The 43198-nt window shown below is 69.7% G+C and carries 38 protein-coding genes and 2 pseudogenes (1 of these 40 running past the window's edge); 25 read left to right on the top strand and 15 right to left on the bottom strand.

Going from position 1 to position 43198, the window contains the following annotated elements; translation table 11 throughout:
- Positions 1-143: 143 nt before the first annotated feature.
- The 4 genes from ACIBLC_RS13075 to ACIBLC_RS13060 all read left to right on the top strand — a co-directional run bounded on the left by ACIBLC_RS13075 (position 144) and on the right by ACIBLC_RS13060 (position 3417).
- Entirely contained in the window at positions 144-419 is a 276-nt protein-coding gene (locus tag ACIBLC_RS13075) for an SRPBCC family protein (protein WP_399210957.1), read from the top strand.
- A gap of 670 nt (positions 420-1089) precedes the next feature.
- The gene (locus ACIBLC_RS13070; protein WP_399210943.1) at positions 1090-2316 is read left to right on the top strand and encodes an esterase/lipase family protein; all 1227 of its coding nucleotides are present in this window, start codon (positions 1090-1092) and stop codon (positions 2314-2316) included.
- A gap of 346 nt (positions 2317-2662) precedes the next feature.
- Positions 2663-2974, top strand: coding sequence for a nitrilase-related carbon-nitrogen hydrolase (locus tag ACIBLC_RS13065; RefSeq protein ID WP_399210941.1), 312 nt, complete (start codon positions 2663-2665; stop codon positions 2972-2974).
- Entirely contained in the window at positions 2968-3417 is a 450-nt protein-coding gene (locus tag ACIBLC_RS13060; protein WP_399210940.1) for a response regulator transcription factor, read from the top strand. Before ACIBLC_RS13065 ends, ACIBLC_RS13060 begins: the two co-directional genes overlap by 7 nt.
- 194 nt (positions 3418-3611) lie before the next feature.
- On the opposite strand, the gene ACIBLC_RS13055 is transcribed toward ACIBLC_RS13060, so the two are convergent.
- Genes ACIBLC_RS13055 through ACIBLC_RS13045 form a run of 3 tightly spaced genes read right to left on the bottom strand, consistent with a single transcriptional unit; the run spans position 3612 to position 5149 of the window.
- Complete coding sequence (locus ACIBLC_RS13055) at positions 3612-3734, bottom strand: hypothetical protein (RefSeq protein ID WP_399210939.1); 123 nt, start codon at positions 3732-3734, stop codon at positions 3612-3614.
- 57 nt (positions 3735-3791) lie between these two features.
- On the bottom strand, positions 3792-3914 hold the full coding sequence (locus ACIBLC_RS13050) for a hypothetical protein (RefSeq protein ID WP_399210938.1): 123 nt from the start codon (positions 3912-3914) through the stop codon (positions 3792-3794).
- Between the two features lie 53 nt (positions 3915-3967).
- The gene (locus ACIBLC_RS13045; protein ID WP_399210937.1) at positions 3968-5149 is read right to left on the bottom strand and encodes a serine hydrolase domain-containing protein; all 1182 of its coding nucleotides are present in this window, start codon (positions 5147-5149) and stop codon (positions 3968-3970) included.
- A gap of 110 nt (positions 5150-5259) precedes the next feature.
- Between ACIBLC_RS13045 and ACIBLC_RS13040 the strand changes: the two genes are divergently transcribed.
- Positions 5260-5736, top strand: a complete 477-nt coding sequence (locus ACIBLC_RS13040) for a hypothetical protein (RefSeq protein WP_399210936.1) — start codon at positions 5260-5262, stop codon at positions 5734-5736.
- 22 nt (positions 5737-5758) lie between these two features.
- Here the strand turns inward: ACIBLC_RS13040 and ACIBLC_RS13035 are convergent.
- Positions 5759-5965 (bottom strand): annotated as a pseudogene (locus ACIBLC_RS13035) (integrase core domain-containing protein); the annotation flags it as partial.
- A gap of 60 nt (positions 5966-6025) precedes the next feature.
- On the opposite strand from ACIBLC_RS13035, the gene ACIBLC_RS13030 reads away from it, so the two are divergent.
- The 3 genes from ACIBLC_RS13030 (at position 6026) to ACIBLC_RS13020 (ending at position 8239) form a co-directional block, all read left to right on the top strand.
- Positions 6026-6250 (top strand): hypothetical protein, encoded by a 225-nt coding sequence (locus ACIBLC_RS13030; RefSeq protein ID WP_399210935.1) that lies wholly within the window; start codon positions 6026-6028, stop codon positions 6248-6250.
- A 35-nt stretch (positions 6251-6285) separates the two neighbouring features.
- Positions 6286-7148 (top strand): IS5 family transposase gene (locus tag ACIBLC_RS13025; RefSeq protein WP_399210956.1). Its coding sequence is split into 2 segments (ribosomal slippage): positions 6286-7063 and positions 7063-7148, totalling 864 coding nucleotides; the frame shifts between segments, so codons are not numbered across the junction.
- 179 nt (positions 7149-7327) lie between these two features.
- A complete protein-coding gene (locus ACIBLC_RS13020) occupies positions 7328-8239 on the top strand; it encodes a MerR family transcriptional regulator (protein ID WP_399210934.1) in 912 nt (303 codons plus the stop codon).
- 421 nt (positions 8240-8660) lie between these two features.
- On the opposite strand, the gene ACIBLC_RS13015 is transcribed toward ACIBLC_RS13020, so the two are convergent.
- The 4 genes from ACIBLC_RS13015 to ACIBLC_RS13000 all read right to left on the bottom strand — a co-directional run bounded on the left by ACIBLC_RS13015 (position 8661) and on the right by ACIBLC_RS13000 (position 11663).
- Positions 8661-8864, bottom strand: coding sequence for a transposase (locus ACIBLC_RS13015; protein WP_399210933.1), 204 nt, complete (start codon positions 8862-8864; stop codon positions 8661-8663).
- On the bottom strand, positions 8797-9192 hold the full coding sequence (locus ACIBLC_RS13010) for a transposase (RefSeq protein WP_399210932.1): 396 nt from the start codon (positions 9190-9192) through the stop codon (positions 8797-8799). Before ACIBLC_RS13010 ends, ACIBLC_RS13015 begins: the two co-directional genes overlap by 68 nt.
- A gap of 289 nt (positions 9193-9481) precedes the next feature.
- A complete protein-coding gene (locus ACIBLC_RS13005; protein ID WP_399210931.1) occupies positions 9482-10996 on the bottom strand; it encodes a sensor histidine kinase in 1515 nt (504 codons plus the stop codon).
- Positions 10983-11663 (bottom strand): response regulator transcription factor, encoded by a 681-nt coding sequence (locus ACIBLC_RS13000; RefSeq protein ID WP_399210930.1) that lies wholly within the window; start codon positions 11661-11663, stop codon positions 10983-10985. Before ACIBLC_RS13000 ends, ACIBLC_RS13005 begins: the two co-directional genes overlap by 14 nt.
- Before the next feature lie 131 nt (positions 11664-11794).
- On the opposite strand from ACIBLC_RS13000, the gene ACIBLC_RS12995 reads away from it, so the two are divergent.
- From ACIBLC_RS12995 to ACIBLC_RS12980, 4 genes and pseudogenes are all read left to right on the top strand, one after another.
- On the top strand, positions 11795-13324 hold the full coding sequence (locus ACIBLC_RS12995) for a hypothetical protein (RefSeq protein WP_399210928.1): 1530 nt from the start codon (positions 11795-11797) through the stop codon (positions 13322-13324).
- Between the two features lie 493 nt (positions 13325-13817).
- Positions 13818-14257, top strand: a pseudogene (panD, locus tag ACIBLC_RS12990) (aspartate 1-decarboxylase).
- Positions 14258-14305: 48 nt separating this feature from the next.
- Entirely contained in the window at positions 14306-14650 is a 345-nt protein-coding gene (locus tag ACIBLC_RS12985; protein WP_399210927.1) for a GNAT family N-acetyltransferase, read from the top strand.
- A complete protein-coding gene (locus ACIBLC_RS12980) occupies positions 14650-15318 on the top strand; it encodes an aspartate/glutamate racemase family protein (RefSeq protein ID WP_399210926.1) in 669 nt (222 codons plus the stop codon). The genes ACIBLC_RS12985 and ACIBLC_RS12980 overlap by 1 nt, the downstream gene beginning before the upstream one ends.
- Before the next feature lie 390 nt (positions 15319-15708).
- Here ACIBLC_RS12980 and gndA read toward each other — a convergent pair whose 3' ends face one another.
- A complete protein-coding gene (gndA, locus tag ACIBLC_RS12975; RefSeq protein WP_399210925.1) occupies positions 15709-17148 on the bottom strand; it encodes an NADP-dependent phosphogluconate dehydrogenase in 1440 nt (479 codons plus the stop codon).
- 327 nt (positions 17149-17475) lie between these two features.
- Here gndA and ACIBLC_RS12970 point away from each other — a divergent pair, with 327 nt between their 5' ends.
- Positions 17476-18750: a transglycosylase family protein gene (locus ACIBLC_RS12970; RefSeq protein ID WP_399210924.1), complete on the top strand. Its 1275-nt coding sequence runs from the start codon at positions 17476-17478 to the stop codon at positions 18748-18750.
- Here ACIBLC_RS12970 and ACIBLC_RS12965 read toward each other — a convergent pair.
- Complete coding sequence (locus ACIBLC_RS12965; protein ID WP_399210923.1) at positions 18740-19939, bottom strand: DMT family transporter; 1200 nt, start codon at positions 19937-19939, stop codon at positions 18740-18742. The genes ACIBLC_RS12970 and ACIBLC_RS12965 overlap by 11 nt on opposite strands.
- Positions 19940-20167: 228 nt before the next feature.
- Here ACIBLC_RS12965 and ACIBLC_RS12960 point away from each other — a divergent pair, with 228 nt between their 5' ends.
- The 7 genes from ACIBLC_RS12960 (at position 20168) to ACIBLC_RS12930 (ending at position 31698) form a co-directional block, all read left to right on the top strand.
- Positions 20168-20884 carry a (2Fe-2S)-binding protein gene (locus ACIBLC_RS12960; protein WP_399210922.1) on the top strand — a complete coding sequence of 239 codons (717 nt, stop codon included), beginning with the start codon at positions 20168-20170 and terminating at the stop codon, positions 20882-20884.
- Positions 20885-21005: 121 nt separating this feature from the next.
- Entirely contained in the window at positions 21006-22157 is a 1152-nt protein-coding gene (gene glgA, locus ACIBLC_RS12955; protein ID WP_399210921.1) for a glycogen synthase, read from the top strand.
- Positions 22158-22239: 82 nt separating this feature from the next.
- On the top strand, positions 22240-23460 hold the full coding sequence (glgC, locus tag ACIBLC_RS12950) for a glucose-1-phosphate adenylyltransferase (RefSeq protein ID WP_399210920.1): 1221 nt from the start codon (positions 22240-22242) through the stop codon (positions 23458-23460).
- 157 nt (positions 23461-23617) lie between these two features.
- Positions 23618-26221 (top strand): PA14 domain-containing protein, encoded by a 2604-nt coding sequence (locus ACIBLC_RS12945; protein ID WP_399210919.1) that lies wholly within the window; start codon positions 23618-23620, stop codon positions 26219-26221.
- 25 nt (positions 26222-26246) lie between these two features.
- A complete protein-coding gene (locus ACIBLC_RS12940; protein ID WP_399210918.1) occupies positions 26247-28565 on the top strand; it encodes a GH92 family glycosyl hydrolase in 2319 nt (772 codons plus the stop codon).
- A gap of 156 nt (positions 28566-28721) precedes the next feature.
- Positions 28722-30065 carry a wax ester/triacylglycerol synthase family O-acyltransferase gene (locus ACIBLC_RS12935; RefSeq protein ID WP_399210917.1) on the top strand — a complete coding sequence of 448 codons (1344 nt, stop codon included), beginning with the start codon at positions 28722-28724 and terminating at the stop codon, positions 30063-30065.
- A gap of 136 nt (positions 30066-30201) precedes the next feature.
- Positions 30202-31698 (top strand): SDR family NAD(P)-dependent oxidoreductase, encoded by a 1497-nt coding sequence (locus tag ACIBLC_RS12930; RefSeq protein WP_399210916.1) that lies wholly within the window; start codon positions 30202-30204, stop codon positions 31696-31698.
- A gap of 13 nt (positions 31699-31711) precedes the next feature.
- Here the strand turns inward: ACIBLC_RS12930 and ACIBLC_RS12925 are convergent, their stop codons facing one another.
- From ACIBLC_RS12925 to ACIBLC_RS12915, 3 genes are all read right to left on the bottom strand, one after another.
- On the bottom strand, positions 31712-33313 hold the full coding sequence (locus ACIBLC_RS12925) for a serine hydrolase (RefSeq protein ID WP_399210915.1): 1602 nt from the start codon (positions 33311-33313) through the stop codon (positions 31712-31714).
- Positions 33314-33386: 73 nt separating this feature from the next.
- Positions 33387-34193, bottom strand: a complete 807-nt coding sequence (locus ACIBLC_RS12920; protein WP_399210914.1) for an SDR family oxidoreductase — start codon at positions 34191-34193, stop codon at positions 33387-33389.
- A gap of 54 nt (positions 34194-34247) precedes the next feature.
- The gene (locus ACIBLC_RS12915) at positions 34248-34838 is read right to left on the bottom strand and encodes an HD domain-containing protein (RefSeq protein WP_399210913.1); all 591 of its coding nucleotides are present in this window, start codon (positions 34836-34838) and stop codon (positions 34248-34250) included.
- Positions 34839-35322: 484 nt separating this feature from the next.
- Between ACIBLC_RS12915 and ACIBLC_RS12910 the strand changes: the two genes are divergently transcribed.
- Together ACIBLC_RS12910 and ACIBLC_RS12905 are read left to right on the top strand one after the other, a co-directional pair.
- Positions 35323-35496 carry a hypothetical protein gene (locus ACIBLC_RS12910; RefSeq protein ID WP_399210912.1) on the top strand — a complete coding sequence of 58 codons (174 nt, stop codon included), beginning with the start codon at positions 35323-35325 and terminating at the stop codon, positions 35494-35496.
- A gap of 79 nt (positions 35497-35575) precedes the next feature.
- The gene (locus ACIBLC_RS12905) at positions 35576-36058 is read left to right on the top strand and encodes a GNAT family N-acetyltransferase (RefSeq protein WP_399210911.1); all 483 of its coding nucleotides are present in this window, start codon (positions 35576-35578) and stop codon (positions 36056-36058) included.
- Here the strand turns inward: ACIBLC_RS12905 and ACIBLC_RS12900 are convergent.
- Entirely contained in the window at positions 36039-37433 is a 1395-nt protein-coding gene (locus tag ACIBLC_RS12900) for an amidase (RefSeq protein ID WP_399210910.1), read from the bottom strand. The genes ACIBLC_RS12905 and ACIBLC_RS12900 overlap by 20 nt on opposite strands.
- Before the next feature lie 233 nt (positions 37434-37666).
- On the opposite strand from ACIBLC_RS12900, the gene ACIBLC_RS12895 reads away from it, so the two are divergent.
- Positions 37667-40006, top strand: coding sequence for an alpha-L-fucosidase (locus ACIBLC_RS12895; protein ID WP_399210909.1), 2340 nt, complete (start codon positions 37667-37669; stop codon positions 40004-40006).
- 49 nt (positions 40007-40055) lie between these two features.
- Here the strand turns inward: ACIBLC_RS12895 and ACIBLC_RS12890 are convergent, their stop codons facing one another.
- Complete coding sequence (locus ACIBLC_RS12890; protein WP_399210908.1) at positions 40056-41099, bottom strand: LacI family DNA-binding transcriptional regulator; 1044 nt, start codon at positions 41097-41099, stop codon at positions 40056-40058.
- A gap of 277 nt (positions 41100-41376) precedes the next feature.
- Between ACIBLC_RS12890 and ACIBLC_RS12885 the strand changes: the two genes are divergently transcribed.
- The gene (locus tag ACIBLC_RS12885; RefSeq protein WP_399210907.1) at positions 41377-42666 is read left to right on the top strand and encodes an ABC transporter substrate-binding protein; all 1290 of its coding nucleotides are present in this window, start codon (positions 41377-41379) and stop codon (positions 42664-42666) included.
- A gap of 5 nt (positions 42667-42671) precedes the next feature.
- Positions 42672-43198, top strand: partial view of a carbohydrate ABC transporter permease gene (locus tag ACIBLC_RS12880; RefSeq protein WP_399210906.1) — the 5' portion only. 445 nt of this gene lie beyond the right edge of the window; only the first 527 of its 972 coding nucleotides appear in the window; the start codon lies at positions 42672-42674; its stop codon lies beyond the right edge, outside the window.

Genomic DNA, 43198 nt, shown 5'->3' with positions numbered 1-43198 from the left:
GCGTCGGGGGTGGGGGGGGGGGGGGGTGGGGGGCCCCCCCCCCCCCGCCCCCCCCCCCGACCCCCCCCCCCCCCCCCCCCCCCCCCCCGCCGGGGCGGGGGGGGGGGGGGGGGCCCCCCCCCCCCCCCCACGACGGGGCAGCCATCCGCGAGGAGCTGATCGCGTGCGATCCCGAAGCACGCAGACTCACGTACACATTCTTGACCAGCCCGTTTCCCGTCACCAACTACTGTGCCACTGTGGAGGTGTCCGAAACGGGCGCCGCCTCCTGCCAGGTCACCTGGACCGCGACATTCGAGCCGAACGACCCCGCCGACGGCCCACGACTGAGGGCCCTGTTCGCAGAAGATGTATTCCGAACCGGAATCGAAGCGCTGAACCCTGCGGACATCGGGCTTGAAAGCATCACCGCACCCTGACGTGAAATTCTCTCGAAGAGAATTCGAACGTGGAGGCCGAAGACCCCTCGCATGCGATCGAATATGAATGGCTGTGATGCGGTCCCGCCCGCAGGAGTGTCGCTGGCGGCTGTTGCTCAGGTGGGCTGTGCTCTGCGGCTGTTCAGCGTCGTCGGCGCGAGCCCCGCCACATCCCACGCCCAGCAGTACTCCGCGAGCGTGTCCTGGTAGAGGGCCTGCTCCGCCTGCCGGACGCTCGCACGGGTTGCGGGCTCCTGCGCCCTGGAGTGTCAGCTGCGCAAGCCCCCGCGACCCGGGATGTTCCGCAGAAGGTTCTTTTGGCCCTGGGGTGGACGGTCTTGGGGGGCGTTGACCGGCGGTGGTGGGGGCTGTGGTCGGGGTCTTGCGCACTGTGGTGAGGGGGGGGTGAGACCGCAAAGTGATGTGCCTGGTGGGGGTGCCGTGGTGGGGTCTGGCGAGAGCGAAACGGGGGGCGTCAGCCGTCGGGCGCCAGCGGAATAAACGATTCCATTGCGGCACCAGTCGTACGAGTGGTCATTTCGCCAAGGCGCTGTCCGGTCGTGCGGAGATGCGGTGATGTGGGGGTGACCTCATGTCTTCCCGCCGCCGATCGAAGTGCCACCCGCACTGGTGGGGGCGCTTCGACGTGCGCGATCACGAAGGAGTGGCTTTGACCGCAGAGCAGGACACCGAGCAGACGCTGGGCACCCTGACGCTCGGGGGCGCGATCGCGACCGCGCCTCCCTTGCCCTACCCGGTTCCGGACCCGGACGAGAAGTGGGAGCTGCGCAACGGGTTCGCGTGGGTCTACTACGGCGAGGGCTCGACCGGTATCGAACGACCGGTCATCATGGCCGACGGGTTCAACCTGGGCAGGAGCGACCTGGCCTGGCTCTACACCGGCCTGAACCGCGACTACCCGCTGCTGACCAAGCTGAAGCAGCAGCGCAGGACCGTAGTCCTGCTGGGCTTCGAGGAGCGCACCGCCTCGATCCTCACCAACGCCGAGGCCGCCCGGGAAGCCATCCTGCGCACCCTCGGCGAGCGGCAGGACGACAGCCCGCTGACGGTCGGCGGGTTCAGCATGGGCGGCTTGATCACCCGCTACGCCCTGGCCCACCTCGAGCGGCAGCGCATCCGGCACGAGACGGCCGTGTACTTCTCCTACGACACCCCGCACCGCGGTGGTGTGATCCCCATCGGGATCCAGGCGTTCGCCCACTTCATCCCGACCCTGCCGGGCCAGGAGGTGAACGACTTCGCCAAGCAGATGAACAGCCCGGCCTCCCGGCAGATGCTGTGGCGGCACTACAACAGCGAGGACGGCTCCATCCGCCAGGATCCGCTGCGCACCGAGTTCCTGGAGGCCCTGGAGCGGGTCGGGGGCTGGCCCCAGATCCCCCTGAAGATCGCTGTCGCCAACGGCACCGGCAACGGCACCGGCCTGGACATCCCGGCCGCCCAGATCGCTCTGAAGAGCGCCGGCCCCAGGGTCTTCCCCGGGACCACCTTCTACGCCCAGGCCCGCGGCAACGTCATGGTCGCCCAACTGGAGCGGACCTTCCCGCGCGCCTCGAAGACCATCAATACCAGCGGCTTCCCGGAACTCGACGGCGCCCCCGGCGGCACCCTGGACTCCTACAAGATCATCGCCGACGCCCTGGAGGAGAAGGGCGGCACAGCCGACCTGCGCCACCCCACCGTCTGCTTCGTCCCCTCGGTCAGCGCCGTCGCGATCCGTGACATCGACCGCCAGGACGACCTCTACGTCAACATCGACAAGTGCGAGCCGGCAGAGAGCGAGCTGGACGACTACCTCTGCTCCTCCACCACCACCGCCCACACTCAGATCACGGCCGAACTCTGCGAATGGATCCTGAGGAAGCTCCCCGAATGATCCCACCGCGGGCCGGCGGGGCGCGGCCGGTCGGTACCGGCCAACGCGTCATCCGGTGCGCGCAGCCGCTGCAATGAACTCCCTCCCTCCCTCGCTCCGGCCCGGAGCGAGGGAGGGAGGGACACATGCCCGCGGGCCGTGCGGGAGGCTTCTGCGGTGCGGCGGGACTGGCAGCGGCCGCCGGGAATTCCCCGTGTGCGGCCGGCACAGAGGTGCTGCCCGGTAGCGATACAGCGGGTCAGGTCGGCACTGCCATCGAAGTGATGACGGTGTCCGACGCGGTAGCGCTTCGTTCCTCTCATGTGGCGGTCGTGGGGATCGCCGATCATGGGAAGAGCGCTCCTCGATGACGCAGCCCGTTCGTATCGTGTTCCGCTCCGCACTGCGTGACGCGCCCGCCACCGGAGAGGGGCTGCGGGTGGCGCTGGGCCAGGGCCAGGGGCCGGTCGGCAGCCTGGCAGCGGTGCGGCAGAACATGGACCGGCTGGTGGAGGTCACCGCTCTGGCCGCGGCCTACGACTGCCAGGTGGTGGTGTTTCCGGAGAAGTACACCACCGGCTACGCCATCGACCCCGGCCAGTGCCGGGAACTGGCAGAGCACCACGAGGGACCCTCGATCGACCGGGCTCGCCTGGCCGCGGCAGGATCAGGGTGCTGATCGCGGACGACCAGCACGTCGTCCGCAACGGGCTCATCCAGCTGATCGGCATTCTGGACGACGTCGAGGTGGTCGGCTCGGCCCGAGACGGCGCCGAGGCGGTGACACTCGCGGGGCAACTCCTCGCGGATGTGGTGCTCATGGACCTGAACATGCCGGTGACGGACGGTGTGGCGGCCACCGCGGCGCTGCGGGAACAGTTGCCTGATTGCAAGGTGCTCGTGCTGGCCACCTATGCCGACGACGCTTCCGTCTTTCCCGCCCTGCGGGCCGGGGCCCGCGGCTACCTCACCAAGGACGCCGAAGACGACACGGTCGAACAGGTCATCCACAGCGTGCACGACGGCCGGACCTGGCTCGACCCCGAAGTGCTCGTTCTCATCGCGCACGGCCTGTCCAAGGCGGAGATCTGTGCCCGGCTCGTCTCAGCCCGGCCACGGTGAAGACCCATATGAACCACATCTTCAAGGTCGCGGTGGCGAAGTACGCGTGGTCGGCCGGGATGCACACGGCTGGATGACACATGTGCGGTCAGGCGGGCCCAGCTTCTGTCTGATCACCATTGCGCACGGGGAGAAGAGCCCGCCAGCGTGAGCTGACGGGCCCTCATCCAGACCGAGTTGGCGGTGAGTGCCCGTTACGGGAAGCCGGGCCCGCCGCCGCAGCAGGCGACGGTTTCCGTGTGGCCGGCGTTGGCGAGTGGTGCTGCGGCGAGTACGGCCGTCAGTGCCACGAGCAGGCCGATTACGGTTTTGCGCATCACATCTCCTTGTAAGAAGGGGGAACCTGATCCAACCCCTGTACTGGTGAGTGCCCTCTACGGGTGGCCGGGCATGCCGCCGCAGCAGGCGGCGGTTTCGGTGTGGTCGGTGTTGGCGAGCGGCGTTACCGCAAGCACGGCCGCCAGTGCCATGAACAAACCCAACACGGCTTTACGCATTGTTTTCTCCTGACATTTGTTGGGGTCCGGTGCCGCTTGATGCGGTCACTGGTTCAGTGGTCCTCGGCGCGGACGAGGTCGGCGATGCCCTGGGTGAGCTCCTCCGCCTGGTCCTCCAGGTTCCATTTGCCGTCCTGGTAGGCGTGGTTGCTCACCCAGAAGACCAGGACGCCGTCGCGCAGCGACCTCGTGAGGTAGGCCAGCGACCAGTCGTTGCCGCCGTTGTGCCAGACGGTCCGTCCGTCGGGGGTCTCGCGGATAACCCAGCCGTATCCGTACGAGTCGTCCAGTTCGGGTATCCGTATGTGTGGCGCGAACAGCTTCCGTCTGGCCCGCTCCGGCAGCACCTCGTCGTCCGAGAGGGCTTGGTGCCAGCGGAACATGTCCTCGGCGGTGGAGAGCATGCCGCCGTTGCCCCGCAGGTGCCAGTACGGTCCGTCGGCGGCCCAGGGGTGGTCGAAGGGCCTGCCCTGGCTGCGTCCCTTGCTGTCGTACTCCACCGCGACCAGGTTCCGCGGCCACCGGGGCAGGACGTATCCGGTCCGCTCCATTCCGGCCGGAGCGAACAGGTGCCGGGCCAGGAACCGCTCGTATCCCTCCCCGGACGCCTCCTCGACGATCACAGCGAGCAGGCTGTACCCGGTGTTCGAGTAGTGGAACTCCTCTCCCGGGGCCGACCGCGGCTTCGATGCCAGCGCCTGCCGCACCAGTTCCGCGCGCGAGACGGGCTCGTAGTCGTCGCCGAGCGCTTCCACGAGACCCGAGGTGTGCGTGAGCAACTGGTCGATCGTGATGTCACGCTTGCCCTTGGGCACCGGCCCCAGGAACCGGCTGATCGGGTCGCTCACCCGCAGCCGTCCCATCACCTCCAGCTTCAGGATCGCGGCGGCGGTGAACTGCTTCGTGATCGACATGACGTCGTACACCGTGCGGCAGCTCGCCGGAGTGCCCAAGGAGCGGTCCGCCGCCCCGAAGCCTCCGCAGTAAGCGAGTTCGTCGCCACGTGCGGCGATCACGGTGCCACCCGCCCCGGCGGGCAGGACACGGTGGAGGAAGCCGGCGACCGACTCCCCACCACGCACCTTCGGGACGGCCGCGGCGGACCCGGCACCCGGCCGCCGGGCATCACCCTCCTCGGCGCACGCACCCAGCATCACCAGGGCCGCCAGGGTGGTGACGGCGGCGCGGCTGCGACGGCAGCGGAGCAGACCCATATGACCTATGACCTCCAACATCGGGAATCCGCAACGAGGTTGACCTTCGCCGCCGCCATTCCTCAAGCTGTCAGGGTGTTCGAGCTTGTGCGAGCCCATGTACGTCCAGCTCATCAGGGGGGACCATCGTCATGACCACCGCACCGCCCACACCGCCGGACACCGACGCGGCCGCCTTCGTCGCGGCACTGCGGCGGCTCAAGACTTGGTCGGGCCTGAGCTACCGCCGACTGGAACGCCACGCGGCGGACGCGGGCCACTGTCTGCCGTACTCCACGGCGGCGACCATGCTCGGCAGGGAACGACTTCCCCGCGAGGAACTCGTCGCGGCGTTCGTAGCGGCCTGCGGACTCCGAGGCGAGGAGGCGGAGGCATGGCTGGACGCCCGCACCGACATCGCGTGCGGTCCCTCACCCGCGGACGCCACGCCCACCAACATCGCACCCGCGGTCGCCGCACCGGCGCGCACCATGCCACGGCGGACGCGGTTGACACTCGTCGGCGCGGCGGCGCTCCTCACCGCGCTCCTCAGCGGGGCGACGGCGTCAGGCGTCTTCACCCACGACACAGAAGAGGTGCTGCAGACGCCGACGTCGGCTCGTTTGTGACGCATCACGGGCGAGGCGACACCTAGGTGTATTGCCCTGCGGGGTTGTTCACTCGGCTGATCGGGGGCTGGCCTCCGAGTGCAGTGTGGCAGCGGTGCTAGTTGTAGGTGTGGAGGAAGTCGGTCAGGGCTTGGGTGCGTTCGGCATTGCTGGAGTACGGGCGCACGTACGCCCGCTCGTCGAGCAGGGTGCGATTTAGGCGCTCGACCTTGCCGTTGGTCTGAGGACGACAGCGGCCGGCCAGTCCGCAACCCCGTTCGCCTCGCCCGCCTCCGACGGAGTTGCCGAGGTGATCGCCGCGTACCTCGCCGACGGCGTGGCAGACCGCAGCATGCGTGACGACCTCGACGCCATGGATGTGACCGTCGCGATCTGTGCCCTCCTTGGCACTGCCGGGCCAGACGACTCAGGAGAGCGCGCCAGAAAACTTCTGGACATGTTCACCGACGGCCTCGCAGCCCAGGCCGAGTGCAAGGACGGCAAAGCCTGCCCCGAACGCTCGCCACGATTCTGATTCCTGTGCGCGTCCTGCACGGTGATGATCAAGATGTGGGGCGAGGGGATCTTTCTGATGAGCAGTGGTCGGTGTTGGAGTCGGTGCTGCCTGCGGTGGGCACAAGTCGCAGGTGGTCTGGCTGTCGGCGGCTGGTAGACGGGTTGCGGTGGCGGGTTCGGACCGGAGTTCCTTGGCGAGACCTGCCGTTCGAGTACGGATCGTGGCAGACGGTGTATGGACTGTTCCGGAGATGGCGGCGATGGGGTGTGTGGGCCCGGCTGCTGACGTTGTTGCAGGCGAGGGCTGATGCGGCCGGGCTGGTCTTCTGGGAGGTCGATGTCGACTCCACCATCTGCCGGGCACAGCGCCGTGCTGCCGGTGCCCGCCGGCACGGTGCTGTGCAGAAGGAACCGCCGGGCGGAGTGAGCGCCGAACCTGAAGACCATGGACTGGGCAGGTCGCGATGCGGGTTCACCATGAAGATTCATCTGGCGTGTGAGCAGGGACAGAAGCCGTTGTCGCTGGTGATCACCGCCGGACAGCGCGGTGACAGTCCGCACTTCGAGCCGGTCCCGAACGCGATCGGGGTGCCCCGGCCTGGTGTCGGCCGGCCGAGAAACCGCCCGCTGCGGGTGCGAGGCGATAAGGCGTACTCTTCACGCGCAAATCGCGCCCACCTGTGCAGACGTGGCATCAGGTGCACGATTCCAGAGCCGGTCGATCAGGTCCGCGGGCGCCGCGGACGTGGCGGTGGCCGTCCGCCCTTCTTCGACCGCGAGGACCACAAGGCCCGGCACGCGGTCGAATGCGGGATCAGCCGTCTCAGTAGCACCGGGCCGTGGCAACCCGGTTCGACAAAACTGCGGTTCGGTTCGAGTCGACGGTTCAGGTCGCGGCGATTCATCGGTGGTTGTGAATCCTCAGCCTGCCGTCGTGCGGATGCCCCGGCAGGAAGGGACGGCCCTGCGGTCATTACGGAGGAAGGGCGCGTTTCCTGGCATTGGCGCGGAGCGGTGTGTTTGGGGTTGCACATTCCGTAGCGGCATGTGGTCCGGTGGACTTACGTCCCGATCCCTTGAGGGAAGGTCCCTGCTCATGCATTCGTCTTTCATGCCACCCCGCCAGGTCAAGATCGGTGACGCGGCGGCCTTCGTCGGCAGCACGCCACGGGCGATTCGCCATTACCACGAGATCGGCCTGCTCCCCGAGCCTGAGCGGGGCGGCGATGACCGCCGCCGCTACGGGTACGAGGACATGATCCGCCTGCTGTGGATTCGCAAGATGGCCGACGCCGGGATCGCCCTGGACGACATCCGTGACGCCTTTACCACCGGCACGGCTTCCGCTGGTGCGGACAGCGGAGACGGTATCGCGGGCATCCTGGAGCGGTTGGAGGAAACCCTCGCCGAGCAGGAGGCGGAATTGCGGCGGCAGCGGACCGCCGTGCAGCGGATGCGCACCGAAGGCAGCCGGATGGGCCTGCTCTCCGATTTCGTCACCGAACGCCTCAAGAGCCTGCCTGACGGCTCCCTGCGCCAGGCGGACCTGGACAGTCTGCTGGTCACTGAGCGGATCTTCGGCCCGCTCGGTGCGGCCGTCCAGGCCACCCGCTTCGTCGCCCTGGCCACGCATCCCACTCTGCGGGAGGATTCCGACCGCATCGATGACGCCGAGGAAGCACTCGATGACAGCGTCGCCGTCGATGATCCGCGGGTGACTCAGGTGGCCGTCGAGCGGCACGCCTTCGAAAGTGCCCTGCAGGCCGTCATCGAGGAGTCCGGCCTGGGGAAGGACGACGATGCCCTCTTCGATGCCTGGGAAACTTTGCACCCTGCTACCGCCGATGACAGCGAGGACGAGGCCGACCTCAGCTCTGACACGCGGGAGGCTGACCCCATGAGCGCTGTCGGAGCCATCGGCAAGATGCCCTACGACTTCTCCCCAGCCCGCCTGCGCTGTATGGAACTGGCCGAAGAACTATCCGCCCAAGAGTCACCCGCTACCTAAAACACTGCCTAGTAGTGCTTCGTTAGGTTCTGGCTCGGTTGGTTTTGAGGGGTTGGCCGCAGGTGGTGCAGGTTCGGGTCCAGACGCCGTCCCAGTGGGTCCGTCCACCGGCGCGTTCCTGGGCTGTGCGACAGGCCTCCTTTCCCGCCGACCGCACCGCGATCACAGCGAAGCGGGAGGTCATGGCGTCCTTGCTGCCCTGACGCCAGGTGACCTCCTCAAAGCGTGTGACAGCGTCGGCGAGGTCCCTCAGGGCCCGGGCACGGGTCCGACAGCAAGGCCGCGTGGGCGGACCCAGCCCGCCGTATGACGGCTCATACGGCTCGGCCGCCTATGGCTGGGCGACTTCCTTGGGATCGACGACCACCACATGGGACCAGCCGCGCTCTTCCAGCGCGAGCCGGAAGGAGACACTGCGGCCCTAGCCGGCATCGGCCACGATCACCGGCACCCGCTTGAGCGAGGTGGCCAGCTGGTCGAGCAGTCCCAAGGCCAGACGGGGGTTGGGCACATGACTCGCCTCCTCCGGCACCCCCACAGCCCGCCGCCGCACCGGCTCATCGGCCCATTCCGGGCAGGAAAAGCGCCCAGTCCAACGGGCACGAGGCGGTGTCGGCGGCCGCATGCACGCTGACCGCGACCTGGCAGTTGGCCCGCTTGCCCAGCGCTCCGCAGTACTGGCGGGCCACCCCCACCGACGCCTTCCCGCACTTGGGAAACGACACGTCGTCGATGACCCACACCTCGGGCTGGATCACCTCACACAACCGCTGGGCGATCCGCCGGCGCACCGGTAGCGAGTCCCAAGGCGACTGGCTGACGAACTGCTGCAGGGCCTGCACGTCACCGTCCGGCAGCCGCCCGGCCATCGGCTGGATCGACTTGCGCCGACCGTCCACCATCAGCCCCCGCAGATAGCACTCGCCCTTGGCCCGCTGGTCCTTCCGCGGCACCGAGGCGGACACACATTCGCCACAAACAGCCCCAACGCCGCCCGCAAACGGTTCACTTCATGCGTGTCCCCACATTCAACATGCTCCTGATCAGCAACAACGAGAACACCTAACGAAGCACTACAGGGACCTGTCCGGCGGATCATGTGACGGGTCGGATCGTTGGCTCGTGGTTCTCGGCATGGGGCGGGGTGATCTGACAAATGCGGAGTGGGCCCGATCGGAGCGGTGGCGGTGGGCGTGGTCATCTGGTGGTCTTCCGGTTCCGAAGCTGCCGCGGTGAAGCGCGTCATTTCCCGGCCGTGGTGGGGGCTCGGGGAAGGCGTAGCTGGAAGCATGCTCCGAGGGTCCGGGGGGTGAGGGTGAGGGTTCCTTGATAGCGGTGGGCCAGGTCGCGGGCGATGGCGAGGCCCAGGCCGGTGCCGCCGTGGTCGCGGGAGCGGGCGTCGTCGAGCCGGACGAAGCGCTCGAAGATGCGCTCGGCGTCCTCGGTGGGCACGCCCGGTCCGTCGTCGTGCACCGTGAGGACGACCCAGGCGTCCTGGTTTCGGATGGTGATCTGGATGCGGTGCGCGGCGTGGCGGGCGGCGTTGTCGATGAGGTTGCGCAGCAGTCGTTCGTATTCGTCGGGGTTTCCGTGTGCGTGTGCGGGGGCGGTGCTGTCGCAGGTGAGGGTCAACGGCTTTTCGGTGGAGGGGTATTGCTCGGTCAGCCGGGAAGCGAGGGCTGTCAGGTCGACGATGTCGGGGCCGGCTATGGGGGTGCGGGTGTCGAGGCGGGCGAGGAGCAGCAGGTCTTCGGCGAGGGTGTGGAGGCGGCGGGTCTGTCGTGCGGCGGTGGTGGCCGCGGCGGGCCAGTCGGTGCGTTCCGGGTAGGCGAGCGCGACTTCCAGGCTGGCGAGCAGTGTGGTGAGGGGGCTGCGTAGTTCGTGGGCGGCGTCCGCGACGAAGCGGCGTTGCTGGGCGGCGGCGTCGTCGAGGCGCTGGAGGGTGGTGTTGATGGTGGTGGCCAGGGCGGTGATCTCGTGTCCCGTGGCGGGGACGGTGACGCGTTCGCGTGGGTCGCTCGCGGTGACCGAGGCGGTGAGGACGCGGATGGCTTCGACCGGCCGCAGCGCGATGCGGATGGCGAAGTAGGCGACGGCGGCGATCAGTACGAGGCCGACGAGCCCGGCCCGCAGCAGCAGGCGGTCGGTGGCCTCGGTGATTGTCTCGGCGATGTCCTCGCCTGCGTGCGGGAGCACCACCACATGGACCCGCAGTTGGGCGTCGGCGGCGATACCCAGAGCGGCGACTTTTTCGTTGCTCAGTTCATCGGCCCTGACATCGTCGTACATGACCAGGTAGGTCCCACCGTCCTTGCCGAACCGGTCCCCGGGCTTGGCGTCGTGGCGCGCTGGTATGCGCATGGGACGGGTCGCATAGCCCCAGCCTGACGACTCGTCATCTGGCGGGGCGGGCAACTCGGCCTTCGGTGGGGCGGGCAGCACATGGCGGGTGCCGGGATCGAACTCCTCCATGCCTCCGCCGTAGGCGACAGCGGCGCGGCGGTCGGTCGCGACGACCTCGTAGGGCACAGTGCTTCGGCGAACGGGAACCACGCCCTCCTCCACCTGGTCGACGAGAGCCAAGAGCTGTGCCTGCGCCTGCCCTTCGGCGATCTGCGTGCTCTCGCGGTAGACGTCGTGGTGTACCCACCAGCCGATGCCGGCCAGGATGACGGCGGCGGCCGAGGCGGCGGCCAGGGCCGTGCGGGCTCGTACCGAACGCGGCCACCACAGGCGCCGCGGCTCAGTCGCGTTCACGGTCGTCCACCAGCCGGTAGCCGGTACCCCGTACGGTCTGCAGGGACCGTCGGCCGAACGCGGAGTCCACCTTCTTGCGCAGTGCGCTGACGCGCGCCTCCACCAGGTTGGGATCCCAGGCTTCGTCGGGCCACGCGTGATAGAGCAGATCCGCTTTGGAGACCGCCTGGCCCGCCCGGCGGGCCAGCAGTTCCAGCACGGCGAACTCCCTGGGCGTGAGTTCCACCCTGGCCCCGGCCCGACGGCAGACCCGGCCGGCGACATCCAACGAAAGGTCACCCACGGCAAGGACGGGCGGGGCGACCGTGGTGGCCCGTCTGACCAGGGCCCGCAGCCGTGCGACGAGCACCATGTAGGAGAAGGGCTTGGCCAGGTAGTCATCGGCCCCCGTGTCCAGGGCCTCTGCCTGATCCCAGTCCCCGTCCTTGGCGGTGAGTACCAGGATGGGGGTCGCGTTGCTTTCCCGGCGCAACTGGGCGCAGACCTTGTAGCCGTTGAGTCCGGGCAGCATCAAGTCCAGGACGACCAGGGCGTATTCGCCGGTCCGGGCCATCCACAGTCCCTGTCGGCCGTCATGGGCGAGGTCGACGCTGTAGCCCTCGGCGGTCAGACCGGTGTGCAGGGTGTGGGCAAGGTCCACCTCGTCTTCGACCACCAGGATGCGCATGCGGTGCAGCCTCGCACAGCGCCGGCCCGCCTTCCTGATCGGCCGGTCAGGTTGGGTCAGCATCCGGTCAACGAGGTCCGGGCACGCTGGCGATGTTTTTCGCCGCTGCTGCTGAAAGGCCCTGTCGCCCGATGTCCCTTGATGAACGCGGCCCCGCCGTGGCCAGGACGATTTCCCCTCCCGTACCCTCCCGTCGACAATCACCGAGCCCGGCCAAAGCCGTTGTCGTCATCGCGCCCTTGTTGCTGACCATCGCTATGGGGCTCTGGGGTATCCGTAGAAAGAACACCATGTGGGGGGACGAGTCCGTCACCTTTCAGCTCGCGCACCGCGATCTTTCGCAGATATGGCTCACCGCTCAGCATGTTGATCTGGTCCATGCCCTCTACTACGCCGTGATGCATGAGGTCTTCGGTCTTTTCGGCGGAGGGCTGCTGACGTTGCGGCTGCCGTCTGTGCTGGCAATGTCCGTGGCGGCGAGCGGAGTCGGGCTTCTGGCGCTGCGCCTGGCGGGACCTCGTGCCGGGCTGCTGGCCGGGCTGGTGTTTCCGCTCCTTCCCCAGGTACAGAAGTACGCGCAGGAAGGCCGCTCGTATGCCATGGTCTGCGCCCTGGTCACCTGGGCCACCTATGCGCTCGTGGTCAGCGTCCCGCATCGCGCCCGATGGCGGTGGGCGGTCTATGGCTCCACCATGCTGCTGGCCTGTCTGCTCCATGAGTTCGCGGTCCTCGCCCTGGTCGCACACGGCGTCACACTGGTTGTCTCCCGTGTTCCACGAGCGGTGCTGAGGGCGTGGAGTGTGGCTGCCGCGTGCGTGGTGGCCGGGCTGTTGCCGCTGGCGATCCGCAGTGCGGGGCAGTCGGGACAGGTGTCCTGGATCGGCGGACCGGTGCGGCTTCGTTATTTCCTGGTGGTGGCGGTCGTGGGCGTGGTGTGTGCCCGAGCGCCCCTGGGGGTGAGGGGGCCCGTTCGGCTTTCCGTGCTGGCTGTGCCGATTCTCGTACTTCCGGGTCTTCTGCTGCTGGTCGCCTCACTGGGCAAGCCCATTTTCGTCGATCGGTATGTGCTCTACAGCAATATCGGAATCGCCTTGCTGCTGGGCGCCTGGATGGATTACTTCCACCGGCGGCAGCGGTCGTCCCGCAACGCGTGGATCGCGGCGGTTGCCGTACTGGCCGCGCTCGTCCCGCCGAGTCTTTCGCTGAGGACGCCCCAGAGCCGGAGCAATGACGTCACCGCCATCGGCGCCGCCGTACGCAAGGAAGGCCGTCCCGGCGACGGGCTGCTCTATCTCTCCGGCCAGCACCGTGTCTTGACCGCGGCCAGCCCCGAGGACACCCGTTTTCTGACAGATCTCGCCTTGGCGCAGGATCCCGTTTCGTCGAACACACTTGCAGGTGTCGAGCTTCCCGCCCAGGATATTGCGGCACGCATGCTGGAATTCGACCGGATCGTCGTGGTCCGCGCGGCGGGTGCGCACTCGCCGACCAACCCGCAGGAGGAAGCGAAAACAAGCACCCTGCGGCGCCACTTCCGCGAGTACGGAACAACCCATGTCAACGGGGCTCGGGTCAGCGTCTATGTCCGAGGCCACGACCCGTCTCCGAAGGCCGGTCCTGGATCCAACAGCCCGGGAGCGAGCGGTGAGGTGATGAGGTGACGGCGGTGGTGCCCGGGTGACTCCCCGGGCACGTCCCGTCGGGCGGTGCCGGTGCGGAAATGCGGGGTTCGTACGACTCGTCGAGCCGTGCTCTCCTGGCCCTGAACGATCTCGTCGACGAACACGGTGTCGCAGCCGTCCTCAATACGGTGGACAAGTTCTCGGTCGAATAGGGCGCTGGGGTCGTGGTCTCCACTGCCTACAAGGCCAAAGGTCGAAAATGGGCCTCCGTCGGCGTCGGCGAGGACTTCGCTGAGCTGACAGACCAAGAAAAGACGGACGAGAACGGTGACCCCTTGCCCGACGACATCGAAGCTCGCATCGCCTGCGTCGCTGTGGCCCGTGCCCGCCACCGACTCGACATGGGCGGCCTGGGCTGGATCAATCGGCACCGACGGCAATCCCGGCGGAACGCATCGCGCCCAGGACCTGGCAGGTAGCGACAAGGGTGAGGCGCTGTCGGAGAAGGGTCTGTCGAGGAGCCGGCTGACGGATGGCCTGTAGAAGTCCCACAGTGACCTCCGCTAGCCTCTGCGAACAGATCCACCGCGCCAAGGTCACCCAGGCCGACCTGCACTGCGTCGGCTCCGTCACCCTCGACGCCGATCTGCTGGACGCGGCCGATCTGCTGCCCGGCGAGCTCGTCCACATCGTCGACATCACCAACGGCGCTCGCCTGGAGACGTACGTCATCGAGGGCGAACGCGGTCGGGAGTCATCGGTATCAACGGGGCGGCGGCCCATCTCGTGCACACCGGCGATCTGGTGATCATCATCAGTTACGCTCAGGTCTCCGACGCCGAGGCACGGGCGCGGCGGCCGCCGGTCATGCACGTGGACCGCGACAACCGGATCGTGGCTCTCGGCGCCGACCCGTCCATGCCGGTACCGGACTCGGACCAGGAACGCGGCCCGCAGGCCGCGTCGGTCTGATCCGCCGGCGAACGTGACCTCACCAGAGGAAGACGAGGAGTGGTGACCATGAGCGACATCGAGATCCGCGACAACCGGCCGGACGGCCTCCTGGAGGCGCTCGCCGGGGACGAAGTCGTCGGCCGCATCGAGTACTTCGTGCTGGAAGCCCCCGCCCGCGCACTCGTCCCGGTGCACACCATCGTGGAGCCCGCGCACGAGGGCCAGGGCATCGCCGGCTCCCTCGCCCGCGAGCTGTACGCCGCCGCCGCCCGCGAGGGCATCGTGGTCGCGCCGCTCTGCCCGTACGTCGTGAAGTGGGCGGAGCGTCATCCCCAGGAAGCTCCGGCAGCCGATCCGGAGCTGCGGACCGCGGCGCTGGAGTGGCTCGACGCGCATCCGGGCCGCTTCTGATGCCCGTGCCGCCGCCGACAGCCACGCGGCCCGGTCCGCTCGCCCTGCTGCACACCTCGCCCGCGCACATCCCCGTCTTCGACGCACTGCGCGACGAGGACCACCAGGGGCTCGAACTGCGGCACCTCGTCGCCGAGGACCTGCTGGCCAGGGCTCGGAGGGAGGGGCCCGAGGCGGTTGCCGACGAGGTGCGGGCCGTGCTCGACCGGGCCGTCGCCCAGGGCGCGGCGGCCGTGCTCTGCACCTGCTCGACCATCGGCGCGGTCGTGGAACGCGCGGGCGCCGTGGTGCCCGTCCTGCGCACCGACCGTCCGATGGCCGCCGCGGCGGTGGCCGCCGGGCCGCGTGTCGTCGTCCTCGCGTCGCTGGAGAGCACCCTGCCGCCGACGGTCGCCCTCGTCGAGGAGGAGGCCCGCGCGGCCGGGCGCCCCGTCGAGGTCCGTACCGTCCTCGTCGAGGGCGCGTGGGCACTCTTCGAGACGGGTGACATCGAAGGCTGCGCCCGTACGGTCGCGGCCGCGACCGACGCGGTCACCGACGCCGACGCGATCGTCCTCGCCCAGGGATCCATGGCTCCGGCCCAACGGCTGACGACGACCACGATCCCGGTCCTGTCCAGTCCACGCCCGGGGCTCGCCGCGGGCGCCGAGGCGGCACGCAGGGGCTGAACCGCGGCTCCGTTGGGTCCACCTGGTCGCCATCCGGTGCGCGAGGGGGTGAGTGGGTGCGCGGGAGCCGGGTAGGCGGGGGAAAAGTCCAGGGCCGACGTACCGACTGGCTGGAGGACAATATGACCCATCCGTATCCCGACCCTGTGCAGCCGGACCCCACCCCGGGTCCCGACCGCCCGCAGCCCTTCCCGGACCCGATCCCGAAGCCGGGCCCCCGCCCGGTGCCGGCACCGGATCCCGTTCCGTCGCCGTCCCCGATCCCGCCGGGACCCGACCCGTCGCCGGAACCCCAGCCTGGACCGGTCTCCTAGGCCAGGGACCAGGGAAAACGGACCGGTGGCCCGGTGCGGAACCTCCGCACCGGGCCACCGTCGTACCCGAACCCGCTCAGCCGGCCACCTCGGACCGGTCCCCGCCCCACAGCGTGTGGAACGAGCCCTCCCGGTCCGTGCGCCGATACGTGTGCGCGCCGAAGAAGTCCCGCTGCCCCTGGGTGAGGGCGGCAGGCAGGCGCTCGGCGCGCAGGGCGTCGTAGTAAGCGAGGGCCGCGGAGAAGCCGGGCGTGGGAACACCCTGGCGCGTCGCGGCGACCAGCACCTCGCGCCAGTCGTCCTGCGCGGCGGCGATCTCCTGCGCGAACGTCTCGTCGGACAGCAGGCTCGGCAGGTCGGCCCGGGCGCCGTACGCGGCCCGGATCCGGTCCAGGAAGGCCGCGCGGATGATGCAGCCGCCGCGCCAGATCGCGGAGACCGCGCCGAGGTCGATGTTCCAGTCGTACTCGTCGCTGCCCGCGGCGATCTCGTGGAAGCCCTGCGTGTACGACACGATCTTCGACGCGTACAGGGCCTGCTCCACCCGGTCGGCGAAGGCCGCGGCCTCCGCCTCGCCGAGCGCCGTAGCCTTCGGTCCCGCGAGACCCCGCGAGGCCTCGCGCAGCGCCGCGTGGCCCGAGATCGAGCGGGCGAAGACGGCCTCCGCGATACCGGACACCGGGACGCCCAGGTCCAGCGCGATCTGCACGGTCCAGCGGCCCGTGCCCTTCTGCTCCGCCTGGTCCACCACCACGTCGACGAAGGGCTCGCCCGTCGCCGCGTCCACGTGCGACAGGACCTCGGCGGTGATCTCGATCAGGTAGGAGTCGAGCCGGCCGGTGTTCCAGGTGCGGAAGATGTCGGCGATCTGCGCGGGGGAGTAGCCGGCCACATCACGCAGCAGCTGGTACGCCTCGCCGATCAGCTGCATGTCCGCGTACTCGATGCCGTTGTGCACCATCTTCACGAAGTGCCCGGCGCCGTCGGGGCCGACGTGCGTCACACAGGGGGCTCCGTCCGCCGCCTTCGCGGAGATCTTCTCCAGCATCGGACCGAGGGAGTCGTACGACTCGACCGGACCGCCCGGCATGATGCTCGGCCCGTGCAGCGCGCCCTCCTCGCCGCCCGAGACACCCATGCCGACGAAGTGGATGCCCTGCTCGCGCAGGTCGCGCTCCCGCCGCCGGGTGTCCGCGAAGTGGGCGTTGCCGCCGTCGATGATCATGTCGCCGGGCTCCAGGAGCGGGGCGAACTCCTGGATCACCGCGTCGGTCGGCTCGCCCGCCTTCACCATGATCACCAGGCGGCGCGGCCGCTCCAGCGCCTCGACGAACTCCTTCGCGGTCTCGGCCGCCACGAACTCGCCCTCGTCGCCGAACTCCTCCACCAACGCGTTCGTCTTGGCCACGGTGCGGTTGTGCAACGCGACCGTGTAGCCGTTGCGCGCGAAGTTGCGGGCGAGGTTGCGCCCCATCACCGCGAGACCCGTGACGCCGATCTGGGCTGATGTGCTCATACGGTTGGCTCCCATAGCTGCTGTAATCGGTAATGCCCTGCTGCCGGCCAGTATTACGCCGCCGCGACCGTGTCACACCGGATCGCCCGATCGGCGAGACACCCGTCACCGGGCCGACGGACCGCGATGTGGCCGGTCCGCCCGTCCGCGCACACTGACTTGGCAGTGTTCTGTACGCGGCGAAGGCCCCTCTCGCCTCAGCGATCCGCGCAACCAAAGGGGATTCCCGGTCACTTGAGGCGACGGGTCGGCTGATTGCCCTCTTGTCCTGGCCGGTTCGCAGCGTTTACTTTTGCCGCTCCTGAGCATGTCGAGGGGGGCTCCTTCATGGCCATGAGCGGCCGGCACCGCCGGTATCAGCCGAACAGGATCAACCGTGCTTCCCTCACCGTCACGGCAGGTGGCGCGGGTATCGCGCTCCCGTTCGTCGGAACCAGTGTCGCCCAGGCGGCCGACGTGAGCACCTGGAACGAGGTCGCGGCCTGCGAGTCCAGCGGCGACTGGAGCATCAACACCGGCAATGGGTACTACGGCGGGCTGCAGTTCAGCCAGTCCACCTGGGAGGCCTACGGCGGCAGGGCCTACGCGCAGCGCGCGGATCAGGCCACCAAGGACCAGCAGATCGCCATCGCCGAGAAGGTGCTCGCGGGCCAGGGGCCCGGAGCCTGGCCGACCTGCTCCGCCCGCGCCGGTCTGACCCGGGGCGGCGACACCCCCGACATCAGCCCTTCACAGGCACCGGCGCCTTCGCAGAGCACCAAGAGCGCTCAGGGGGCCAAGCGCTCCGTGCAGGACGTGCAGCCGCAGACCACGCCCCAGTCGCGGGCGGGCACCGCCGAGATGTACACCGTCCTCCACGGCGACACACTCTCCGGCATCGCCGACTCGCGGGACGTCCAGGGCGGCTGGCAGCGGCTCTACACCGAGAACCGCACGACCGTGGGCTCCGACCCGGACCTGATCCTCCCCGGGCAGCGGCTGAGCCTGCACGGCCCGGCCGCGGCGACGGACACCAAGGACCCGTCCGCCTCGACGTCCACGAAGACCAGGAAGCCCGCGGCGAAGCCGAAGCCCGCCGAGACTCCCAAGCCCAGAACGACCCCGAAGCCGTCGACGGGCAAGACGTCCTCCGGCAAGGCGGAGAAGGCAGACAGGGCCGACAAGGCGCAGAAGGCCGACAAGGCCGAGAAGAGGACCTCCACCCTCGTCGCCCCCGTGAACGCCTCGACCGGCACGCCCTACCACGCCTCGGGTTCCTCCTGGTCGAAGGGCTACCACACGGGCGTCGACTTCCCCGTGCCCACCGGCACCTCCGTGAAGTCGGTCGCGAGTGGCAGCGTCGTCAGCGCCGGCTGGGCCGGTTCGTACGGCTACCAGGTGGTCGTCCGGCACACCGACGGCCGGTACTCGCAGTACGCCCACCTGTCCGCGATCTCCGTGAAGTCCGGTCAGGGCGTGGGCGCGGGCCAGCGCATCGGACGCTCCGGGTCCACCGGCAACAGCACGGGCCCGCATCTGCACTTCGAGGTGCGGACCGGGCCCGGCTTCGGCAGTGACGTCGATCCCCTCGCCTATCTGAGGGCCGGCGGCGTCAGGATCTGACGCGGGTGCGGTGGTGGTTGACGAACGGCAGCGGTACGTACGGCGCGCCGTACAGGGCGGAGTAGTACGGCAGGTCGTTCGAGGCGTCCGTCTCCTCGGGCTCGCTCACCTGTGCCGGTACCGGTGGAGGGCCGGGTACGAACGTGTCCTCGCGGGCCGCGCCGGCGGACTGGTCGGGAAGCCCCGCGAGCAGCTTCTCGACCCCCGACTCGATGGTGGACTCGGCGTGCGATCCGGCCGTCACCGTGACCGTCTCCGTCTCCACCGACGCGGTTGCCGTCTCGGCCGGGACAGGAGCCAGGTCGGCAGCGGCGGCAGGAGATCCGTCCGCGAGTGCGGCCGGTGCCGTGGAGCGTCGGGTGCCTTCTAGACGCTCCGTCGTGAGCAGGATCAGGCCACCCGCCGCGACGACGCCGCAGCCCAGCGCGAGAACCGTGCCGGTCGTGCCGTAGCGGAAGGTCTCGCCGAACATCGTGATCCCGACGGCGGCCGCCATGACGGGGTTCACGACCGTCAGCGTGGCCAGCGGTGCCGCGAGCCCCGCGTCCTTGTAGGAGGCCTGCGAGAGCAGCATTCCGGCCGTCGCGAAGACGCCGATCACGGCGAGGCTGGGGAGGTCGGCCAGGGAGACCTGGTTCGTCCAGTCCACCGCGACGGTCTTCGTGAACACCGAGGACATACCGAAGGCGATACCGGCGGCGACCGCGAGCAGCACACTGCGCACGGCGGCGTGCCGGTGCGCGGCGCGTCCGGCCACCATCAGTGCGACCACCGCGCCGCCGGTCACCACGGCCAGCACCAGACGCTCGGTGCTGCCCAGGGACTGGGAATCGGAGGAGCCGACCAGTGACAGCAGGCCGGCGAGACCCACAGTGGCCATGATGGCGCCGCGCCAGGCGGTCGCCCCGGCCTTGCGGCCGACGAACAGGGCCGCCATGGGAAGGGCGAACACGATGGTCAGCGCGCCCAGCGGCTGCACCAGGCTCAGCGGTCCGTAGGCGAGGGCTGCCACGTGCAGCACCCCGCCGAGGCCGTTCAGCGCCACGGCCGCCCACCAGATCGGCCTGCGGAACGGCGCGAAAGTCTGCTCCGGGGAGGTCAGGGCGACCTGCTCCTGCACGATCGCACCGCCCGCATACGCGACAGCGGAGACGAACGAGAGCAACACGGACAAAGCGAGGGCACTCATGAGTCCCTCCTCTGCGTACTGCGGGGGCACTGTGCCCGGCGCGGCGAACGGTCGGCTTCCATGGTGACTACGATGCCTCGCGAAACTGTTCACGTCGTCGTACCTGAGCAGTCATTGGGTCCTACTGCCGATGGAGTACAAACCGCCCTCTCTCATACCCAGGGTGGGCGACATACGGCGCGGCCCCCCTGGTGGCAGCCCCTAGGGGACTTGGTACTACTGCTCTTCGTGGACCTCGACCCCCAGCTCGCGGCGCTCGGCCCGCTCGGCGGCTTCTTCGTACTACGCACCGGCGTACCGCCGCGAGGCCCGCTGCCCACGCTCGCGCAGGCGTACACGGCGCCACAAATCAGCACCCGGAAAGAGGTTTACGCGGATTCGGTAACTTTCCGCATCGAGAAGGTCGCGGAGAGTATTCAGGCGCCCGAGGCGAGGGTCGCCGTCTCCGTGGCCCACCAGGCCCTCGCCGCCCGTCTGTGGTCGGTCTCGCTGGGCGCCGCGGCGCTGTACGGGCAGGTGCCCGACCTCGACCCCCGCCTGCTGCACTGGGATCCGGACAGCGCCGCCCCGGACGACCTGTGGCTGTCGGAGGTGCGCCCTCTGCCGGTGGAGGCGATCGGTGAGATCGTACGGGCCGGGCATCTCAAGCCCCTGGCGGCGGCGCTGCGCTCCCGCCACCGCGTCTCCACGGGCCTGTTGTGGGGCAACGCCGGATCGGCCCTGGCCGGCGCCGTACGTCAACTCGACGGCTGGGCACGTGCCAACGGCCGCGCCGAAGTGGGTCACAGGGCCCGTGCACTCGCCGCCGAACTCCTCGCCCACCCCGACCTCTCCGCCACGCTCGACCCCGTCACGTTCCGCCGCCGCACTTGCTGCCTCTACTACCGCGTCCCCGGAGGGGGACTCTGCGGCGACTGCTGCTTCACCCGACCGCCAGAGCATTGACAGCGGCCGCGTCCGTGAAACCCCCCGACGGGAAGACCCCGTTGGGAAAGCCGTACTCTTCCCCAACCGCCCCAGGTGAGTGACGATGATGGGGCACCGGTCGCGACAACGGGGGTTCTGTGTGCGTGTTGGACTGCTGACCAGGGAGTACCCGCCGGACGTGTACGGCGGCGCCGGTGTCCATGTCGAGTTCCTCGCCCGGGAGCTGCGGGCCCTCACCGAGCTGGACGTGCACTGCTGGGGCGAGGGCGTCGCGAACGGAGTGGTGCGCCACCGCCCCTGGCCCACGCTGGACGGCGCCAACGACGCCCTGCGCACCTTCTCCGTGGACCTCTCCATCGCCGCCGCCCTCGAAGGCCGCGAGCTCGTCCACTCGCACACCTGGTACGCCAACCTCGCGGGCCACTTCGCCAAGCTGCTGTACGGCATCCCGCACATCATGACCGCCCACTCGCTGGAGCCACTGCGCCCCTGGAAGGCCGAGCAGCTCGGCGGCGGCTATGCCCTCTCCAGCTGGGCCGAGCGCACCGCCATCGAGTCCGCGGACGCCGTCGTCGCCGTCTCCGGCGCCATGCGCGAGGACATCCTCACCTGCTATCCCGCCCTGGACCCGGCCAGGGTGCGCGTCGTGCACAACGGCATCGACACCGCTCTCTACCAGGCGGACCACGACACCGACGTCCTCGACCGCATCGGCATCGACACCGGCCGCCCCTACATCCTCTTCGTCGGCCGCATCACCCGCCAGAAGGGCGTGCCCCATCTCCTGCGCGCGGTACGGGACATCGACCCGGCCGTGCAGGTGGTGCTGTGCGCCGGCGCTCCCGACACCCCGGAGATCGACCGGGAGTTCCGCGAGCTCTTCCAGGAACTGAGCGGCGTACGCGAGGGGGTGCACTGGATCCCGCAGATGCTGCCGCGCCCGGAGGTCATCCAACTGCTCACGCACGCCGCCGTGTTCGTCTGCCCCTCGGTCTACGAACCGCTCGGCATCGTGAACCTGGAGGCGATGGCGTGCGGAACGGCGGTGGTGGCGTCGCGGGTCGGTGGCATTCCCGAGGTCGTCGAGGACGGCGTGACCGGCGTCCTGGTCGATGTCGAGGGGGACTTCGAGGCCGGTCTGGCGCTCGCCCTGGACTCGGTCCTCGCCGACCCGGAGGCCGCCGGCCGGATGGGAGAAGCCGGACGGGATCGCGCGGTGCGGGAGTTCGGCTGGGACGCGGTCGCCAGAAGAACCGTCCAGTTGTACGAAGAAATCCTCAAACCGGGGTAACCATCGGACAGACGCAGTTCAGCAACAGGGGCCAGGCTCCATGAGAGAGCGTGGCTCGACCGGGTTGAGAGGGGCGGGCGGCATGCGGCGCGGTGGACCTTCGGTGCTGGGAATCGTACTTGCGGGTGGAGAGGGCAAACGGCTCATGCCCCTCACCGCGGACCGTGCTAAACCCGCGGTCACCTTCGGCGGCACGTACCGCCTCGTGGACTTCGTGCTCTCCAACCTCGTCAACGCCGACATCCTGCGCATCTGCGTCCTGACGCAGTACAAGTCGCACTCGCTGGACCGGCATGTGACCACGACCTGGCGGATGTCGAGCCTGCTCGGCAACTACGTCACCCCCGTCCCCGCCCAGCAGCGGCTTGGCCCGCGCTGGTACCTGGGCAGCGCGGACGCGATCCTCCAGTCCCTCAACCTGGTGCACGACGAACGCCCCGACTACATAGCGGTGTTCGGCGCCGACCACGTCTACCGCATGGACCCGCGGCAGATGCTCGCCCAGCACATCGACGGCGGCGCGGGAGTGACCGTGGCGGGGATACGGGTGCCGCGCGCCGAGTCCTCGTCGTTCGGGGTGATCAGCCCCGGCTCGGACGGCCAGCTCGTGCAGGGCTTCCTGGAGAAGCCCGCCGACCCGCCGGGCCTGCCCGACGACCCCGAGTGCGTCTTCGCCTCCATGGGCAACTACATCTTCACCACCAAGGCCCTGATCGAGGCTCTCCAGCGGGATGCCGAGGACGAGCACTCGGTGCACGACATGGGCGGCTCGATCCTGCCCATGCTCACCGAACGGGGCGAGGCGCAGCTCTACGACTTCAGCGAGAACCACGTGCCCGGCGAGACCACCCGGGACCAGGGCTACTGGCGCGATGTCGGAACCCTCGACGCGTACTACGACGCCCACATGGACCTGATCGCCGAGCGCCCCGCCTTCAACCTCTTCAACCGGAGCTGGCCCATCTACACCCACTCCGGGCAGCTCTCGCCGGCGAGATTCAACGCCGGTGGCATGGCCAGTGAGTCGATCATCAGCGCGGGCTGCCTGATCCGCGGGCAGGTCTCCAGGTCCGTGCTCTCGCCGGGGGTCGTCGTCGACCCGGGAGCCGTCGTGCAGGGCTCGGTCCTGCACGACAACGTTCACATAGGGCGCGGCGCGGTGGTGCGCGGCGCGGTCCTCGACAAGAACGTCGAGGTGCCGCCGGGCGCGACGATCGGCGTCAACCCGGACCGGGACACCGAGCTCTACACGGTCTCCAAGAGTGGCGTGATCGCGCTGGGCAAGGGTCAGCTCGTGTCGTAGACGGGTGGCGACGGCCCCGGTGAGTGGAGTGCTCACCGGGGCCGTTGTCATGTCCCTGGACAGCAAACAGTCTCTGTGCTGTGATGCCAACTGCTCTTTGACAACGTTGTAATGCCTCAGCAAGAGCCGCCTCTCCCGTCCTCAACGAGGAGGATCCGTGCGCATCAGACGACTCCGAGACCGACTCGCGTTACTGCTCGCCGTTGCCCTCGGTCTCGCCGGCCTGACGGCCGTACCCGCATCGTCGGCGGTCGACCCCGTGGAGATCCACGGTCTGAAGGGCGAGTACTACACCCAGTCCGCTCCCGGCGCCTTCGACTTCCACGAGCTGAAGGCCACCGGCTTCGACCCGACCCTCGACTTCGGCAACCTGGAATCCCGGCTGAAGTCCGCCACGGGCCAGGACAACGATGTCAGCGTCCGCTGGACCGGCCGGATCGTGCCCGCCAGGACCGGCCCCACCACCTTCTCGGTCATCGGCGACAACGGCTTCCGCCTCTGGATCGACGGCCGGCTCGCCATCGACCACTGGGTCGACGACTGGGACCGCGAACAGACCGCCGCCCCCGTCGAGCTGACAGCGGGGCAGGCCTACGACTTCAAGCTGGAGTACTTCGAGCACTTCGGCGGCTCCAACCTCCACGTGCGCTGGACCGAGCCCGGCGGCAGCAAGGTCGCCGTCCCGCAGTCCGCGTTCCGCCTGCCCGAGGGCTACGACTACGACGGCGCCGTCTCGACCACGGTCCAGGGCGACGGCCGCACCCTCAGGCTCGACTTCGCGCACGACCTCCTCGCGCCCCCCGCCACCCTCACCGAGCACATCGAAGCGGTGATCGGCGGCGCCAAGTGGCCCCTGGACACGGCCAGGCCGGATCCCGCCGATCCCAGGGCCCTCCTCGTCACGCTCAAGGAACCCGTCGTCGGCAACAAGACCGGCGACGCACCCGGCATCGCCGACGTCCGCTACGACGGACAGGGCGGCCTCAGCACCGCCGACAAGGCGATCGGCGCCTTCTGGAGCAGCGGCCCCAACCACTCCACGTACCAGCTGCGCACGTCGTGGGCGGACGAGGTCGGGCCGGACAACGCGCTCCCCGAGTACCCCAGGCCCCAACTGACCCGCGACGACTGGCGGAACCTGAACGGACGCTGGCAGTTCGCCGCGGCCACGGCGGGCGAGCAGCCGCCGGTCGGCAGGAACCTCGCCGAACGGATCCTCGTCCCGTACCCCGTCGAGTCCCAGCTCTCCGGCATCGAGCGGCACGAGGACCGGATGTGGTACCGCCGCACCTTCACCGTCCCCAGCGACTGGAAGGTGGGCTCGGGCAAGCGGCTCCAGCTCAACTTCGGCGCCGTCGACTGGCGGTCCGAGGTGTACGTCAACGGCACCCGGGTCGCCGAACACCAGGGCGGCTACGACAAGTTCAGCGCCGACATCACCGACGCGCTGAAGCCCGGCCGCACCCAGGAGCTCATCGTCGGCGTGTACGACCCGACGGACTCGGCGAGCGGCGAGAACCCTCCCGTCGGCAAGCAGCGCCTGGACCCCAGCGGCATCTGGTACACCCCGTCCTCCGGCATCTGGCAGACGGTGTGGATGGAGCCCGTCGCGGCGGACCACGTCGACTCGCTCAAGCTCACGCCCGACGTCGCGAAAAGCCGGCTCACCATTGAGGCCAAGGGTGTTCGGGACGGTCTCGCGGTCACGGCGACGGCGTACGCCGGAAGGCACAAGGTCGCGACGGTCAGCGGCCGCACCGGACAGCCGCTCACCCTGAAGATCACCGATCCGCGGCTCTGGTCCCCCGACGACCCCTTCCTCTACGACCTCAGGGTGACCGTCGGCCGCGACCGGGTCGCGAGCTACTTCGGGATGCGCTCGATCGCGGTGGAGCAGGTCGACGGCACCCCGCGCACCGTCCTCAACGGCGAGCCCGTTTTCATGATGGCCACCCTCGACCAGGGTTTCTGGCCCGACGGACTGCACACGGCGCCGACGGACGAGGCCCTCGCGTACGACCTCAGAACCCACAAGGAGCTGGGCTTCAACGCCGTACGCAAGCACATCAAGGTGGAGCCCGACCGCTGGTTCTACTGGGCCGACCGGCTCGGACTGATGGTCTGGCAGGACATGCCCGCGATGACCGCCGGGGTGAACCCGGACGCGGAGTCCCGCGCCGAGTACGAGCGCGAGATGAAGCAGATGATCGACGAGCACATCAGCAGCCCGTCGGTGGTCATGTGGGTGACCTTCAACGAGGGCTGGGGGCAGTACGACGAGGCCCGCATCGCCGACCAGGCCAAGTCCTGGGACCCGACACGGCTGGTGAACAGCATGTCGGGCCTCAACCTGGGCCACGACGGCGGCACCGGCGACATCATGGACGAGCACGGCTATCCGAGCCCCGCACTGCCACCCACCCCCGACGGGAGACGGGCGCTGGTCACCGGCGAGTACGGCGGCCTCGGACTCGCGGTGCCGGGACACGCCTGGTCGGTGCAGCAGTCGTACGTCGACGTGGACCCGGCGACCTACACGGACGACTACCTGGCGCGGCTCGACGAGGTACGCCAACTGGCCTGCCGGGGATCCAACGGCGCCGTCTACACACAGATCTCGGACGTCGAGGGCGAGCTCAACGGGCTCCTGACCTACGACCGCAAGGTCCTCAAGCCCGACGTCCAGCGCGTGCGGGCCGCGCACGAGGCGCTGATCCGGGACGCGTCCCGGGCGACGCCCGTGGGCTGCCCGACCGCGTGATGCCACGACAACGGAGGTCTTCCCCATGAGATGGACCAGGCACCTGCGCCTGCTCGCGGCGGGGGCGGTGACGGTGTCGGCGCTGGTCGCCGCGCCCGCCGCCCAGGCCGCCGAGCCGAGAGCCGGCCGACTCACCGATCTGGTCAACCCGTTCATCGGAACCGAGAACGAGGGCAACACCTACCCCGGGGCCGCGGTGCCCTTCGGCATGGTGCAGCTCTCGCCGGACACCGGCCACAACACCGGATACGACTACTCGCAGAACCACGTGCGGGGCTTCTCCCTCGTGCATCTGTCGGGCGTCGGCTGCGGACTTGGCGGCGATCTGCCCGTCCTGCCGACCACGGGCGACGTCACACAGACGGACTACGCCCAGTACGCGGCCGAGTTCAGCCACGACGACGAGCAGGCGAACCCCGGCTACTACAAGGTCGGCCTGAAGACCGGCATCGACGCCGAACTGACGGCCACCGCACGCACCGGCGTGCAGCGCTACACCTTCCCGGCCACGGACAAGGCCAACGTCCTGCTCAACGCCGGCCAGTCGCTGCACAGGACGATCTCCACCAAGGTCGAGATCCTCGACAACCGCACCGTGCGCACGGCGATCACGGGCAGCGGCTTCTGCCAGGACACCAAGCCCTACACCGTCTACACGATCACCCGCTTCGACCGGCCGTTCACCACGTACGGCACCTGGGACGGCACCACGGTCACCAGCGGGTCCGCGTCGGGCCGCGACGGCGCCTACGTCCGCTTCGACACCACCAGGGACCGTACGGTCGAGGCGACCACCGCCCTCTCGTACGTGGACGCCCGCGGCGCGGCGGTCAACCTCCGCTCCGAGGGCGGCCGTTCGTTCGACGCCATCCGTGGTGCGGCCCACCGCGCCTGGGAGGACCGGCTCGACGACGTACGCGCCCGGGGCGGCAGCGACACCCTGCGGCGCACCTTCTACTCCTCCCTCTACCGGTCCTTCCTCGCGCCCAACATCGGCAGCGACGCCGACGGCCGCTACACCGGATGGGACCAGAAGATCCACCGCGCGCGGGGATTCACCTACTACCAGAACTGGTCCCTGTGGGACACCTACCGGACCCAGTCGCAACTCCTGTCGCTGCTCGCGCCACGGGAGGCACGCGACATGGCGATCTCCGTGATCAGAATCGACGAGGAGAGCGGCTGGCTGCCCAAGTGGGGCTACGGCACGGTCGAGACGAACATCATGACCGGCGACCCGGTCACCCCGTTCCTGACCAACGCCTATCAGCAGGGGCTGCTCAAAGGGTACGAGGAACGGGCCTACCGCGCGCTGAAGAAGAACGCCGACGGCGTACCGCCCGCGGACTCGCCGGCGGTGGGCCGTGAGGCCAACCGGGAGTACCTCGCCGACGGATACGCGCCCTACATCGCGGGCCGCCCCCATGTGAAACCCGGCGACTCGGACTACGACCACGGGGCTTCCGCCACCCTGGAGTACGCCCTGTCGGACGCGATGCTCGGCGCGATGGCCGGGGACCTCGGGCATGCCGCGGACGCCGCGCGCTATGCCGCCCGCGCGCAGAACTACCGTGAGATCTACGACAGTTCGACCGGTTTCTTCCGGGCGCGCGACGCCTCCGGGGCCTTCACGGGACCGGCCGACCCGGCCCTGAGCGAAGGCTTCCACGAAGGCACCTCCTGGCAGTACCAGTGGCTGGTGCCGCAGGACCTGCCGGGCATGGTCGACCTGATCGGCGGACGGCAGGCGGCCAACGACCGGCTCGACTCGTTCTTCGCCTACGGGAAACTCGTCGAGGATCCGGCGAGGACGGCACGGGAGGTGTGGGTCAACGGCCCGTACGAGTACTACAACGCGGACAAGTACAACCCGCAGAACGAGCCCGACCTGATCGCGCCGTACACCTACCTGTCGACCGGCCAGCCCTGGAAGACGACCGACGTGGTGCACGCGGCGCTGACCCTGTTCACCGACGCCCCGACCGGAATGACCGGCAACGACGACCTGGGCACGATGTCCGCCTGGAACGTCCTGTCGTCCATCGGGATCTTCCCGGTGCAGCCCGGCTACGACACCTGGGGCCTGTCCACACCCGTCTTCGAGCGCGTCGACCTGACGCTCGACCGGCGCTACTACCCGCGCGGCACACTGACCGTGACGGCGCCGGGCACCTCGGAGGAGGACCGCTACATCCAGTCGGCCCGCGTGGACGGATCCTCGTACGGCCGTACGTATCTGACGACCGACGCGCTACGCCGTCTGTCCTCGCTCGCCTTCACGGTCGGCTCCGAGCCGTCCGGGTGGGGAACGTCCGCGGACGCCGCCCCACCGGCGCTGAACTGATCCGCAGGTCACCTGAGTCCCGCCCCTCACAAAGGGGCGGGACGGGTGACCGTACTTAATCTGCTGTTAACTGAGCGTAGCTTGATCGTACTTGACCGTAATTGAGGGTCCGGGTTTGACTGCTTGTTCACCCGTCGTCGACGCGAGAGCGATTCTTTGACCTCCGATCTGCTCGCACCACTCGACCTGGCGTTCTGGAACATCGAGTCCGCCCAGCACCCCATGCACCTCGGTGCCCTCGGGGTCTTCGCGGCCAACTCACCCACCGCGGGGGCGCACGCCGCCGAGCTGCTCGCCGCCCGCGCGGCAGGAGTCCCGGGGCTGCGCATGCGGATCCGTGACGTATGGCAGCCGCTGGCCTTCCCGCTCACCTTTCCGCCGGCCTTCGGCGGTGCGGCCCGCGAGCCCACGCCCGACTTCGAGCCGCTCGACCACGTGACGCTGCACGCGCCGGCCGCCGACTTCCACGCGGACGCCGGCCGGCTCATGGAGCGCCCTCTGGAGCGCGGCCGGCCGCCGTGGGAGGCGCATGTGCTGCCCGGCGAGGACGGGGTGTCCTTCGCCGTGCTCTTCAAGTTCCATCACGCGCTCGCCGACGGCCTGCGCGCGCTGATGCTCGCGGCCGCGATCATGGACCCGATGGACCTGCCGGAGCCCCGCCCGCGCCCCGCCGAGCCGCCCCGGGCACTCCTCCCCGACGTCCGCAGGCTCCCGGACCTGGTCCGCGACACCCTCTCCGACGTGGGCCGGGCCCTCGACATCGGCGCCTCGGTCGCCCTGTCGAACCTGGGCGTACGGTCCACCCCCGCCCTCACCTCGCGGCCCACCGGCACCCGCCGCACCGCGGGCGTGGTCATCGACCTCGACGACGTGCACCGGGTCCGAAAGACCGTCGGCGGCACCGTCAACGACGTCCTGATCGCCGTCGTCGCGGGCGCCCTGCGCCGCTGGCTCGACGAGCGCGGCGACGGCAGCGCGGGCGTCACCCCGCGTGCCCTGATCCCCGTCTCCAAACGCCGTCCGCGCACCGCGCACCCGCAGGGGAACCGGCTCTCCGGCTACCTGATACGGCTCCCGGTCGACGACCCGGACCCGCTGGAACGGCTGCGCACGGTCCGCACCGCCATGGACCGCAACAAGGACGCCGGACCCAACCGGGGCGCGGGCGCCGTCGCGCTGCTCGCCGAGCACGTGCCGCCGCTCGGGCACCGGATCAGCGGCCCCGTCGTCAGCCAGGCGGCCCGGCTGCTCTTCGACATCCTGGTCACCAGCGTGCCGCTGCCCAGCCTCGGCCTGAAGCTCGGCGGCTGCCCGCTCACCGAGGTGTTCCCGTTCGCCCCGCTGGCCCGCGGCCAGGCACTGGCGGTGGCCGTCTCGACGTACCGCGGACAGGTCCACTACGGGCTGGTGGCCGACGCGAAGGCCGTGCCGGACCTCGATGTGCTGGCCCGCGCGCTGACCGAGGAGGTGGCTGCGCTGAACGCCGCCTGCGCCCCCTGAAAAGGCCGCCCGAGCCCCTCGGAACGGCCGGTGATCATCGCGGGTTTGGTGCCACGCACCATTGCTCCGTAAAATTCCGCCTTCGAAAGCGAGCGCGGTTCGAGCGCGGCGCGGAACCCGAGGAACGGCAACGGCGATGACGGTGACAGAGGACAGCCCGGCGACCCCCGCCGCGGACACGGCAGAGGTCGCGGAGGCGTCGTACGGGCCCGGCATCGACCCGGAGCGGCTGGCCGTCTGCCTCGGCGTGCTCGACGAGCTCGAGAAGATCGACGTCGACCACCCCGACGCCATCGCCGTCCGCCGGGCCACGGCGGGCGTCTACCGCACGGTCAAGCAGCGCCGCCGCCAGGACCGCCGGGCCGCCAAGACCGCCCACGACAAGGCGGTCACCGAGTCCACCGCCACCGGCTCCGCCCAGCGCATCGACGACGAGACCGAGGGCATCCTGCCCTCGTCCGTCACCGACGCCGGTGAGATCGCGGGGATACTCCAGCGCCCGCGCTCCTGCTACATCTGCAAGAAGCGGTACGTCGAGGTCGACTACTTCTACCACCAGCTCTGCCAGGAGTGCGCGGCCGAGAACCGGTCCCGCCGCGAGGCCCGCACCGACCTCAGCGGCAAGCGCGCGCTCCTCACCGGCGGCCGCGCCAAGATCGGCATGTACATCGCGCTGCGGCTCCTGCGGGACGGCGCGCACACCACCATCACCACCCGCTTCCCGAACGACGCGATCCGCCGCTTCAAGGCCATGCCCGACAGCGACGAGTGGATCGGCAGGCTGAAGATCGTCGGAATCGACCTGCGCGACCCCGCCCAGGTCGTCGCCCTCGCCGAGTCGGTGGCCGCCGAGGGACCGCTCGACATCCTGATCAACAACGCGGCCCAGACCGTACGCCGCTCACCGGGCGCCTACAGCGAGCTGCTCGCCGCCGAGTCGGGCCCGCTGCCCACCGGTGAGCTGCCGCCCGCCGAGGTGATCGGCACCTTCGGCTCCGGCGCCGTGGCCGCGCTCCCGGTCGCCGGGGGCGGCGCGCTGACCGCGAAGGAGGTCACCGACCTCGCGCTGGTGTCCGGCTCGGCGTCCCTGGAGCGGATCGCGGCCGGTACGGCGATCGACGCGGGCGGGCTCGTCCCCGACCTGCACGACACCAACAGCTGGATCCAGTCCGTCGAGGAGGTCACGCCGGTCGAGCTCCTGGAGGTCCAGCTCTGCAACTCCACCGCGCCGTTCATCCTCATCAGCCGGCTGCGCGGGGCGATGTCCGCCGCCGAGGCCAACCGCACGTACATCGTGAACGTCTCCGCCATGGAGGGTGTCTTCAGCCGCGGCTACAAGGGCGCCGGGCACCCGCACACCAACATGGCCAAGGCCGCTCTGAACATGCTCACGCGCACCAGCGCCCAGGAGATGTTCGAGAAGGACCGCATCCTGATGACCGCCGTCGACACCGGCTGGATCACCGACGAGCGCCCGCACCCCGACAAGATGCGCCTCGCCGACGCGGGCTTCCACGCCCCGCTCGACCTCATCGACGGCGCGGCCCGCGTGTACGACCCGATCGTGCGCGGTGAGCAGGGCGAGGACCTGTTCGGCGTGTTCATGAAGGACTACGCGCCGGGCAAGTGGTGACCTGACGGCCGCTTCAGGGGCGGGCGAAGGTGCCCAGGCCGTTCTCGTCGAACGCCTCGACGGTCACCTTCGCCGCCTTCGCGCCGTTCGATGCGCCCTTGAAGGTGACGCCGGACAGCCCGGTCGCGTTCTCCCCGGCCGTCTCGAAGCTGAACGTGTCGCCGTCGAAGTGCGTCAGCCGGAACGCCGTCGGTTTCGGACCGAGGCTCATCGTCAGTTCGCCGTTCCCCGCGGCCGTGACGGTGAGCGGGCCGTAGAAGTCGTTGTCGTACGTGCCCGTGTACGTGTCGTCGGACCGGGCGCCGGCCGCGTTCCCCGGGGGCTTGGTGTAGTCGGTGGGGGAGCGGCCTTCCTCCTCCTGCTGCCGGTACACCTGGTCGACCAGGGGCAGCCAGTCGGTGGTCGGCCTGCCGTACTGGGCCGTGTCGAGGAAGTCGAGCGCGACCGAGTCCGCCAGGCCCACGGGCGCCCCGTTGGTGAGGACGGTGATGCCGAGCTGCTCGCCGGGCAGCAGGTTCACGCTGGTGTTCACGCCTAGCTCGAAGGCGCCGGAGTGGCCCAGGCGCAACCGGCCCTGGTCGTCGTAGCCGACGTTCCAGCCGAGGCCGTAGAAGCCGGTGCGGCCCGCCGGGGCACGCGGGGGGCCGCTGACGATCTCGGGGAGGTGGGTGCGCTCCAGCGGGTCGGCGGGGATGATCTGCTCGCCGCCGAGCTTCCCGTTCGCCAGTTGCAGTCGCATCCAGGTGGCCATGTCACGGGCCGTGGAGCTCGCGCCGCCCGCGGGAGACTGGGCGTCGGCGTCACGGACGTACTTGGCCTCCCAGGAACCGTCCGCGTCCTTCACGTGCGTGGCAGCCTTGTTCTTCGCCTTGTCGTAGTCGGTGAAGCGGGAGCTGGTGTCGTTCATGCCGGCCGGGCCGTAGAGGGTGTCCTCGGCGAGCTTCTCCCAGGTGGTGTCGTTCGCGTTCGCGACCGCCTGGCCCGCGGCGGTGACTCCGAAGTTGGTGTACGCGTAACCGGCGCGGAACGGTGACAGCGGCTCGTACCGCAGATGCTCCAGGATGTACGTCCGGTCGAAGCCGAGGTCCTCGAGGAGGTCCCCGGAGTGGTCCGGTAGTCCGCTGCGGTGCGAGAAGAGGTCGGCGACGGTGACGTGCTCGGTGACCCAGGGGTCCTTGAGCGCGAAGCGCGGCAGTTCCGCCGCGACCGGATCGTCCCAGCCGATGGTCCTGTCGCCGACGGCTCCCGCGACCACGGTCGAGGCCAGCGGCTTGGACAGCGACGCCAGCTCGAAGACGGTGTCCGGGTCGATCGCCCCGGACTGCCCGACCCGCCGCTCGCCGAAGCCCTTCAGATAGATGACGCGGTCCTTGTGGACGACAGCGACCGCGACGCCGGGCACCCCGGTCTTCTTCATGCCGTCCCGGATCACGCGGTCGAGTGTGCCGACGGCGTCGTCCACGTCCGCCTTCGTGAGCTGCGGGGGAGGCTGGGGCGGTGGCGGGTCCGCCGCCGCGGTTCCGGAGGCCGCGTAGCCCGCGGAGAGCAGGGAGGCCACGGTCGCTGCGATCAGCGCCGTCCCTCTGTGGTGTCTCGCCTGCCGCCGAACACCCATGCTCACCATTCAACGCGCGGTCGGAGCCGTTGTCCTGCCGGGACCGCGGGTCCTGCCGGGACCGCGTTTCCCCCTATGCGCCTGGCGCCCGTGTCCTCAGGCGCTCGTGCACCGCATGGCCCGCGGAGCCCGCGTACGCGGCCCTGACCCGGGTCCCGCCGTCGACCAGCAGATCGGCACCGGTGATCCAGCCCGCCGCGTCGGAGGCAAGCCAGGTCACCGCCCGGGCGATGTCCTCGGGCCGCCCGATACGGCCCAGCGGGAGACCGGCGCCGAGCTCGTCCTCCGCGCCCTCCCACACGAAGCGGGCCATCTCCGTGCGGACGAGGCCGGGGGAGACGGAGTTCACCCGCACTCGGGGGGCCAGCTCGCCCGCGAGCTGCTGGGTGAGGTGCAGAAGGGCCGCCTTGCTGGTGGAGTAGGCGCCCACGTTGGGGCCGACGTGGGCGGCGCCCTCCGTGCAGATGTTCACCACCGTGCCGCCGTGCTCACTCATCCATGCCTGCCAGGCGCACCGCACCAGCCGCAGCGGGGCCTCGACATTGACGGTGAACGCCTCGCGCCAGCGGTCCGGGTCGGCGTCCATGAGGGGCCCGTACGGCTCGTTCACCGCCGCGTTGTTCACCACGATGTCGATCCGCCCGAACTCCCGGAGCGCCAGTGCGGTCAGCCGGCGCAGATGCGCGGGGTCGGCGACCGATCCCGCGAGCCCGACGCCGCCGAGCCGCGCGGCGGCCAGGGCCACCGTGTCCGCGTCCCGGGCGGTCACGCAGACCCGTGCCCCCGCTCCGGCGAGCTCCTCGGCGATGGCCAGGCCGATCCCGCGCGAGGCTCCGGTGACGATGGCGGCCCTGCCCTGGAGTCCGTACGGCGACGTCATCCGCGTACCGTCTCATGACGGTCCGTCAGCCAACAGGCCCCCGTCGTCGGCCGGTCAGCGGCCCCGGGCCGTCGGCCGGTTCCAGACCCCGGGCACCCCGGGCCGTGAGTGCTGTGCCGCCACGAGCTCCAGGACCGGACGCCAGTCCTCCATGACCCCGGCGTCGAGGCCGACGACCTTGCCCGCGTCATCCGCTTGCCGCAGCGTGACCGCGTCCTCGGCGAGGGGATCGCGTTCGAAGGAGGCGGCCTCAAGGGGTGTCATCGCGCCGCCCTGCACGGTCAGGGTCAGCGCGCTCCGCGCGGACAGTCCGCGGCCCGGTGAGGTGGTGGCCAGATAGCGCTTCGCCGTCACGTGCAGTCGGACGAGCCGGGAGACCCGGTCGCCGAGCAGTGGTCGTACCGCGTCGGCCGCGAGGTCGGCGTGACCGGCGTCGTCGCCCGGACCGATCAGGTGTCCGATGTCGTGCACCAGGCCGGCCAGCTGGAGTTCCTTGTCGGCGGGGTGGCCGCGGCGCAGGAGCGCGGCGGTCTGCAGGGCGTGATCGTGGAGATCGACCGGGTCGCCGCTGCCGTCCGGGGTGTCCCAGGCTCCCCGGCAGGCGTGCAGCAGATCCATCAGCTCCTCGACGCTGCGCAACTCCATGCGTCGGTCCTCCCGCGAGAAAAGCCGTTGCCGATCGTCAGCAGATCATGGCCTCCTTGCGCAGGGGCCAACGGGATCTGAACTGCGCCCGGAGTTCAGTGGTGTGCGCGATGGTGTCCGACGGCCCCCTGGTCGGTATTGAGCCGAATGGGTGGCAGTAAAGAGGGCGTAATGATGCAAATCAGCGCAGATCGGGGCTTGGTGGAGGCGGAATGAGACGAGACGGTTACCTCGTGTTTTCAGCCCCATAGAGCGGGCACCCGCTCATTTGGTTACTCTGTTCCGGACGGACAGCTACACGGGGTTCAACCCACACCCACGGTCCGTCCTGGGACAAGCCGGTCACCACGGCCTGCTCTCACACGAGTTACCGGCGCCACCGCGTCCCTAACTGCTTCGACTCATACCCGAGCGGACGTCAGGTGACCGGCAGCAGACCGGCCTTGTGCGTCCCGAGGGTGACCCGACACATAAGGAGTGCGCGGTGACACCGGAGAAGAATCGCGATCAACGCCCCACAGAACTCTCGGAGGGCGCGGGCCGTCGGCCCGAGAAGACGCTCGGCAGCCTCGACGTGTGGGCCAGGTCGGCCCCGATCCGCCTCGCGGGTTACGAGGACGACCTCGCCGAGCCGCACATCCTGCCCAGCGTCGACTGACCCTGGCAGAACCGATCGCGATCCTCCTGGCAGGATCCCTCGCGAACCCTGACGGCATGGGCGTGCCAGACTCACGCCCATGCTGATCAGAGAAGCCGCGGCCGACGACTGGCCGCGGATCTGGCCTTTCTGGCACCGGATCGTCGCCGCGGGCGAGACCTACACCTGGGACCCGGGCACCTCCGAGGAAGCGGCCGGCGCCCTCTGGACGGCTCCGGGCAAGCGCGTGTACGTCGCCGAGAACGCGGCCGGAGCCGTCGTCGGCTCGGCCTTCGTCACCCCCAACTACGGCGGCCCCGCCGACCGGATCGCCAACGCCGGCTTCATGGTCGACCCCGAGCACGGCGGGCGGGGCATCGGCCGCGCCCTCGCCGAGCACGTCCTCACCGTGGCCAAGGCGGACGGTTACCGCGGCATGGTGTTCAACGCCGTCGTGGAGACCAACCCGGCCGTCGGACTGTGGACTTCGCTCGGCTTCACCATCCTGGGAACCGTGCCGGACGCGTACGAACACCCCCGGCACGGACGGGTGGGGCTGCACATCATGTACCGGGCGCTGTAGCTCGATCCAGCGGTGCCGTACGCCGCCACGGGCGCAGCTCCTCCAACTGCGCCGCCAGGGCCAGGAGATCGCGCTCGGAACCCGGGCGCCCGACCAGTTGTACGGCAACCGGGGCGCCGCCCGGCAGTGTGCCGAACGGCACCGACATCGCCGGCCAGCCGGTGAGGTTCCACGGCGGGGTCAGCGGCGAGTAGTTCGTGTTGGCCAGCAGATTGCGCAGCCAGCCCCGCTCGTGCCAGGCCGCGGCGGCGGGACCCCGCCGGGCGAGCGCGGGCGTGAGCAGCACGTCGTGCTCGGTGAAGAACGGCTCCATCCGCTCGCGCAACCGCTCGCGGCGGCGCCCCTTGCGGACGCCGTTGACGAAGCGCCGCCCCACCGCCGCGTGCACACGGGTGCGCCGGGTCAGCAGGCGTGTGTCGAGCTCCGCAGCGTCCACGGAGGTACCCGCCGTCCAGTGCGCGAGCGAGGTCGTGCTCAGCCAGAGGGGGTAGGGCGGGTCGGCGGGCCGTACCTGGTGGCCCGCTCCGGCCAGCAGTCCCGCCGCCTCCCGGGCCGCGGACTTGTAGGCACGGGTGATCATCACGCCGACCAGAGGGCTGGCGACGGAGAGGGCGATCCTGCGGACTTCCTTCGCCTCGCCCGCCTCGCCCGCCTCGCCCGCCTCGGCCGCCGGGCGCCCGGCCTCCGTGCCGGCCAGTACCTCGAACATCAGGCGCGCGTCCTCGACGGTGGTCGCGAGCGGTCCGTTCTCCGACATGCCGAACCAGTCGCCGTGACCGATGCCCGCCGGGACCGTGCCATGGCCCGGTTTCAGCCCGACCAGGCCGCAGTTGGCCGCCGGTATGCGCAGAGAGCCCATGCCGTCGTTGCCGAGCGCGATCGGCACCATCCCGGCGGCGACCGCGGCCGCGCTGCCGCCGGAGGAGCCGCCCGCCGTGCGCGAGAGGTCCCACGGGTTGCGCGCGATGCCGTGCACGCCGTCGGTGGTGCCGAAGACGCAGAGCTCGGGCACGTTCGTCAGGCCCACGACCACCGCGCCCGCCGCACGGAGCCGGGCCACGGTGACATGGTCGTGGTCCGCGGGCGTTTCCGGGGTGGCGGCGGAGCCGTTGCGGTTGGACTCGCCGCGTACCGGGAGGTTGTCCTTGACGGCCACCGGCACGCCGGCGAGGGGCAGGCCGCTGAGATCCCGCGTGGCGAGGTCGTCGGCCTCGGCGAGGGCGGCCTCCGCCCGCAGCGTGCGGAAGGCGCCGACGCGGCTGTCGAGCAGCTCGATCCGGGCGAGGTGTTCTGCCACCACCTCGCGGGGCGTCACCCGCTTCTCGCGTACGGCTGCGGCGATCTCGGCGGCGGTCCGGCCGACCCAGGTGGTCACGGGCGCTCCTCTGTGTACCGGTGGGTAGTACGAGGTGCACTCTGCCCGGAGCGGGTTGTTCCGTCGAGAGGCCGGTGGGCTCGGACTCCCGGAAGGGTCCGTGCGGCGACCGGCCCCACCTCCCGGTGCCCGATAGATCATCCGATGACTTGCTCAACTTTCGTTGCTGCGCTCCCCATTGACAGGCCTTGGCGGCAGCTCGATCATCAGACATCCGATGAATGGGAGCCGTTATGAGCACCTATCCGAGACGTCAGGTACTGGGAGCCGCGGCCGGAGTCGCCGTCGCCGCCTCTCTTCCCCTCGCGGCCACGGCAGAGGCGCGACCGCTGGACGAGCGGCGGAGCGAGTGGGTCCCTGTCCCCGAACCGATACCCGTGCCGCTCGACGCCTACTTCGACAACGATGCCATCGACACCGCAACCGCCCGCGGCGGCGACTTCGACGGCTCGGGGTACACGTTCCCGGGCGAGGAACTCCCGGCGGGCCCGGTCCAGGTGGACGGCATCGCTTTTGTCTTCCCGTCCGCCGAGGCGGGCGCCAGGAACAACGTGGTCGCCCTCGGACAGCGCGTCGAACTGCCCAAGGGCAGTTACCTGTCCGCCCTGTTCCTCACGGCGGGCAGCTACGGCAACGCGTCGGGCAGGGCCACCGTGCACTACGCGGACGGCTCCACGACGAGTGCCGGGCTCGGCGGCTCGGACTGGTATGCGTCGGGCGGTTCGCTGTCGGCGGCGTACCGCTACCGGCCGGACGGCGCCAGGGACGAGCACCGGGTCGGCATCGGCACGGCGGAGGTCTGGATCGACCCGGCGCGCGAGGCGGTCGCCCTGACCCTGCCGACCACCAACCCCGCCGAGGAGAACAAGGCGTCCCTGCACGTCTTCGCCCTCTCCCTCCAGCCGGCCGCCCAGGGAAGGGCGTTGACCGTGCGGGACGCGCACTCCACCTTCTCCCTGCTGGAGTCCAGCGGCGCCCAGAGCGTGGAGGCCACCGTAGTCAACGCCGGCACCGTCGCCGTCCTCGCCGGTGACCGGGTGTCGGTCGGCGTAGAGGTGCCGGGCGCCCGCACGGTCGAGCCCGCGAGCGTGGTCCGCCTCGACCCCGGCGAACAGGCGCGGGTCCGCGTCGGCATCCGCAACCGGGTGGGCACGGCACCGGGAACGGCGCAGGACGGCAAGGTGATCGTCAGCGGGCGCGGCAGGCAGGTCACCAGCGGCGGCGGCAAGCTGACCCTCGGAGTCCCCGACTACCGGGCCACCGAGGACTCGTTGACGGGCCATCAGGCGCCCTACTGGTTCCACCGCGCCAAGTTCGGCATCTTCATCCACTGGGGCGTGTACTCGGTGCCCGCCTGGTCGCCGGTCGGCAAGCAGTACGCCGAGTGGTACTGGAACCACATGGAGAGCCAGGACAACGAGGTCTACGCATACCACCGGGAGACCTACGGCGAGGACTTCGCCTACGACGACTTCATTCCGATGTTCACGGCGAAGAGGTTCAACCCGCGGGCGTGGGTGGAGCTGTTCCGGGACGCGGGCGCGGAGTACCACGTACTGACCTCGAAACACCACGAGGGCTTCGCCCTGTGGGACACCGGGTTCGCCGACCGCAACTCCGTGAAGATGGGGCCGAAGCGCGATCTGATCCGCGAACTCTTCGACGCCTCGCAGCAGTTCACGCCGGAACTGAAGCGCGGCCTGTACTTCTCGATGCCCGAGTGGTTCAACCCGGACAACCCGTGGATGGGCCACGCCCCGCGCAACCCGTACACCCTGGAACCGCTCCCCTACACGGGCTACACCGCGGGCAAGGACTATGTGAAGGACTACCAGGCCCCGCAGTTGCTGGAGCTGATCCACGGCTACGACCCGGCGTTGATCTGGTGCGACATCGGCGGCGCGAACGACAGCCTCGAGGTGCTCGCCGAGTACTTCAACCACGGCAAGAACAGGCGCAAGCCGTACGAGGTGACCGTCAACGACCGTTCGGGGATCGGCTTCCACGACTTCACGACCCCCGAGTACGCGACGTACGAGAACACCGTCATCGCCAAGTGGGAGTCCAGCCGCGGCCTGGACCCCCGCAGCTACGGCTACAACCGGGCCACCCCCGACGACGCCTACATGACCACCGAGGAGGTCGTTCACACGCTGGTGGACATCGTCTCCAAGAACGGCAACTTCCTCCTCGACATCGGCCCGCGCGCCGACGGCACGATCCCGGAGATCATGGAGACCCGACTGCGTGAGACCGGCCGATGGCTGAAGACCAACGGCGAGGCGATCTACGACACGACGTACTGGTCGCGGATGGCGGAACTCGGCGAGGACCTCCGCTTCACGGTCAGGCAGAACAAGGCCTTCTACATCCACTCGCTGGCCGCGCCCGGCAGCAAACTGACCGTCGCCGCGCCGGTACCGATCCGCGCCGGGGACAAGGTCACCATGCTCGGCCACCACCGGCCGCTGACCTGGAAGGTGAGCGACGGATCGCTGGTGATCGACGTGCCCGAGGCCGCCCGTAAGGCCGGACAGCACGTGTGGGTGTTCAAGGTGGACTGGCAGAGCTGACCCCGGCGGCCGGGGCGGAGGTCGCGACTGACCTCCGCCCCGGCCCTGTTCACGCTCCGCGGGGCCCCGTGCTGTCCCGCTCGATCAGCCGCGGCACCGGCACCTGCACCGTCCGGGCCGGACCGCCGTCCATCAGCGCGGTCAGTTCCTGCGCGGCCGTGCGGCCGAACTCCACGGTGTCGCGGGAGAGCGCGGACAGCCACGGCTTGACCATGCGGCACAGCGCCGAGTCCTCCCAGGCCACGACCGAGACGTCACCCGGCACCGAGAAACCGAGCTCGGCGGCGGCGGCCACCCCGGCGACGGCCATCACGTCGTTGTCGTAGACCAGCGCGGTCGGCGGAGTACCGCTCTCCAGGACGCGGTGGGTGACGGCCGCGCTCTCCGCGTCCGAGTAGTCCGTGGGCACCGAGCGGACCTCGGTCAGTCCCCGGCGCTCGGCCTCGGCGCGCAGCGTACGGATCCGGCGTTCGGTGTGGGCGAGCCCGGGAAGCCCCGCGATGTGCACGATCCGGCGGTGGCCGAGCGCGTACAGCTCGTCCACGAGCGCGGCCATCGCGGCCGAGTCGTCGGCCCAGACGATGGACAGCCCCGGATGCCGGGCGTCCGGTACGCCGCCGATGACCACGGCGGGCAGGCCGAGCTCGTCGAGGAGGTCCGGGCGCGGATCGTCGACACGCGGGTCGACGACCAGTACCCCGTCCACCCGGTGCTCGGCCCACCAGCGCCGGTAGACCGCGCACTCGGCGGTGACGTCCTCCACCACCTGGAAGAGCAGGCCGAGATGGCGCTCCGCCAGCACCTCCTGGATGCCGGAGACGAGCTGGAGGAAGAAGGAGTCCACGCCGAGCGTGTCCGCCGGCCGCGCCAGCACGAAGCCGACCGTGGCGGCGCCCTCGCCGGACAGCGCGCGGGCCGCCGTACTCGGCCGCCAGCCCAGCTGTTCGGCGACCCGGCGCACCCGGTCGCGGGTGATCTCGGAGACCCCCGGCCGGTCGTTGAGCGCGAAGGAGACCGCGCTCTCGGAGACTCCGGCGCGGCGCGCGATGTCCTTCATCGTCGGCCGGCGCGCGGGAGACCGCTTGGCTGGCAACCCTGCTCCCCGTTCTTTCGAGACCCACTCGGTTCTTTCGAGACCCACTTGCGACGTCCTTCGACGTCATCCTCCGCCGCGCACTAATGCGCTTGAGCTGATGCAATCTAAAGCGCATTAGTGATCGATTGCAAGAGGCTGACCATGCGCCCCTGACCTGCCCCGTTGTGCCACTAATGACTTTAGCTGGCGCTAATCCATTGACTTGCGCCGCGAGTTGCCCGCAAAGTCTGCCCCGGTACTGTTCGCCAACCTGGTGCAAAGGAGCCCGGTCACCGTGCGCACACCTCGCAGAGCACTCGCCGCCGCCGCCATCGCCTTCGTCCTGCCGCTGAGCGCCTGCGGTTCCGGGGACGGCGGGAGCGGCTCCACGGACGCCTCCGGCAAGGTCGAGGGCGACATCACCTTCCAGACCTGGAACCTTCAGGCCAACTTCAAGCCGTATTTCGAGGGCGTGATCGCAGACTTCGAGAAGAAGTACCCGGACACGCACGTGAAGTGGATCGACCAGCCGGCCGAGGGCTACGCCGACAAGATCAGCGCGGACGCGGCGGGCGGCACCCTGCCCGACGTCGTGAACGTCTCGCCGGACCTCGTCGCGCCGCTCGCCAAGGCCGGGTTCGCGCTCGACCTGGACAAGGCCGCCTCGAAGTACAAGAAGGAGTACCTGGACGGCGCCTGGGCCAGCCACCAGATACCGGGCATGACGGGGACCTACGCCTTCCCCTGGTACCTCAACACCGGACCGCTCTTCTACAACAAGTCGCTCTTCGAGGAGGCCGGGCTCGACCCCGCCAAGCCCCCGACGACGTACGACGAACTCTTCGGCAACGCGCTGGAGCTGGCCGAGAAGAGCGACGGCAAGGTGGCCACGCTCGCCAACGTGCCCACCATCGAGGACTTCGGCCGCTACGGCGTCGAGCTGATGAACGAGGAAGGCACCGCCTTCGCCTTCAACGACGCCAAGGGCATCGAACTCCTGACCAAGTACAAGGAGTTGTACGACGCCAAGGCGCTGGACTCGCAGGCGCTGACCGCGACCCCGGAGTCGTCCGGCAAGAAGTTCCTCACCGGGGCCGTCGCCATGAACCCCGGCAGCGCCCTGGACCTGGAGAACTTCAAGAAGCAGGCGCCGAACCTCTACAAGAACATCGGCATCACGGACCAGATCACCAGCACCGGCAAGGTGAACATGTACGTGATGGGCGTGATGGTGAACTCGCGGACCAAGCGCACCCCGGCCGCGGTCGCCTTCGCGCACTTCGTCACCGACGCGCGGAATCAGATGGCGTTCGCGAAGCAGGTCGCGATCTTCCCGAGCACCGCGGGCTCCCTGGACGACCCGTACTTCACCAAGGAGGACGGGACCGACGTGACACGGGTGCGGGTGGCGGCGGCCAAGTCCCTGAAGAACGCGGTGAACTACACGCCGGTCCTCTTCAGCGAGCAGATGAAGACCGAACTGCGCAACGAGGTGGCCAAGGCCCTCCAGGGCAAGGAGAGCCCCAAGGAAGCTCTTGACAACGCTGTCAAGGCCTGCGACCGGCTTCTCCAGCAGCAGGGCTGACCGACATGGCCAGCTCTTCCACCGTCTCCGACGGAGCCCGGCGCGATACGCGGGCCGGGCGCCCTCCGCGGGCCGGGCGCCCTCCGCGGGCCGGGCGCCCTCAGGGCGTGCGGCGTCATCTGCCCACCAGCCCCTGGCTGTTCGCCGCCCCCGGGCTACTGGTCATCGGCGTCTTCATCCTGTATCCGTTCGTCTCCACGCTGGTCAACTCCTTCACCGACCGCCGGACACTGATCCCCGGCGAGTTCGTCGGCCTGGCCAACTTCCGCGAGCTGCTGCACGACGACATGTTCTGGATCGGGCTGCGCAACAGCACGCTGTACGTCCTCGGGGTCGTCCCCGCGCTCGTCCTGCTGCCGCTGCTGCTCGCCATGCTGGTCCAGAAGAACATCCCGGGCATCGCCTTCTTCCGGTCGGCGTTCTACACCCCGGTGGTCGCGTCGATCGTGGTGGTCGGGCTCATCTGGGTGTGGCTCCTTGACGAACGCGGCCTGGTGAACTCGCTGTTGGAGGCGATCGGGGTCGGCAGGGT

Origin of the sequence: Streptomyces sp. NPDC050535 (assembly GCF_044457665.1) — a bacterium.
Taxonomy (GTDB): Bacteria; Actinomycetota; Actinomycetes; order Streptomycetales; family Streptomycetaceae; genus Streptomyces.
The sequence above is the reverse complement of the archived record's forward strand: the minus strand, read 5'-3'. Positions and strand labels throughout refer to the sequence as shown.

Bases quoted from the DNA above. Each gene is read 5' to 3' on its own strand.
- ACIBLC_RS12905 (WP_399210911.1), top strand. From the start codon at position 35,576: ATGCTGATCAGAGAAGCCGCGGCCGACGACTGGCCGCGGATCTGGCCT.
- ACIBLC_RS13050 (WP_399210938.1), bottom strand. From the start codon at position 3,914: ATGCGTAAAGCCGTGTTGGGTTTGTTCATGGCACTGGCGGCCGTGCTT.
- ACIBLC_RS12995 (WP_399210928.1), top strand. From the start codon at position 11,795: ATGTCCCTTGATGAACGCGGCCCCGCCGTGGCCAGGACGATTTCCCCT.
- ACIBLC_RS13065 (WP_399210941.1), top strand. From the start codon at position 2,663: ATGACGCAGCCCGTTCGTATCGTGTTCCGCTCCGCACTGCGTGACGCG.
- ACIBLC_RS13055 (WP_399210939.1), bottom strand. From the start codon at position 3,734: ATGCGCAAAACCGTAATCGGCCTGCTCGTGGCACTGACGGCCGTACTC.
- ACIBLC_RS12965 (WP_399210923.1), bottom strand. From the start codon at position 19,939: ATGAGTGCCCTCGCTTTGTCCGTGTTGCTCTCGTTCGTCTCCGCTGTC.
- gndA (WP_399210925.1), bottom strand. From the start codon at position 17,148: ATGAGCACATCAGCCCAGATCGGCGTCACGGGTCTCGCGGTGATGGGG.
- ACIBLC_RS12930 (WP_399210916.1), top strand. From the start codon at position 30,202: ATGACGGTGACAGAGGACAGCCCGGCGACCCCCGCCGCGGACACGGCA.
- ACIBLC_RS13040 (WP_399210936.1), top strand. From the start codon at position 5,260: ATGACCACCGCACCGCCCACACCGCCGGACACCGACGCGGCCGCCTTC.
- ACIBLC_RS12940 (WP_399210918.1), top strand. From the start codon at position 26,247: ATGAGATGGACCAGGCACCTGCGCCTGCTCGCGGCGGGGGCGGTGACG.
- ACIBLC_RS13000 (WP_399210930.1), bottom strand. From the start codon at position 11,663: ATGCGCATCCTGGTGGTCGAAGACGAGGTGGACCTTGCCCACACCCTG.
- ACIBLC_RS12970 (WP_399210924.1), top strand. From the start codon at position 17,476: ATGGCCATGAGCGGCCGGCACCGCCGGTATCAGCCGAACAGGATCAAC.
- ACIBLC_RS12985 (WP_399210927.1), top strand. From the start codon at position 14,306: ATGAGCGACATCGAGATCCGCGACAACCGGCCGGACGGCCTCCTGGAG.
- ACIBLC_RS12925 (WP_399210915.1), bottom strand. From the start codon at position 33,313: ATGGGTGTTCGGCGGCAGGCGAGACACCACAGAGGGACGGCGCTGATC.
- ACIBLC_RS12895 (WP_399210909.1), top strand. From the start codon at position 37,667: ATGAGCACCTATCCGAGACGTCAGGTACTGGGAGCCGCGGCCGGAGTC.
- ACIBLC_RS12980 (WP_399210926.1), top strand. From the start codon at position 14,650: ATGCCCGTGCCGCCGCCGACAGCCACGCGGCCCGGTCCGCTCGCCCTG.
- ACIBLC_RS13015 (WP_399210933.1), bottom strand. From the start codon at position 8,864: ATGCGGCCGCCGACACCGCCTCGTGCCCGTTGGACTGGGCGCTTTTCC.
- glgC (WP_399210920.1), top strand. From the start codon at position 22,240: ATGCGGCGCGGTGGACCTTCGGTGCTGGGAATCGTACTTGCGGGTGGA.
- ACIBLC_RS12915 (WP_399210913.1), bottom strand. From the start codon at position 34,838: ATGGAGTTGCGCAGCGTCGAGGAGCTGATGGATCTGCTGCACGCCTGC.
- ACIBLC_RS13045 (WP_399210937.1), bottom strand. From the start codon at position 5,149: ATGTTGGAGGTCATAGGTCATATGGGTCTGCTCCGCTGCCGTCGCAGC.
- ACIBLC_RS13020 (WP_399210934.1), top strand. From the start codon at position 7,328: ATGCATTCGTCTTTCATGCCACCCCGCCAGGTCAAGATCGGTGACGCG.
- ACIBLC_RS12920 (WP_399210914.1), bottom strand. From the start codon at position 34,193: ATGACGTCGCCGTACGGACTCCAGGGCAGGGCCGCCATCGTCACCGGA.